Raw genomic sequence first — 44,224 nt, forward strand, 5'->3', positions numbered from 1 at the left:
CCAGCTGTGATGTCAAATATAAATAAAACAATGGACCTCTATATTGAAGAACAATTTGGCCCCGTTATTCCAATAATTAAGTTTACGGATGTTCAGCAAGTCTTGGATGACATGGCAGAATCAAATTACGGACAACAAGTGAGTGTGTTTGGAGAAAACTTAAAAACATTAGCACCTTTAATTGATGTATTAGTTAACCTAGTATGTCGAGTCAATTTAAATAGTTCTTGCCAGCGAGGGCCAGATGTGTTTCCTTTTACGGGAAGAAAAGATTCAGCTTTCAGTACCCTAAGTGTTCGGGATGCATTGCGTTCGTTTTCCATAAGAACTTTTGTGGCTACTAAAGAGAATAGTGTAAATAATTCTATACTAAAAGATCTTTTAGAATCTAAAAAATCAAACTTTATTAGCACAGAGTATTTGCTTTAATTTACTTTTTTACACACCAAAAGCTAATAATCTTCAATTTGCGCCAGCCAAAATTTAACTAAATGGCAGATATAAAAAATTAAAAAAGCCCTAAAAAGGGCTTAAAACTGAGCATATGTTTGTACGTCTTCATACCAAATATCAATATAAATTTCACAACTGGTTATTAAAAAACACTTAGAAAACAGGTTTTAAAAAGCAAACTCAGAAATTAGAGTTATCAAACCTTAAAATAATTAAGCATATAGTTTTTAGAAAAATAAGGGTAATTTAATTTCTTACTTAAAACTAAATATTCGCTCAATATTTTATTTTTAACTTCTGTTTTTTTGGCATCTGCATACAAATAAACTAAGTGTAATAGTTTTAAATAATCTCCATAACTAAACCATGTATCATCTATATTAAAAAGTTTAGCATATTTTTTTTGTTCTATTTTATTAGGTACTAATTTGTAGTAAAACGCACACATTAAATAAAACATATTTAAATGTTTTTTCTGATAATATAACTCAAACCGTTTATCCATTTTTACGGTTTCAATAATAAATTTCATGACTACAATATTCTTGGTCAATATTGCTATACTTACCAATTCAAAATAATAATCCGTTAAGCCTGCCTTTTTTTTATGGGTTTCAGCATAACGATTAAGAACTTCCAAAATCTTATGTTCTTTAGTAACTAATATTTTAACAGATAATAAACGACTGCATAAAATAGGGTTTAAAGAAGTATCGAAAGCCGCATTCTTAAAAGGATCTTTTACTTTTTCGTTATTTAATAGTTTTTTAAATTCCATTAAGGCTGTAGTAAATAATTGTGTTTCCTCAACTTCAACATGTTGTTTAATGTATTTAGCCCAATCGCCATAATAATTATTAAGACTAGAATAGTCTACAAAAGTTAAAAATATACATTGTAAAAAATTAATGCTTTTTAACAAATCAGTATCTAAAAAATAGTTTTTTCTAAAGAGTAATCCAATAGAGTTTCCAATAAATAAAACCTCCGAATACGAAAAACTAGAAAAGGCCAATTCTTTTAAATTAAAAATTTTATTTATAAGTTTAAAATTTCTATCGTGAAACAATTCTCTTATAAGTATTACAATAAAGGAAGGAAAATCATCGTTGCTACGTTTTAGCGTTTTAATAAAGGAAATCATTTCCACATCGTTAAAATTATTTACGGCTTTAAATACGCTTTGAGACAAAGTCTTTCTATCTTCTGTTTTATAATTTTGTACAAAATGCACATAACTTTTATACCCAATAAAAAGCGCTAAGGTGTTTAAGGTTTTAGAATTTGGTTTAGTACTTGGTAATAAACCATACAAACGCCTAATGGTATTGTAACTTAAATCTATTTCTAGAACATCTAAAATAGCATTAGATAGCAGTTCACAATCACCTCGACTTTCTATCTTAGTTCCTATTTTTTCTTCTACTTTAATTTTTAGTATATGTATCATTTATGTATCAAAAATACAAATGTTATTTAATAGATTTTACATTGATTCAAATTTTTTAAAAAACGCAACAGTTAATGACTAACAAAAACAACAAAAAAGAACAGTTAAGTTCTTGGAAATATCTGTATTATGTAGAACAAATAAGAAGAACTTTTCATGTTAAAAAACAACAAGAAAGACTTTAGAGTAAAAAAGCATGAAAACTTTATAATTACCTCGCTTATACACGATCAAAGGTTAACAGAACTAAAGCCACTCACCCAACATTACGTGCCGTTGTCTGACAACAATTATGCACTTATCGATTTATATTATCCGCAAATAGAATTTGCTTTAGAAGTCGATGAATCGCATCATCTAGATAATATTGACGAAGATAAAAAACGCCAAGAAAAAATTGAAAAATTAATTCAATGTGATTTTAAACGCTTTGCAATTTCAACTAACGAAAAAGAATTGGTTCTGTCGCATTAAACTAAAAACTAATAATTTTTGTCGTTTTTGATAAAAATTGAAAACTCCAAAGTTATGTTTATTAGTGATTTAACTTTTTGAAGGAAGTCCAATTCTATTGAAAAATGTTTGAAAAATAATTAATGCGACAGAACCGTTTAAACCATACTTAATAATTATTTTCCAAAATAAGATTAATCAATTTTAATGTAATTAAAAAGTCTCTTGGAGTAAAACTGATGTTCGATATTTCGAATGAGTTATCTACTATAACAATAAAACGGTTATACTATTTATAGTGTAGCCGTTTTTCTATTTAATAAGCTATATATTATTTTTAATTATATTTGATAAAATAAAATAGATGAAAATTTTTAGACCATTTCGTCAAAATTCCAAGGAAAATTTTGATTATATAAAATATGCATTAGGTGAAGTTATTCTTGTTGTTGTAGGTATTTTAATTGCTTTACAAGTAAATAATTTTAATGAAACAAGAACAGAAAAGAGGGCGATGAAGGATTATTTTCAAAAAATTAGCTTCAATATCAATGCAGATATAAAAGAATCAGAAAGATTATTAAAATTTAGACAAGATCATATTGTTAGTTGTAATAAAGTGTCTAAGGTCTTGATTGAAAATAATTTTTCAGATCAGTTGTTGATTCAAAAAGCAATATTTGATATGATTATTGAAGTCCAATTAAATTTCAACAAAGACGCATTCGAATCTTTAAAAAGTTCGGGGTATTTAAGGTATCTGAAAAACAAAGAGCTTGAAGAATTACTCAATGACTATTACAATCAAATTAATCAAATAGAAATGTTTGAAATTGATCAAAGAGATTGGGCTAATGCACTTGAATTAGAATTGGATAGGACTGGTTTCTTCTATAGTTATACACAGCTAGATCAAAAAGTACATACAGATTTATTTACTTTAATTGGAAATTATAGCTCAGAATTAAAAAACCACCCTGGTCACAAAATCATAATGAGACTTCTTTTTCGAGGTGGAACTAATAATTCATTTTTAACTGGATTTTACGAAAACCACATGAAAACTGGAAATCAGTTAATTGAAATTTTAAACCAGGAAATTAACCATTAAACTAATGTTACAACATTTAGTAATAGTTGAAAAAAAATCAAAATCATATTAGTTTAACATTTCAAAATTAGTTGTTATTTGAAATTTTTTAAAAGAAATTATATTTGTTTTTTATTAATTTAAATTTTAACCAAATGAAAAAAATAGTTTATTTATTATTTTTAATTACTTCTTTAGCGTATTCTCAAGATATTAAGTGGGATCCAGCAACAACATTTGACGCAGTCTTTGATATAGATGCAGTTCATACAAAAGATGGAGTTAATTACGAACTTTCTGCTTCAGGTGATGCAGGTCCTTATGGTAAAGCCTATTTATCTTATGTGTTTACAAATCACAATAACAGTACTACTAGTGGAGAATTTACTGGTTTTGCATGGACACAGATGGGTGAAGATATAGTGAAAGCTACTTTACAAGGTGTTTATAAAAAAGAAGGTAAAGTTTTTAAAATGTATTCTTATGACAACGTTACCGATGGTAATATTATGATAGTGAGTGGAGTTGTAGATTTTGTTGCGCAAACAATGAAATTTGAAGTTTCCCCTTTAAAGTAATTAACCTTTAGTATAAAGTTTATAACCCTCCATTTGGAGGGTTTTTTTTGTATTCATACCCTTGAGAGTTTTTGTGTGAAAGACTTTTTGTGGCTTCAAACTAAATTAATAAAGTTTATTGTTATCAATCAGCTTATAAATCATTAAATTTAGCTTATGAAATCATTTGTCTTTATCGTTCTCTTAATGAGCTCATTTTTTTGTTATTCCCAAAAAATATTTTCCGTTGATTATTCTAATCAGGCAGATGTTAAGGTTTTTGTAGTAAACTATTCTAATCAAGCAGATTTAAATGTATACAAAGTTAACTATGCTAACCAGGCATATGAAAATAAAGGATTATGGTATTTTGTAAACTATGCTAATCAAGCAGATAAAAAGATCTATTTTGTTGACTATCCAAATCAAAGTGATTTAAAAATATTTTTTGTTGATTACGCTAACCAAGCTGGTTGGAGAAATAAGGCAAAAAAACATCTTTTGTATTAAAGAAAGAAAATATTTTTATATTTATTTAAGAGCTTTTCGATTGGCTGGTAAAAGAATAACTAAACCACAGGCATATCCTCTTCTTTCAGTTCAGGGAGTTCTAAACCTCTTAAATAGGTTACTTATATTTATTATATTTGAGTTTATGAATTATAAAAAACTTTCAAAACCAATAGGCAGTATTACACTAATTGTAATGATTGGCGGGCTAATTTTTGGAATAGTTAGATTATTGTAATACACTACCCAGTCTTTTATTGCATTTTCTAACTCTGATGGACTGCAATAATGATGTAGTTTTGAATGGCACTTAAAGCATTAAAAATAAAGTGAGGATTCATTTGGCTAGATAATGCTTCCACTTTAGCATCGCGCACTCTTTTCTCTAAGTCATATTTTTTCCTTTGTAGCGTGTACGCCTTTTTAAAATTGTATTTTAATACTTTATAAATTAAAAAGATGATTAAAATACTTCCTAGTATGTAAAACCAAATACTCCTCCAAAACGATTGACTAATAGTAAAGCTTATTAACGAGGACGTTGCTCTTGTACCAGAATATAAATCTTTATACTCTGTCTAAACTGTAAGTACCTGAAGGTAGGTAAGGTATTTTAATTAACCTTTGGTCTTCCCACTGCACCTAATCGGACCATTTGGCACCCTTCAATCCTTCTATTACATAGCGATAGGATAACTTTTCAGGGTATTTAAGCCCCGAAATACCTAATGTAAATACTATGTCATTTTGTTTAGAGTTTAACTTAATATTTGTTTTATTTTTTGTGTTGAAGAGAGAGTCGTTTATCTCAAGTTTATCTAATAAAAACTGTATTTTATTATGGTTTTCATATATTATTTTATGTAAATCTGCGTTATCTAAACTAGTTTTTGATGTTATTAAAAGTGTATCTTTATCAATGAAAGTATTTGAAATACTTTTGGCATTTAATCCTTGCTTTTCATCGTAAAAACGTTTAGACTTCGTTTTTATGTTAATAATATTTAGCCCTAAGTTGGTTCCTATAATTACATGGTCTCCATACATTTCAAGACTTTTTATAGTGGTACCTATTAATTCTTCTGCCGATACTATTTTAGTAAAAGAAAAACTGCCTTTATTTGGTTTTAACGAAAAAATATCACCACTATAGTTAGATAGTAACAATTCGTTATCAGAAATTTGAGAAGCAACTGTAAATTCCTTTTCTAAAATAAGTTTGTTTTTGTAAAAAGATTTAAATTGATTTTTATCGAAAGTATAAATGCCAGCAAAACGACTAATACCATAAAGTTTATTATCGAGTTGAAAAAAATCAAAAACATCTCTTGGGTTATTTTTATTATCAAGAGGGTAATGTGTTATAGTATTAAAATTACTTGTAGTATCTAATTTGTAAGCAGAACTATACGGTATTTGTACATACATTTCGTTTTCAGAATTAACAAAAAAACTAAGTGCTCCTACAGGGTAATAGTCCACAATCTTAATTATACTGTTAATATTAATCTTAAAGACCCCAACACTACTTAAAACATAAGTATACCCATTATAAAACTTTATGTTTTTTAAATTAAAATTTTTATTTTAAAAATTTTCAATTTTTAGCTTTAAATTTGAGACTTAAATCATTTATATCTAATAGATAAATTAAAATATGAATAAAATAGAGTATATAGAAAATGAGGTTTCTGAATTAAGAAATGAATTGAAAAATCATAAACTTTATGAAAATTTACGTGACATTAATGACATAAAAATTTTTATGGAAAATCACGTATTTGCAGTATGGGATTTTATGTCTCTTTTAAAGAATCTTCAAATAAACCTAACTAAAGTTCAAACACCCTGGACACCACCAAAAAACCCAAAACTATCAAGATTTATAAATGAAATTGTTCACGGAGAGGAAAGTGACATTAATGAATTGGGAGAACCAAAGAGTCATTTTGAGATGTATTTAGATGCAATGTTCCAAGTAAATGGAAATACGAATGAAATCAATGATTTTATTAAGCTTATTGAATTAGGGAATTCCGTTGACTATTGTTTTAGTCAAGTTAATATCGATAATAGAGTAGCTGATTTTGTTAAATTCACATTTTCGATTATTGAAACAAATAAGTCACATCTTGTAGCTTCGGCATTTACCTTTGGAAGAGAAGATGTTATTCCAGATATGTTTATAGAAATTCTTAAAAATTCAGATTCTGAAAACAAATTATACAGCAAAATAAATTACTATCTCGAACGACATATTGAACTTGACGGAGATGAACACGGTCCTCTATCTCTTGAGATGATTTCTGAATTATGTAAAGATGATGAGCAAAAATGGAATGAAACACTAACTGTAGCAAAGCAATCATTAGAAAAACGAATTGAACTTTGGAATGCTATATCTGATTTAATACAGAATAAAAAGCCTGCATATAACACCGTGTATAATTAATTACTTGGGCAATTGTCTACTTACGAACATTCCTGCGGAATATTCTATCTGTGATTTATTTGCTAAATTAGTTGCTTAACCACGCAACTAACCATACACAATTCCGTTATCCAAATTTTTGCAACCAAGGGATCATCGAGCTACTCCCTTCATAATTAGAGGAAGTTTACACTAGTATTGAAGTGTTTGGAAATATTAAAAAACGGTTCTGTCGCATTAACTTGGGGTACTTAATAAATGTTTAGATTTGACCTCATTTAATACTGAAATCATGTTTGATCGTCATCGTTACCCAAGAGTAGTTATATTACAAGCGGTTAAAGCAATGCCATATTTTCATTACGATACTTTTAACGAGTTTTATAAGCATTTGCTTAAAGGTGCAAGGTTAGTTGGTGTAGAGTTAACAGATGAGGCAGTAGATTTGAAACGTTTAATCACCCAAGGCGTTGTGTTTATCTATTGGGAGCAGAAGATCATGGGTTATTAAAACAAGCAATAGAAAAAAGTCATTTTTTAATTAAATTTAAAAGTGATTTAAGTGTAAATGTATCTGTCGCAGGAAGTATTGTGCTTTACGATAGAGGAATAAATAAACCAAGGTCGTAACTTTGTAGTCAATAAAACAGAATAAAATGAGTCATAAAGCAGGTTTTGTAAATATTATTGGTAATCCTAATGTTGGTAAATCTACTTTAATGAATGCCTTTGTAGGTGAAAAATTATCAATAATTACATCCAAAGCACAAACAACAAGACACCGTATTTTGGGTATAGTAAATGGTGAAGATTTTCAAGTTGTTTTAAGTGACACACCTGGAATTATAAAGCCAGCTTACGAGTTACAGGCCTCCATGATGGATTTTGTAAAATCGGCATTCGATGATGCAGATTTGCTTATTTATATGGTTGAAATAGGAGAAAGAGAGTTAAAAGACGAAGCGTTTTTTAGTAAAATTACTAATGCGAAAATTCCGGTTTTACTATTATTAAATAAAATAGATAAGTCTGATCAAACACAACTAGAAGAACAAGTACAGTTGTGGGCAGAAAAAGTACTAAATGCAGAGATTATTGCTATTTCTGCTTTAGAAGGATTTAATGTAAAAGAAGTATTCGATAGAATAATCGAGTTGCTTCCAGAATCTCCACCGTATTATCCAAAAGACCAGTTAACAGATAAACCTGAACGCTTTTTTATAAATGAAACTATTCGTGAGAAAATATTAATACATTACAAAAAAGAAATACCTTATGCAGTAGAGATAGATACAGAAGAGTTTTTTGAAGAAGAAAAAATTATTAGAATTCGTTCTGTAATAATGGTAGAACGCGAAACACAAAAAGGAATTATTATTGGGCACAAAGGAAGTGCATTAAAACGTGTTGGTGTTGAAGCTAGAAAAGATTTAGAAAAATTCTTTGGCAAGCAAATTCATTTAGAGCTTTATGTAAAAGTAAATAAGAACTGGAGAAGTAATCAACGTCAGTTAAAGCGTTTTGGTTACAACCAATAATTAATTGTTTGCAGCGTGAATGTCTTTACTTCTAAGTGTATCTCGCATAAAGCCATGTAATTCATACATTTGGTCTGTACCAGTTTTTTTACCAATTCTACCACCAAAATAAAGAGCAAACCATATAATAATCATTAAAAAGGTAATAGTTAATTGAATAGAATAGCTAGTGTCTAATGACCAATTAGTATAAGCCCAAAATACCAAAACCTAAAAACAGGCTTATTACCACAAAGTGTAAAAACATAAACATAGTCCAAACTGTAGGGTTTGGCCCAAAAAGACCATGAAGAGTACTACTATTTTTGTCATCATAAGTGTTTATATCTAAATGTAACTATGGAGACCAAAAGTGTTGTTTAGCCTTTGGTATTTTAATAAAAACATGAACATCAACTCTAGATACAACAAAATTGGTTTGTGTTGTTTTAGTTGCTTCAAATAGCTCTAAAAGAATTTGATTACCTTCTTCAATCTCGAATTTAAAACGTGGTCTTAATATTATTTCGTTTTCTAATGACATAATTAATGTTTAAAAATTCGATTTACATTTTTTTCTTAAACTAAACACTACCTTCGCAAGCGCTTACAGGATATGTAATGCAGATAAAATATAAAATTATGAGTAATATAGTAGCAATTGTAGGAAGACCAAATGTAGGGAAATCAACTTTTTTTAATCGTTTAATTCAACGTCGTGAAGCGATTGTAGATGCCGTTAGTGGTGTTACAAGAGATCGTCATTACGGGAAAAGTGACTGGAACGGAAAAGAATTTTCTTTAATAGATACAGGAGGTTATGTAAAAGGAAGTGATGATGTTTTTGAGGCTGAGATTGATAAACAAGTAGAATTAGCAATAGATGAAGCAGATGCTATCATTTTTATGGTAGACGTAGAAGATGGAATTACTGGAATGGATGAGGATGTTGCGACATTACTTCGTAAAGTTACAAAACCTGTTTTTTTAGTTGTAAATAAAGTTGATAATGGAAAACGAGCAGAAGATGCCGTAGAATTTTACAGCTTAGGTTTAGGTAACTATTTTACGATTGCAAGTATAAATGGAAGCGGTACAGGAGATTTATTAGATGCTTTAGTTGAAGCACTTCCGGAAAAAGAACAAGAAGAAGAACAAGACGAGTTGCCTAGATTTGCAGTTGTTGGTAGACCAAATGCTGGAAAATCCTCTTTTATAAACGCATTAATAGGACAAGACAGGTATATTGTTACAGATATAGCAGGAACTACAAGAGACTCGATAGACACAAAATACAATCGCTTTGGTTTCGATTTTAATTTAGTAGATACTGCAGGAATTAGAAAAAAATCTAAAGTAAAAGAAGATTTAGAGTTCTATTCTGTAATGAGAAGTGTAAGAGCTATAGAACATGCAGATGTATGTTTAATAGTAGTAGACGCTAATAGAGGTTTTGATGGGCAAGTGCAAAACATTTTTTGGTTAGCCCAAAGAAATAGAAAAGGAATTGTGATTTTAGTTAATAAATGGGACTTGGTAGAAAAAGACCATAAAACAACAATTGCTTTCGAGAAACATATTCGCCAACAATGCGAACCATTCACAGATGTTCCAATTGTATTTATTTCAGCATTAACTAAACAACGTATTTATAAAGCTATTGAAACAGCTGTTGAGGTTTATAAAAACAGAACAAAGAAAATTAAAACAAGCGTTTTAAACGATACGTTCTTACCTATTATAGAAAACTATCCTCCACCAGCTTATAAAGGTAAGTTTGTAAAAATTAAATACATAATGCAATTGCCAACCGCACAACCACAATTTGCATTCTTTTGTAATTTGCCTCAATATGTGCGTGATCCATACAAACGTTTTTTAGAGAATAAACTACGTGATATATTTGATTTTAACGGAGTTCCAGTTAGTGTATACATGCGTAAAAAATAAGGTTTGAAGAAGCCTGTTTTACTTTTAATTATTCTTTCTTTAGGGCTAGTTGTAGCTATGTTGTTCATTAATGTATCAAAACACTTAAGTAATGAGGTGTTAGATTCTTTTGGTATAATGAATACTAAATTTGAAACAGCAAACACTAATTCTAGCAATGAATTATCGTTGGTTAGACAACGTGTTTTACTTAAGGAATCTCCAGAAATCCAAAAGCAAGCAAAAACAGTAGAGCAATCCTCAGTTAACCTATACAACTACATAGAGAATATTAAAGAGCAAATGTTGGTCGAAGTTAATATGGATAAGGATAACATGGATTTTGCAGTTATGGATAAATCAAGTCTTCTTTTGTTTAACAATGATAGAAAAATTGGTAACGAATTTGTATCTTGTCTAAATACGTACAGAACTCAAATGGTAAAGTTTGGTGAAAATTCTTTAAATGAAAATTTTAATAATTTTATTAAAGAATCATTTAAAACAGATCACACTAATACAACAGATTGGTTGTCTTACGAGTTTAGCGATTTCCCAGTAATTGCTAGCTATACAAAGCTAACGGCAATACAGAATGACATTAATAAAGCACAGCTTTTAGCATTTAAAATTTTACTTAAAGAGTAGAATTAATAATGAACTTAGCTTTTTAAAAGGTGAAAAAATAACCTTTCACTATGAAAAGAGATTAGAAACGTATTATATATTATTTCAATTCATCCCATTTAGCTATAATAGAATCTAAACCAGTATTTACACCCTTAAAATAATCACCATTTTTAAATTCAGGAATAATTGTGTTTTCTATAATAGAAAATGCTAAAGAATCTGTAATAGACTTCTCTGTTTCATAGCCTGTTGTAATTGCCAGTTCTCTATCTGCCTTAGAAATTAATATTAATAATCCATTATTTTTTTCTTTTGTGCCAACACCAAGATTATTTGCCAGCGCTACCGCATGTTCAAGTGTCTCTAAATTATTTGGAATAGAGTCTATGGTGTAAATGCAAATTTGATTTGTGGTTAACTTTTCATATTTAAGTATTTTTTTAGAAAGTTTTTGCTCTTCTACTTCAGAGAAAACATCGCTATAGTCTTGAACAACGGTGTTAAAAATAATTGTTTCTGAAACTTCTTTTTTGCAAGAAATGACTACCAATAAACAAATAATAAAAGTGATTTTTTTCATTGAAGTAAAATTGAAATTTATGAAGAGGTATAAATAATTAACTAATGCAATATAAATTCTACTATCCACCAGAAGCATCACCAGCTCCAAAACTACCACCAGAGCTTCCGCTAAAGCCTAATCCTGCGATAACTCCTTTTTTTCATAATGTTAGATTTTTTAGTTGTGTCTTCTGGTAGTTGTTTAAAGTTCATTTTTTAATTTAATAAGTTGTGCTTTAACGTTTTCTAATTTACTAATAATTTCAAAATTTGTTAAGCTTTTTTGTTTTTCTTCTTTAATATGTGTTTTTGCGCCTTCTAAGGTGAAACCACGTTCTTTTACCAAATGGTAAATAAACTGTAAGTTTTTTACATCTTCTGGAGTAAATTTACGGTTTCCTTTTGCATTTTTTTTAGGCTTAATAACATCAAACTCTTTTTCCCAGAACCTAATTAAGGATGTATTTACATTAAAAGCTTTAGCAACTTCTCCTATAGCATAGTAGCGTTTTTCTGGTAGGTCTAAATGCATCAGTCTAAAGATTGATTTTCTATTGAAGAACGATCTAGTAGCTTACTGTATTCTTCGGCAGTTAAACTACCATAGTAGAAATTAATTGGGTTTATACGTTCTCCATCTTTAAAAATTTCATAATGAAGATGTGGTGCTTCAGAACGACCAGTGCTACCTACAAATCCTATTAAGTCTCCTCGTTTTACTTTCTGGTTTTTACCTACGTTATATTTGTATAAGTGCGCATAAAGCGAAACATAGCCATAACCATGATCTATTCTTATGTGTTTTCCATAACCAGAACTATTACTATCTGTACGTTCAACAACACCATCTCCAGCAGCATAAATAGGTGTGCCTCTTGGTGCAGTAAAATCCATACCAAAATGCATTTTTCTTGTTTTGTTAAATGGATCTGTGCGCATACCATAACCAGAAGCCATGCGTGTTAAATCTTCATTATTTACTGGTTGTATTGCAGGAATTGAAGCCAGAAGGTTTTCTTTTTCTTCCGCTAAAACTACAATTTCATCTAAAGATTTAGACTGTACAACTATACGTTTTTGAAGTATGTCTATTCGTTTATTACTTTCTTTAATAAGGCTCGAATTGTCGAAACCTTCAAAAGTTTTGTACCTATTAATTCCACCAAATCCAGCTTTTCTTTGTTGTTCAGGAATAGGATTAGATTCAAAATATAAACGGTATATATTATTGTCTCTTTCTTCTACATTAGCAAGTACAGCCTCTGCTTCGTCCATTTTTTTATTTAAGAGATCAAATTGTAACTGCATGTTGCTTAACTCGCGTTTTAATGCTTTTTCGTTTGGCGATTCAAAAAAATGGCTTCCAACAAAAACAAAGAACAGACCTAAAAGACCTGCCGAAAAAATAAACGCAATGAGGTACTTGAAAGTACGACGTTTTTTACGTGTTATTTTGCGATACGACAAAGTATCAGAATCATAATAATATTTTACCTTACTCATTATGTAAATTATACTATTTTTGCATTAAAATACTGCTTATTATAAAGCGGCATTAATTAAAAACGTTAAACAAATATATAAATTGTTTTCTAACCTTATAGATTAGTAAAAACAAGATTATTAACAATAACATTTTAAATTAGCTAATACATAAGTTTGCAAAACAAATTTAGTGTAGTTTAATTGATGAAAAATAATATAAACAACAAATGAAGTCTCAAGATATTCGCTCTACATTTTTAAGTTTTTTCAAAAAAAAGAAACATAGTATTGTTCAATCTGCACCAATGGTTACTAAGGATGATCCTACGTTAATGTTTGTAAATTCTGGAATGGCTCCTTTTAAAGAATACTTTTTAGGGAATGCAGAACCTAAAAACACAAGACTAACAGATACTCAAAAGTGTTTGCGTGTTTCTGGAAAGCATAACGATTTAGAAGAAGTTGGTTACGATACTTACCACCATACTTTATTTGAGATGTTAGGTAATTGGTCTTTTGGAGATTATTTTAAAAAAGAAACCATTGCTTGGGCTTGGGAGCTTTTGGTGGATGTTTATAAAGTTGATAAAGATATTTTATATGTTACTGTTTTTGAGGGTAGTGATGATCAAGACAACCTTGAAATGGATACTGAGGCTTACGATATATGGAAACAATTTATTTCTGAAGACCGAATTTTAAAAGGAAATAAGAAAGATAATTTTTGGGAAATGGGAGATCAAGGACCTTGTGGACCTTGTAGTGAAATTCATGTAGATATTCGCTCACCTGAAGAAAAAGCTAAAGTAGATGGAAAAGATCTGGTAAATATGGATCATCCTCAAGTTGTAGAAATATGGAATTTAGTATTTATGCAATATAACCGTAAAGCTAATGGAACTCTAGAAGGCTTGCCAAACAAGCATATTGATACAGGAATGGGTTTCGAACGCCTTTGTATGGTGCTTCAGGATGTAAAATCTAATTACGATACAGACGTTTTTACACCTATTATTCGTGAGATAGAGACCATTACTAATAAAGATTATGGTAAAAATCAAAAAACAGATATTGCTATTCGTGTAATTAGTGATCATGTTCGTGCAGTAGCATTTTCTATAGCAGACGGGCAATTGCCAAGTAATACAGGAGCAGGCTATGTTATAAGAAGAATACTTCGTCGAGCTGTACGTTACGGATTTACTTTTTTAGATAAAAAAGAACCTTTTATTTACCGTTTAGTAAATGTTTTAACAGAAAAAATGGGAATAGCCTTCCCAGAATTAAAAGCGCAAAAACAATTAATTGAAAATGTAATTAAGGAAGAAGAGGCTTCTTTTTTACGCACATTAGATCAAGGTTTGGCTATCTTAGATCGTATAATTGATAACTCACAAAGCAAAGAAATTTCTGGGTCAAAAGTTTTTGAACTAAAAGACACCTATGGTTTTCCAGAAGATTTAACAGATTTAATTTTACGCGAAAAAGGTTTTACTTTTAATAAAGAAGAATTTAATAAACGCCTAGAAGATAGAAGAGGAGATGGCCGAAGCGCAGGAGCAATTAAGTTTGATGATTGGACTGTTTTAATAAATAATGAAGAACAAGAATTTATAGGTTACGATCAATTAGAAGCTAAAGTCAAAATTACTCAATATCGTAAAGTTGTATCCAAAAAGGATGGCGAATTATTTCAATTAGTATTTAATTTAACACCTTTTTATGCAGAAGGAGGAGGTCAAGTAGGAGATAAGGGTTACATACAATCCGGTAATGGAGATGTAACTTATATAATAGATACTAAAAAAGAGAATAATGTTATTATTCACTTAACAAAAGAGTTACCTCGTCACGTTAATCAAACTTTTGAGGCGAAAGTAGACGAAAAACAACGTCATAGAACCGAATGTAATCATACAGCTACACACTTATTGCATCAAGCATTAAGAGAGGTTTTAGGAGAGCATGTAGAGCAAAAAGGAAGCGCTGTCCATTCTAAATATTTACGTTTTGACTTTTCTCATTTTTCTAAACTAACAGTAGAAGAATTACGTGATGTTGAAAACTTTGTTAATGCAAGGATAGAAAGTAAATTACAATTACAAGAAGTTCGTAATGTGCCAATGGAAAAAGCAATAGAAGAAGGTGCTATGGCTTTATTTGGAGAAAAATATGGAGATGCTGTACGTACTGTGCGTTTCGGTCAATCAATAGAATTATGCGGAGGAACACATGTTCCTAATACAGGAGATATTTGGTATTTTAAAATAGTGTCAGAAGGTACAGTTGCATCAGGAATACGACGTATAGAAGCGATTACTAATGATGCTGTAAAATCATATTATAGAGACAATAATAGATCGTTTTTTGAGATGAAAGATTTGCTTAATAACGCACAAGAACCCGTTAAAGCGCTCCAAAGCCTTCAAGATGAAAGCATTAGTTTAAAGAAGCAAATAGAACAGCTTTTAAAAGACAAAGCAAAGAATATTAAAGGAGAACTTAAAAATGAAATTATAGAAATAAACGGTATTAATTTTTTAGCAAAACAATTAGATTTGGATGCTTCAGGAATAAAAGATTTATGTTTTGAGTTAGGAAGCCAATTTGATAATTTATTTTTAATATTTGGAGCAGAGAATGATGGTAAAGCTATTTTATCATGTTATATTTCTAAAAACCTTGTAAAAAACAAAGACTTGAATGCCGGAAAAATAGTAAGAGAACTAGGGAAGTATATCCAAGGAGGTGGAGGTGGTCAACCATTTTTCGCAACTGCAGGAGGAAAGAATCCAGCTGGTATAGAAGAAGCTTTATCTCAATCTAAAAAATATATTGTATAGACTATTAATTTTGTGTAGTGTAAAACCTACTTATGAAACTACAAACCCAAATAAAACTCAAAAACCAAGATAATAATCAAATAGATTATGAGTCTAAACTGTTGCTTTTAGGGTCTTGTTTTTCAGAAAACATTGGTAGTAAATTCCAGTATTATAAATTTCAAAGTATATCTAATCCGTTTGGTATTTTGTTCCACCCTAAAGCTATAGAAAGAATTTTAGAAAGAGCTATTCATAATAAAAAATTTGATGAAAGTGATGTTTTTTTTAACAACGAACAATGGCATAGTTTCGATGTGCATTCACAGTTAAGTAATCCTTCAAAAAAACAATTATTAATAAATTTAAATAAAAATTTAGAGTTAATAAATAAACAAATAACTAATGCCACTCATGTTGTCATAACATTAGGAACTGCTTGGGTTTATAATTTAATTAGTACAGGTAATACAGTTGCAAATTGTCACAAAATACCTCAAAAAGAATATAATAAGATATTGTTATCTACTAAAGATGTTGTGAAGGGTTTACAAGCAACATTAAACAGTATAAAAACCATTAATAGTAATGCTTCAATAATATTTACAGTTTCTCCTGTACGGCATATTAAAGACGGTTTTGTTGATAATACACTTAGCAAGGCTCATTTAATTTCAGCAATTCATCAGTTAACTAATAAAGACACGTTTTATTTTCCTTCCTTTGAGATTATGCTCGATGAACTTAGAGATTATCGTTTTTATAACAGCGATATGTTACATCCAAATAATACAGCTATAGAATATATATGGGAGAAGTTTATAGACGTTTGGATGTCTTCAGAAACTAAAAATATAATGAAAGAGGTTGAGGTTATTCAAATGGGAATGCAACATCGTCCTTTTAACTTTGAATCTAACGCACACCAAAAATTTTTAGAAAATTTAGAAATTAATAAGCTTAAACTCCAAAAAAAACAGCCTAATATTATTTTTTAATTTTAAAGAATGAAAAACACTCTACTTGGCGTACTAATTACTCTAGTCTTTCTGTTTACATTTAAATATTGTGGCGATCAAACTAACGAGAAAGAAGTGCTTCAAGAAAACTCAGCTTTAATTCAAGAGTCTTTAAAAAATGTAGGTAAACTTATTGTAACTGAGGGTCATTTTAGTCAAGTGTTTAACTATAGCAATTCAAAAGCACTATTTACAAATCTAGTTTCTGCAGACAAAAAGCATTAGTCGTTGTAAATGCAGATTTGACTATTGCTTACGATTTAAGTAAAATTGAATATAAAATTGATAAAGAAAATAAAACACTTACCATTCTAAGTATCCCAAAAGAAGAAATAAAAATTAGTCCAGATTTCAAGTATTACGATATTCAAGCTGATTTTTTAAATCCATTTGAAGCCAAAGATTATAATGCGATAAAAGAAACTGTAAACAAACAATTACTAAATAAAATTGAAGCTTCAGAATTAAAAACCAATGCAAAAAAATAGGTTGATAAGTGAGTTGTCAAAATTCTACATACTTACAAATTCTTTAGAATGGACTCTAGAATATAAAAGTAATCCATTAGTAACTTTAGAAGAACTCAAAGCACTCAAATTATAACAAAAATTTAGTCTTAAATGCTAAATGGTATTAAATCAAGAATTAATTTTTTTGCTCAAATTTGTCCACCCACCACCATTAATAGCTTCTATGCCTTTTGCTTTTAAAATAGAAGCAGCACTTCCAGAACGCATACCACTTGCACAGCATGTTATTACAGGTTTATTGTACTTTTTAATTTCATTTATTTTGCCATTTATTATTTGTAAAGGAATATTTTTAGAACCAGGTATTGCACCTTGTTCATATTCATTTTTAGTCCTAACATCAATAATAATAGCACCTCTAGTTAAGAAATCTTTAATTTTATCATTTTTATTGCCAAATAAAATATCTAATAAGTCCATAATTTGATTTTTTTACAGAATACAGAATTTCTTTTCAAAGTATAAGTAACAATAGTTACAACTTATTTTTTTATATTCATTAAATATATGAAGCTCGAAACACGTAAAGACGAATTAATTAAAACCGCAGCAATACTTTTTAAAGAAAAAGGATATAGCGCTGTTACTATGCGAGATATTGCTACTGCAATGGGAATAAAAGCAGCGAGTTTATATAATCACATAAGTTCAAAGCAAGAAATTTTAAACGAAATTATTATATCTCTGGCAGAAGAATTTACTAAAGGTTTGGAACTGATAGTAAATTCTGATAAAAGTAACCTCGATAAATTGAGTCAGATAATAACTTTACATGTAACAATTACAACAAATAATACATCAGGAATGGCATCTTTAAATAACGATTGGATGCATCTTGAAGACCAGTTGGAATATTATCTTGAATTAAGAAATAATTATGAAAAAACTTTTTTAAACATTATTAATCAAGGTGTAAAATCTTCAGAAATTAAGAAAGTCAATCCAGAAATTATAATGTTTTCTATGCTTTCTACTTTACGTTCATTATATCTGTGGATTCCAAATAAAGAAGATTCTAGCGAAAACGATATAGCAAATCAATTAAGTACAATCCTAATTCAAGGAATTAACAAATAGTTAGCATTTTATTTTGTATTTTTGTAAAGCAAACTAACATATGTTAGTTTGTTATTTAAGTACTAAATATGGCTCAATTTTATAAACTTAATATTAAAGATATATACAAGGAAACAGAGGATACGTCTGTTGTGTCCTTCGAAGTCCCAGAAAACCTTCAAAGTATTTTTAAATATACACAAGGACAACACTTAACCTTAAAAGCAGATATTGCAGGAGAAGATGTAAGACGCTCTTACTCTTTATGTTCAAGTCCATTAGAAAACCAATGGAAAGTAGCTGTAAAGCAAATACCCGGAGGTAAATTTTCAACTTTTATAAATAACCAAGTTAAAACTGGAGACCTAATGGAAGTTATGGAGCCTAGTGGTAATTTTAGTGTTTCTGTAAAACCTGAAGGCGCTAAAAATTATCTTTTTTTTGCAGCAGGAAGTGGTATTACACCGGTTTTGTCAATGTTAAAAACACATCTCAAAGCTGAACCAAATGCAACTTGTAAGTTGTTTTATGTAAATAAAACAGCTAAATCTATAATTTTCAAGGAGGAATTAGAGCAATTAAGAAATACTTATTTTGGAAGATTAGAGATTTATTATTTTCTAACAAAAGAACGTCGTGATATCGAACTCTTTAATGGTAGATTCGACGATGATAAAATGAAAGTACTAACAAATACATTTATAGATATTCCAGATACCAGTGAAGTCTTTTTATGTGGTCCAGAAAAAATGGTGAATTATGTTAGTGAGTATCTTATAAACGCAGGTCTGCCAAAAGATTTAGTCCATTTCGAGTTGTTTGTTACTGGGCTAACTGAAGAAGATATAAAAAGAGCAGAACGTCTAGCAAAACAAAATGTTGAAGGCACAGAAATAACAATTGTAGATGGTGGTAAGGAGTTCTCTTTTACTATGACAGAAGAATATGATAATATTTTAGATGCTGCTTTAGGTGCAGGAGCCGATTTACCTTTTGCTTGTAAAGGTGGCGTTTGTAGTACCTGTAAATGTAAAGTTGTAGAAGGTTCTGTAGAAATGAAAATTAATTATGCTTTAGATGAAAAAGAAGTTTCACAACAACTCGTATTAAGTTGTCAAGCAGTTCCAACAGCAGATAAAGTAGTTGTAGATTTCGATGTTTAAAAAGTATGTTTTTTAAGTATCAGATAAAAAAAATAAAGAATAAGAAAAATTAACTCGCTTGTGGTCAAAAGCCAACAGCTAAAAAAAGCTAAAACAATGAGTGAAGCACAAATTAGAAGTTTAGAAAAACAATTCGACGAACGTATCGCTAGAGACGAAAAAATCGAACCTAAAGACTGGATGCCAGAAAAGTATCGTAAAACGCATATTCGTCAAATGTCGCAACATGCACATTCTGAAATTGTAGGTATGTTGCCAGAAGGTAACTGGATAACTAGAGCGCCATCTTTAAGACGTAAGGTTGCTTTATTGGCAAAGGTTCAAGACGAGGCAGGACATGGTTTATACTTATACTCTGCAACCGAAACTTTAGGAATCTCTAGAGAAGAAATGTACGAGCAATTGCACACAGGTAAAGCAAAATACTCATCAATATTTAACTACCCAACAATTACTTGGGCAGATATGGGAGCAATTGGTTGGTTAGTAGATGGTGCAGCTATCATTAACCAGGTACCATTATGCAATACTTCTTATGGACCATATGCAAGAGCGATGATTCGTGTATGTAAAGAAGAAAGTTTCCACCAACGTCAAGGATTTGAAATCATGATGAAACTAGCAAACGGAACACCTGAGCAAAAAGAACTAGCTCAAGGTGCTTTAAACCGTTGGTGGTGGCCAAGTTTAATGATGTTAGGCCCAACAGACGATGTTTCTGTGCATACAGAACAATCTATGAAGTGGAAATTAAAACGTAAATCTAACGACGACCTTCGTCAACAATTTATAGATCAAACAGTACCTCAAGCAGAATTAATAGGATTGACAATTCCAGATGCAGACTTAAAATGGAACGAAGAACGCCAAAGTTATGATTTTGGAGAAATTAATTGGGATGAGTTCTGGCAAGTCGTAAAAGGTCATGGTCCAATGAACAAAGAACGAATGAAAGCTAGAGTTGGAGCATGGGAAGAAGGAACATGGGTTAGAGATGCAGCAATGGCTCACGCAGAAAAGAAACAACAAAGAAAAAGTAAACAAGCAGTTTAAACTTCGTCATTAGTTTTAATGAAATTGTTTTTAGCAATTTCTGATCGTAAAGAAGATGAACAAATAAATAAATATTATGTCTAATAAAAAAAACTGGCCACTTTGGGAGGTCTTCGTAAGAAGTAAAAATGGATTAGAACATCGTCATTGTGGGAGTCTTCACGCTGCAGATGAAGATATGGCTTTAGAAAATGCACGCGATGTGTATACAAGAAGAAGTGAAGGTGTAAGTATTTGGGTTGTAGAATCTAAGCATATTACAGCATCAAATCCAGAAAATAATGGTGAATTATTTGAACCAGCTCATGATAAAGTATACCGTCATCCAACATTTTACGATTTACCAGACGAAGTAAAACATATGTAAAGCTCCTTCATAAAAAGGAATCATATCATTCAAAGATTAAACATGAAAAACGAAAATTTATATAATTATATACTTGGTATCGCAGACAACAGTCTTATCCTTGGACAACGTATGGGAGAGCTTTGTGGTCATGGACCAAGTCTAGAAACAGATATCGCTTGCACCAATATTTCTTTAGATTTATTTGGGCAAGTACGTAGTTATTTTCAGTACGCAGGAAAAATATCAGGAGATGGAAGAACAGAAGACGATATTGCAATGCTTCGTAAAGAATGCGAGTATAGAAACGTGCTATTAGTTGAGCAACCAAATACAAATTTTGCATATTCAATAGGGCGTCAATTTTTATTTGATGTATATCACTTAGCATTTTTAGAACAATTACAAAAAAGTACAGATTTAACATTGTCTGCAATAGCCAATAAATGTATTAAAGAAGTAAGTTATCACGAACGTTTCTCTTCAGATTGGGTAAAGCGTTTAGGAGATGGTACAGAAGAAAGCAAAGCTAAAATGCAAGAAGCTATTAATAGTTTGTGGACGTATACAGATGAATTGTTTCATCAAACTGAAGCAGATAAAGCTATGGTAGCAGAAGGTGTTGATGTTACCAAGTTAAAAGATGCATATTATAAAAACGTGGGTGAGCTATTAGAGGAATCAACCTTAGAAACTCCAGAGTCTAAATGGTTTCAAAAAGGAGGTAAAGAAGGTGTTCATACTGAACATTTAGGATATTTATTAAGCGATTTGCAATATATGCAGCGCGCTTATCCAAATATGGAATGGTAGAAAAAGATTAACGATTGAAGAATAGCGATTTTAGGTTTTAGAAGTATGAGTAAATGAGTAAGAGTTTAAAAATCGTTAATCCACAATTTCCAATTTTTTATGACAACAACAGAACAAAATATAGACAATAAATTAATAGAAATTTTGGAAGCGGTTTCAGATCCTGAAATTCCAGTATTATCTATTATGGATATGGGAGTTGTACGTTCAGCTGTAATTATTAATGATATAGTTAAAGTCGAAATTACACCAACTTATAGTGGTTGTCCAGCAATGGATGTTATTGGTGACGATATTAAAAAAGCACTAAAAGAAGCAGAATACACATCAGAAATCGATTTAATCTTACATCCAGCATGGACAACAGATTGGATTACACCAAGAGGCAGAAAGGCATTAGAAGATTATGGTATAGCAGCACCTTTGGATGCTGAAGCAGATAAAGAGGTACTGCTAAACGGAAAACGAATAGTAAAATGTACTAATTGTAGTTCTCAGAATACACGATTAGTCAGTCAGTTTGGTTCTACAGCATGCAAAGCACAATTTCAGTGTGATGATTGTCAAGAGCCTTTTGATTATTTTAAATGCTTAAAATAAAGTAACCTTAGTTACAATGAAATTCTTTTTTTTAGAATTTCGTATCAAGAATATATAAAGAAACAAAATAGGTATGAGTAATACTTCAATTCTTTTAAAAATTGAAAACAAAGTAGCGTACATAACGCTAAACAGACCAGAAGTCTTTAATAGTTTCAATCGTGAAATGGCATTTAGTCTTCACGAAACTTTAGATGCATGCGAAAAAGATGCTGCTGTTAGAGCAATTGTTTTAACAGGTAACGGAAAAGCATTTTGCGCAGGACAAGACCTTAAAGAAGTAACAGATCCAGATTTAAATCCAGGATTTAAAAAAATATTAGAAGAGCATTACAATCCAATAATTACAAGATTAAGAGCTATAAAAAAGCCAATCATTGCAGCTGTTAATGGTGTATCAGCAGGAGCAGGCGCAAATATTGCTTTAGCTTGTGACATAGTCGTTGCTCACGAAAAAGTGAGTTTTATTCAAGCGTTTAGTTTAATAGGTTTGGTTCCTGATAGTGCAGGAACATTTTTTTTACCAAGACTTATTGGATTTCAAAAAGCTTTAGCATTAGTAATGTTGGGTGATAAAATTTCAGCAGAAGAAGCAGAAAAAATGGGTATGATCTATAAAATGATACCTCTAGAAAACTTTGAAAGTGATGTCGATAGATTAGCTATTAAATTAGCAAATATGCCCACTAAAGCATTAGGATTAATAAAAGAACTATTTAATAATTCAATGACAAACGATTTAGAATCTCAATTAGCTTTAGAATCTAAATTACAAATAGAAGCTGCACAAAGTAATGATTATGCAGAAGGCGTAGCTGCATTTATTGAAAAACGTAAACCAAATTTTAAAGGAAACTAAATGAACGTAGGAATTATAGGTGGAGGCACTATGGGAAGTGGTATTGTGCAAGTTGCAGCAACTTCTGGTTGTAAGGTGAAATTATACGATACTAATCAAGCGGCTTTAGAGAAAGCTAAAGCAGCTTTAGAGAAAATATTATTGCGTTTAATAGAAAAAGGACATATTGAAAACGCTGAAAAATTAAGAATTCAATCAAATATCTCCTATGTTGATAATTTAAAGGATTTAGCAGATTCAAATTTGACTATTGAAGCGATTATTGAAAACCTTGAAATCAAGAAGAAAGTATTTCAAGAATTAGAAAGCTACGTTGCAGACGATTGTATAATTGCATCAAACACGTCGAGTTTATCAATAGCATCAATTGCTGCATCGCTTAAAAACCCTAAACGTTGTGTTGGAATTCATTTTTTCAATCCAGCACCTTTAATGAAGTTGGTTGAGGTTATTCCTGCCATTCAAACATCATACGAAACATTAGAAAAATCAATAGATACCATTACAAGTTGGAAAAAAACAGTTGCTGTAGCTAAAGATACACCAGGATTTATAGTCAATAGAGTTGCGAGACCATTTTATGGAGAAGCGCTTAGAATTTATGAAGAAGGATTAGCAGATTTCGCAACAATAGATCATAGTTTAAAAACTTTAGGAGGTTTTAGAATGGGACCATTTGAATTAATGGATTTTATAGGAAACGATGTTAATTACACTGTAACCGAAACTGTTTTTACAGCCTTCTATTTCGACCCAAGATATAAACCATCATTTACCCAAAAACGCTTTGCAGAAGCAGGCTATTTAGGACGTAAATCTGGAATAGGCTATTATGAGTACGATGAAAATGGAAAGAAAGTCGAGAGTAACGATGTCTTGTTGAGCGCAGTCGAAACGTCTCTTAAAGAACAAATTTTCAATCGCGTTCTAGTCATGCTAATTAACGAAGCAGCAGATGCACTATTTTTAAATATAGCATCAGCAGAAGACATAGATAATGCAATGACAAAAGGCGTAAATTACCCAAAAGGATTATTGGCATGGGCAGACGAGAAAGGCATCGGTTGGTGTGTTACTAAATTAGACGAATTGTATAACGAGTATCATGAAGGTAGATACCGTTGCAGTCCATTATTACGTAAATTAAATAGGGAAAACAAAACCTTTTTTTAAATGAAAGGCGAAGCCATTCCATATAAAATGTTATCCCAAGATGCTTACAGCACTTGGCTAGGCATAGAAATCCTAGAATGTGAAATAGGACGTTGCAAAGTAGCAATGACTATTAGAAAAGACATGCTAAACAGTATGAATAAAGCACATGGTGGAATTAGCTATTCGTTAGCAGATACTGCTTTCGGTTTTGCTGCAAATACACGTGGGAAATATGCGGTTTCAATAGAAACAAGTATAAATCACATTGAAGCTTTAAACGAAGGCGATTATTTAATTGCAGAATCTGTAATAGAAAAAGTAAATAAAAAATTAGGTTTCAATATTATAGAAGTAAAACGAGGAGAAGAACTAGTAGCACTCTTTAAAGGTGTGGTTTATATAACTCAAAAAGATTGGGAAGAAAAGGATTGACGATTAAAAATTGTTAATCCACAATCTAAAAAAATAAAATACTAATTTAAAAAAGAGGCTCAATTTTTGACTTCAATTTCAAACATGGAAGCATATATAATAGACGGCATAAGAACGCCAATAGGTAGCTACAAAGGAACCTTATCAGCTGTTCGTTCAGATGATTTAGGTGCACTAGTCATTTCAGAGATAGTAAAACGAAATCCAAGCATCCCAAAAGAAGCTTACGACGATGTTATAATGGGTTGTGCTAATCAAGCAGGAGAAGACAATCGTAATGTTGCGAGAATGTCGTCTCTATTAGCAGGTTTACCATTTACAGTGCCTGGAGAAACGATTAATCGTTTGTGTAGTTCAGGATTATCTGCAATTATTCACGCCAATCGCGCAATAAAATCAGGAGATGGTGATGTGTTTATTTCTGGAGGAGTAGAGAATATGACACGCGGACCATACGTTATGACAAAACCATCTTCAGCATTTGGAGGTGATTCAAAAATGTACGATTCTACATTCGGATGGCGTTTTATCAACCCTAAAATGCAAAAATTATATGGGACTGATGGCATGGGAAACACAGCCGAAAACCTAGTTGAAAAATATAATATTTCTAGAGAAGATCAAGATAAGTTTGCACATTGGAGTCAAATGAAGGCAACCAGAGCTCAAGAAAATGGTCGGTTAGCAAAAGAAATTATTACAGTAGAAATTCCACAACGTAAAAAAGACCCAATACTTTTTTCAAAAGACGAGTTTGTAAAACCAACAACATCTTTAGAAATATTAGGAAAATTACATCCAGCCTTCAAAAAAGAAGGTGGAAGCGTGACAGCTGGTAACTCATCTGGATTAAACGATGGAGCTGCAGCAACAATTATAGCATCAGAAGAAGCAGTAAAAAAATACAATCTAAAACCATTGGCAAGAATAGTAAGTTCTGCAGTTGTTGGTGTCGAGCCAAGAATTATGGGAATTGGTCCTGTTCAAGCATCAAACAAAGCTTTAGAAAAAGCCGGTTTAACTATGGATGATATAGATGTAATTGAACTCAACGAAGCATTCGCAGCACAAGCTTTAGCGTGTACTCGTGCTTGGGGATTAGTAGATGATGACACAAGACTGAATCCAAATGGTGGTTCAATAGCTATTGGTCATCCATTAGGAGTTACAGGAGCAAGAGTTGCATATTCTGCAGCTTTAGAATTGCAAGAGCAAAATAAAAAATATGCATTAATTACTATGTGTATAGGTGTAGGTCAAGGTTATGCAGCGATAATTGAAAATGTAAATATGTAAAATAATTTAGTCGTTACCACAAGGGTCGCGCTTTCACTACTCGCTCTTTTTGAGAAAAACAAAAAGGAGCTCAAACAAACCGTTCAATCGCTAACGCGTGCGTAATGGATTAAAATAAATATAAGATTATAAAAATTAACGATTAACAAATAACGATTTAAGAAGTATGAGTAAGCCATTCATAAATCAAAAATCGTTAATCAAAAATCTTAAATAAGATATGATTAACAAGATTCAACACTACGTCCAAGGGCAATGGACAAACGGAAAAGAAGAAGGAACACCAATATTAGATGCTGTTACTGGTGAGGCATTCACAAGTGTTGCAATTGAAGGTTTAGATGTTCCAGAAATTCTTAACTACGGTAGAACAAAAGGAGGAGAGCAACTGCGAAAAATGACCTTTCAAGAGCGTGGTAATATGCTTAAAAGTCTAGCACTATATCTTACAAAAAGAAAGGATGCTTTCTATGATTTGAGTTATAGAACAGGAGCAACTAAAGTAGACAGTTGGATTGATATAGAAGGTGGTTTTGGAAACTTATTCGCTAATGCGTCTTTAAGAAAACTATTCCCTAATCAACCCTATCACGTAGAAGGCGATCCTATCGATTTATCTCGTGGAGGGCGCTTTATGGCACATCATATTATGGTGCCTAAAAAAGGTGTTGCAGTGCATATTAATGCATTTAATTTCCCAGTTTGGGGAATGTTAGAAAAGTGTGCAGTAAACTGGATGGCAGGAGTGCCTGCTGTTGTTTTACCAGCACCATCAACATCTTATTTAGCAGAATCCGTAGCAAGAGAAATAATAGCTTCAGGCATTTTGCCAGAAGGTTCTTTACAAATTATAAATGGAACAGTTAAAACTATTTTAGATACTGTAGAGTCTCAAGATGTAGTGACTTTTACAGGTTCAGCAAGAATTGGACGTTTACTTAAAGCACATCCAAGATTAATTGAAGAATCTGTGCCATTTACAATGGAAGCAGATTCTTTAAACGCTTCTATTTTAGGAGAAGATGCCGTTCCTGGAACTCCAGAATTCGACTTGTTCGTTAAAGAAGTAAGAAAAGAAATGACAGTAAAAGCTGGACAGAAATGTACAGCGATTAGAAGAATTATAGTTCCAGAAAATTTAGTTGATGATGTTCAAGTTGCTCTAGGAAAAGCTTTAGATAAAGTTACCATTGGAGATCCAAGACTTAAAGAAGTGAGAATGGGATCGCTAGTAAGTCATCAGCAAGTACAAGCAGTTAGAGATTCAGTAAATGATTTGTCTAAAGAAGCACAAATTGTTTACGGCAGTTTAGACAACATTAATACTATTGGAGCAGATTCAAAAAAAGGAGCTTTTATTAGCCCAATTTTATTAAGAGCAGACAACCCATTCCAAAATACAGTCATTCACGAACGCGAAGCATTTGGTCCAGTAAGCACAATAATGCCTTATAAAAACTTAGACGAAGCTATTTTATTAGCGCAAATGGGTAAAGGCTCATTGGTATCTTCAATTGCTACTAATGATGATAAGATTGCTAAAGATTATGTAGTAAACACAGCTAGTCATCATGGACGTATTATGGTTGTTAATCGTGATATGGCTAAAGAAAGTACAGGTCATGGTTCTCCACTACCATATTTAGTTCATGGAGGTCCAGGACGTGCAGGTGGAGGAGAAGAAATGGGAGGAATGCGTGGTATTAAACATTATTTGCAACGTACAGCAATTCAAGGTTCACCTTCAACTATTACTGCGATTACAGGTATTTATCAGCAAAACGCAAAATATACAGAAACAGAAGAGCATCCATTTAAATACCATTGGGAAGATATTGAAGCTGGTCTGTCAATGAAAACGCATAAGCGTACATTTACGGATACAGATATTCAGAATTTTGCTAATTTAACTTGGGATCATTTTTATGCACATACAGATATTACTTCTTTAGATGGAAGTATTTTTGAGAAAAGAACAGCCCATGGCTATTTCATTATATCAGCAGCAGCAGGACTATTTGTTTATCCAAATAAAGGACCAGTAGCAGCTAACTACGGTCTAGATAGTATTCGATTTTTAAGACCACTATACCATAACGATACCATTTACGTCCGTTTAACGTGTAAAGAAAAGGTCGATCGTGATGTCGCTTCAGCAGAGCATCCTAATGGTATTGTAAAATGGCATGTTGAGGTGTTTGATGCTAATTTCGAAAACCGACCAGAAAGTCAAAAAAACGAAAAAGACAGTCCATTAGTAGCTGTTGCGACCATTTTAACAATGGTTCAAAAGAAGCAAGAAACATTTGTTGAAATGACAGAGGATAAGATTGGACAATTATTATCACAATTAAAACCAGAATTGAAGCCTAAATGGGGAATCATGACACCACAACATATGATTGAACATTTAGAATATACTTACAAAATTGCTTCAGGTGAGATTCAAGATTTTGAAATTGCAACACCAGAGACCATTTTAGATAAAGTACATAACAGTTTATGGAATTACGATAAGTTTCCAAAAAACTCTCAGTTTCCGCAATTGGAGAAAGATAAACTAGATTATTTAAAACATGAAGATTTAGCAACAGCCGTTGTTAAATTTAAAGAACAACGTGGAAAATATTTAGAGTTTTTTAAAGAAAATCCAGATACCAAATTGAAGAATTTAGTTTTTGGTGAGCTTAATAAGTATGAATTATATCTGTTAGAAAGGAAACACCTTAATCATCATTTTGAACAATTTGGATTAATATAATTATGTCAGAAAAAACACCATACGTAACAATAGAAATAGAAAACGAAGTAGGCTACATAGAATTTTTTCATCCTGCTCATAACTCTTTACCAGGAGGCGTTTTAGCAAAATTAGCAAACACCATTTCAGAAGCAGGAGAGAATGATGCCATAAAAGTTATTGTTTTAAAAAGCGGAGGAGATAGAACCTTTTGCGCAGGAGCAAGCTTCGAAGAATTAATTAATATAGACGATGCAGCGACTGGAAAAGTGTTCTTTTCAGGTTTTGCAAATGTAATAAATACTATGCGTAAATGTAAAAAGTTTATTATCGGACGTATTCAAGGAAAAACAGTAGGAGGTGGCGTTGGTTTAGCCGCTTCTACAGATTATTGTATGGCTTCAAAATTTGCAGCAATTAAATTAAGTGAACTAAATATTGGTATTGGACCATTTGTAGTTGGACCAGCAATTGAGCGTAAAATAGGATTAAGCGCTATGTCGCAAATTGCAATAGATGCCAATTCGTTTTATCCAGCAGAATGGGCAAAACAAAAAGGATTATTTACTCAAGTTTACGAAAATACAGAAGCACTAGACGACGCTGTAAAAACTACAGCAGAACATTTATGTACTTACAACACGGAAGCCATGCTAGAAATGAAAAAAGTATTCTGGACTGGAACAGATCATTGGGATGATTTGTTAGCTGAACGTGCTCAAACAAGTGGAAGATTGGTGCTTTCAGATTTTACAAAAGAAAAATTGAAAACATACAAATAGAAACGTCATTGCGAGGACAAAGGCCGTGGCAATCTCTTCATGAGATTCCTGCACTTCATTCGGAAATATAATAATAATTTTACATGATCTATTCATTCAAAGGTTTTACTCCAGTTGTTCACGAATCTAGTTTCGTACATCCTTTGGCTGCTGTAACCGGAAATGTAATTATAGGCAAAAACTGCTATATAGGTCCAGGCGCTGCAATTCGTGGTGATTGGGGACAAATTATTTTAGAAGATGGTGTTAATGTCCAAGAGAACTGTACAGTGCATATATTTCCAGGAAAGTCTATTATACTAAAAGAAAGTGCACATGTTGGTCATGGAACCATTATTCATGGTGCGAATTTAGGTAGAAATTGCCTAATCGGTATGAATACAGTCATTATGGATGATGCAGAAATTGGAGATGAAAGTATAGTAGGAGCCATGGCTTTTGTAAAAGCAGAAACCATTATTCCAAAACGAAGCTTAGTTGTTGGAAACCCAGCAAAAGTAATCAAACAGGTTAGCGATGATATGATAGCATGGAAAACCAAAGGTACTCAATTATACCAACAGTTGCCAGCAGATTGCCATGAGAGTTTAAAAGAAGTAGAACCACTAAGAGCGGTTCCTGAAAATATGAAAATTCAAGAAGACGTTTACAAAACGCTTCGTGATTTTATGAAAAGAAATGATTAACGATTGGAGAATCATGATTGGAGATTTAAGAAGTGAAAAACTTCAAAAATCAAAAACCGTAAATCAACAATCTTAAATTAATACAATGTCAAAATTCGAATTTAAAATGCCCAAACTGGGTGAGAGTATTACAGAAGCAGCCATTATTACATGGTTTAAAAATGTAGGCGATACTATAGAAGAAGACGAAATGCTTTTAGAGGTTGCAACAGATAAAGTAGATTCTGAAGTGCCTTCAACAGTATCAGGAGTTATAGAGGAAATTTTATACGATGCTAATGCTGTTATTAAAATAGGTGAGACTTTGGCTATCATTAAAACAGATGGAACATCAAAAGTTTCTAAAAAAGATGCAAATAAAAAAGTTGAAAAGACTTCAGCAGAAAAACCTAAAGTAGTAAAAAAACCTAAATCTAGTCCAGTTGAAACCTCAGATCAATTTAGTGTTTCAAATTCAAACACTTTCTTTTCACCATTAATACTAAAAATAGCAAAACAACATCATATTAGTTTTGAAGAATTAGCAAGAATTCCAGCAACAGGTCAAGAAGGTAGATTACGTAAAAGTGATGTTTTTCAATATATAGACGAAGGACGACCTTATAAGTTTGCACAACCAGTTGCTAAACAAGACCCAACAGCTTATCGTATTCCACAATTAAAATTTGATAAAGGAAAAGGTAAGGTAATTGAGATGGATCGTATGCGACAAATGATTGCAGATCATATGGTGTATTCAAAACACACCTCTCCTCATGTTACAGCCTATGTTGAAGCAGATCTAACCAATATGGTGAATTGGCGAAATGCGAATAAAGTCGCTTTTCAAGAAAAATATGGCGAACGTTTAACATTTACACCTTTGTTTGTAGAATCTGTTGCAAAAGCGGTAAAAGATTTTCCAAATATTAATGCATCTGTAGACGGTAAAAATATTATTGTAAAAGAAGACATTAATATTGGTATGGCAACGGCACTTCCTGGTGGAAATTTAATTGTGCCAGTAGTAAGAAATGCTGACACAAAAGATTTAAAAACAATAGCAGCTAATGTTAATGAACTAGCAAATAAAGCAAGAAAGAATAATTTAAAAGCAGACGATATTCAAGGCAGTACATTCACAATTTCTAATGTTGGAACTTTTGGTAGCGTAATGGGTATACCAATAATTAACCAACCAGAAGTTGCAATTATAGCTTTAGGGATTATTAAAAAAAGACCAGAAGTTATTACAACCGAAAAAGGAGATGAAATAGCTATAAGAAGCATGATGTACTTGTCTCTGTCTTTCGACCATCGCGCAGTAGATGGCTTCTTAGGTGGAAGTTTTGTAAGACGCGTAGCAGATTATTTCGAGCAATTTGATACTAACAGGAAAATTTAAACCATTTTGTGGATTTCTGCGAAGACAATAATCCACAAAAACCGATTATTAAAAATAGATTCCTGCTTTCGTAGGAATGACCAGACATTATGAAACAAAATATAGTAATAACTAAAGTCGTACAATCTAAAGTTGAAGGCATCGATTTTAACAATATTCCATTAGGCACAACATTCACAGACCATATGTTTATTTGTGATTATAATAATGGTACTTGGGAAAATCCAAGAATAGAACCTTTAGGACTAATACCAACACATCCAGCAGCAATGGCTTTGCATTATGGTCAAGCTATTTTCGAAGGCATGAAAGCAACTGTAGATGGTGAAGGTAATCCAATGTTATTTAGAGCAGATAAAAATGCAGCACGATTAAATGCAAGTGCAGACCGTATGGGAATGCCAGATTTTCCTGAAGAGTTATTTGTCGAAGGTTTAAAACAATTAGTAGATTTAGAGCGTAATTGGATCCCACCAACAGATGGTAGCTCACTTTATTTAAGGCCATTCATGTATGCAGATGAGCCATTTATTGGTATGCGTGCGGCAACACATTTTAAGTTTATAATTATGGCATCTCCAGCAGGACTGTTTTTTAGTAAGCGCATAAAATTGTGGGCAGAAAAGCAGTACATACGTGCTGCAAATGGAGGAACAGGAGAAGCTAAAGCAGCAGGGAACTATGCAGCAGCCATTCGTCCAACAGAATTAGCAAAAGCAAAAGGTTACGACCAAGTGTTATGGTTAGATGCAGTAGAGCATAAGTACATTCAGGAAGTTGGAACTATGAATATTTTCTTTAAAATTAATGGTGAATTTATTACACCAAAACGCGACGGTTCAATTCTAGATGGTATTACTAGACTTAGTGTTATTTCAGTTTTAAAAGACAAAGGTTTCAATGTAATAGAACGCGCCATCACAATAGATGAAATAGAAGAAGCCTCTCAAAAAGGAATCTTAGAAGAAGCCTTCGGTACTGGAACAGCAGTTGGTATTGCTTATATTCAAGAGATTGGAGTAGATGGCAAAACAATTTATGTATCCAATGAAAGTCCAGTAGGTTTAGAAGTAAATAACACTTTAAATGCCATTAAAACAGGAAAAGTAGAAGACAAGTTTGGTTGGATGATTAAAGTTGAAAACCAGTTAGTTTAAAATAATTAGGGCGTTACCTAAAGGTCGGGCTTTCACTACTCGCTCTCTGCTAGGAGCTTAAACAGACCGTTCAATCCCTAACGCACAAGTAACCGTTTTGTCATTCTTGCGAACGCAGGAATCAACAATGAAAGTAAAATGTATAATTAATGAGATTCCCACTCTCGTGGGAAATGAATATGGAAAAAAACATACTAGAAAAAGGGTTTTCAAAACTCTGCACAGCAAAAGCGATGTCAGAATTATACGAAGCTAATTTTAAACAAGTTTCAAAATACGTACATGCTACATCAAGAGGTCACGAAGCAATTCAAATTGCTTTAGGACTACAGTTATTACCTCAAGATTATGCGTTTCCTTATTACAGAGACGATGCGATGTTACTATCATTTGGTTTAGAACCTTATGATTTGATGTTGCAATTATTAGCAAAAAAAGACGATCCGTTTTCTGGAGGAAGAACTTATTATTGTCATCCAAGTTTAAAAGACGACGATAAACCAAAAATTCCACACCAATCTTCAGCAACAGGAATGCAAGCTATTCCAGCAACAGGAGTTGCTATGGGAATGCAGTATAAAGAATTACAAGGTTTAGATGATAAAACACTAAAAGATTTACCTTTTGTGGTTTGTTCTTTAGGTGATGCATCTGTAACCGAAGGTGAAATTGCAGAAGCCTTTCAAATGGCAGCCTTAAAACAAATGCCAATTCTGTATTTAGTACAAGATAATGGTTGGGATATTAGTGCCAATGCAGCAGAAACAAGAGCACAAAATGCTTTTGAGTATGCACAAGGTTTTCATGGATTAGATGCTATTTCAATTGATGGTGCAAACTTTACAGAAAGTTACGAAGCCATAGAAAAAGTAATACATACTATTAGAACAGAACGCAGACCATTTTTAGTACACGCAAAAGTACCTTTGTTAAATCACCACACTTCTGGTGTAAGAATGGAATGGTATCGAGACGATTTAGAAGAGGCACGCTCTCGTGATCCCTATCCAGTAATAAAACAACAACTATTAGATGATGGTTTTTCTGAAAAAGAAATTTTAGATATAGAATACTCTGCAAAAGCAAAAGTACAATCTGATTTTGAAAAAGCGTTAAAACAAGAAGATCCAAGACCTGAAGATTTATTTACACACGATTTTGTTCCCACTCCAATTACAGAAGAAAAAGGAACACGTGCTCCAGAAGGTTCAGATAAAGTGGTTATGGTAGATTGTGCCTTATTTGCGGTTGAGGAATTAATGAAAAAATATAAAGAATGTTTACTTTATGGTCAAGATGTTGGTGGTAGGCTAGGTGGTGTTTTTAGAGAAGCAGCAACTTTGGCTCAAAAATTTGGAGACGACCGTGTATTTAATACACCAATTCAAGAAGCCTTTATCGTCGGTTCAACCGTTGGTATGAGTGCCGTTGGGTTAAAACCTATTGTTGAGGTTCAGTTTGCAGATTATATTTGGCCAGGCTTAAATCAATTATTTACAGAAGTCAGTAGAAGTTGCTATTTAAGTAATGGTAAATGGCCTGTAAGCATGATTCTTCGTGTACCAATTGGTGCATATGGAAGTGGTGGTCCTTACCATTCGTCTTCTGTAGAAAGTGTGATTACAAATATTAGAGGTATTAAAATTGCCTATCCTAGTAATGGAGCAGATTTAAAAGGTTTAATGAAAGCCGCATATTACGATCCAAATCCAGTAGTTATCTTGGAGCACAAAGGTTTATATTGGTCTAAAGTGCCTGGGACACTAACAGCAACTTCAGTTGAACCTTCAGCAGATTATGTGTTGCCATTTGGTAAGGCTTGCGTTCTCCAGGAAATTTGGAAGCAAGAAAATGTTGAAACAATCACTATTGTTACCTATGGAATGGGAGTACATTGGGCTTATAATGCTTCAGGAGAATTAGGAATGCGTGATCAAATAGAAATTATCGATTTACGTACGTTATTTCCTTTAGATGAAGATACAATTATGAAATCTGTAAAGAAAACAGGTAAATGTTTAGTAGTTACCGAGGAGCCTTCAAATAATAGTTTCGCTAGAGCTTTAGCAGGAAAAATTCAAGAAGAATGTTTTAAATTTCTAGACGCTCCTGTTATGACTATTGGTAGTGAGAACATGCCTGCAATTCCATTAAATTCTACTTTAGAACAAACCATGATTCCATCTACAGAAAAAGTAAAAGCTAAAATTGAAAGCTTGTTTAATTATTAGTTATTCTATTAAACAGAGATAAAAAAAAAGCGATTCTTTTAAGAATCGCTTTTTTTATGTTTTTAACTTTCCATTCCTGGAGGATATTCGGTCATAATCTCAGTAACAAATTTATTTATTCTTTCAATTTTCCTATCAACGTTAGATGAACTTGTTAAATAGCCAGAGCCTTTGCCTTGCCAAACTAACTCTTTCTTTTTAGCATCTATTAAATCAATATATAAAGAACCTTGCATAGTTGTACTTACATTATTATTAAAGTTGTTTCCCCAAAAAGGGCTCCATCCCCAACCATATCCAAAACCATTGTTCCAAACGTTAACTTTTTGTCTTTCTTTAGTAAAAATATTCACTAATAAATCTGGATTTTCAGATTTTGTAAAGCCTTTTGCAAGCATTTCTGTTTCAATAGCACGAAGAATTCTACGTTTATCTAGATCACTTATTTCAGCTTTATCAATACCAGTTTTAAAAAAAGCGAAGGTCTTGTATGAATCAAAATTTGCATTTTTATCATAATCTGATGCTACACGAACAGAAGAACATGAACTCATTATTATTAGCAAAGCTAATAGTGGTAATGTTTTTTGAATTAATTTTTTCATAGTTAATTTTTTTAATAGTTATAACGAGTCTATTATAGAATCATCTACTGTATTTGGTAATGTTACTTTTAAATTAGGCTCTATTTCCATGGCGCGTTTTATTGCGAAAACTGCACCTTCGTTTCTAGCCCAACTTCTTCTTGAGATACCATTATTAACATCCCAAAATAACATTGATTTTAAGCGCTTAGATGCTTCTTTACTACCATCAAGAACCATACCAAATCCACCATTTATAACTTCTCCCCAACCAACACCACCACCATTGTGGATGCTTACCCAAGTGGCACCGCGAAAACTATCTCCAATAACGTTATGGATGGCCATATCTGCTGTAAAACGTGACCCGTCGTATATATTACTGGTTTCTCTATATGGGGAATCTGTACCAGAAACATCATGGTGATCTCTACCTAGTATTACTGTTTCTATATCTCCATTTGCAATGGCTTGGTTAAAAGCTTCAGCAATTTTTGCTCTACCTTCTGCATCTGCATATAGTATTCTAGCTTGAGAGCCTACAACCAATTTGTTTTCTTGCGCACCTTTTATCCATTGAATATTATCAGCCATTTGTTGCTGAATTTCTATTGGAGACTTCTTTTTTATTTCTTCTAAAACAGCACAAGCTATAGCATCAGTTTTTGCTAAATCTTCTGGTTTTCCTGAAGCGCATACCCAACGAAATGGTCCAAATCCATAATCGAAGCACATTGGTCCCATAATATCTTGAACGTAACTTGGGTATTTAAACTCTTTTCCTATTGTAGGTGTTTCAGACATGATATCTGCTCCAGCTCTTGAGGCTTCTAGTAAAAAAGCATTTCCGTAGTCGAAGAAATAGGTGCCTTTTGCAGTGTGTTTATTTATAGCGTCTGCATGACGACATAAGGTTTTTTGAACTTCTATTTTAAATTGTTCAGGATTAATAGCCATCATTTTATTCGCTACTTCAAACGAAAGTCCTGTTGGATAATAACCACCAGCCCAAGGATTATGAAGAGAGGTTTGGTCGCTTCCTAAATCTATATGAATATTTGCCTCGTCAAATTTTTCCCATACGTCGACAATATTCCCTAAATAAGCTATAGATATAACTTCTTTTTCTGCTTTAGCCTTGTTTACACGTGTTACTAATGCATCTAAATCGGTTATTTTTTCATCTATCCAACCTTGATCAAGTCTTACTTGTGTAATCTTAGGGTTTACTTCTGCACAAACTGTAATACAACCTGCAATATTTCCAGCTTTTGGCTGTGCGCCAGACATACCTCCTAAACCAGAGGTTAAAAAAAGGTTCCCTTTTGGTTCTTTCCCTATTTTCCTAAAACCATTTAATACTGTAATTGTTGTGCCATGTACAATACCTTGAGGACCAATATACATATAGCTTCCAGCCGTCATTTGTCCATATTGTGTAACACCTAATGCATTAAACTTTTCCCAATCGTTTGGTTTAGAATAGTTAGGAATCATCATGCCATTTGTTACCACAACTCTTGGTGCTTCTTTGTGTGAAGGAAATAATCCCATAGGATGACCAGAATACATTACAAGTGTTTGCTCGTCGTTCATTTCTGCTAGGTATTTCATTGTAAGACGATATTGTGCCCAATTAGAAAATACACCACCATTTCCACCATACGTAATTAGCTCATGTGGATGTTGCGCTACTGCATAATCCAAATTATTTTGAATCATTAACATTATTGCTGCGGCTTGTTTTGATTTCGCAGGATATTCGTTAATTGGTCTAGCGTACATTCTGTAATCTGGACGCAAACGATACATGTAGATTCTACCGTAAGTATCTAATTCGTTCTTAAATTCAGTAATTAATGTTGCATGCTGTTTTTTATCGAAATAACGCAAGGCATTTCGTAGTGCTAATTTTTCTTCCTCTTTAGTAAGTATTGCTTTACGTTTTGGTGCGTGATTTATATCTTTTTCGTATGCTTTTAAAGCTGGTAATTGCTCTGGAATACCTTCTAAAATTTGTGATTTAAAACTTGAAATCATTATAATTAATCCTTTTTTTTTATTGAACTTGTTTTTTTATTGAAGCCATAAGGGCAATGTCTACAAACACTTTCGCAACAGTAGCCTCTTTTTAGATGGTATTGTTCTGTGAAACATCTATAGCCTTCGGGTGTTAAGTAGAAGTCTCCTTCTTCTAATGGAATATATTTCTTCATTTATTACAAAGATAATGTAAATTGGAGTGATTTTTGAAACCAATAATTTATGATTTTAATTTCGAAATATTTAGTACCAAGAGGTTATACAGGTATAACTATTTATCCATTTTTTTTTATAAAGTTTAAAGCCTTGAAAACTGATGTCGTGTTAATTAATCATGAGAAAATTCATTTAAAACAACAATTGGAATTATTGATTCTCTCTTTTTATATTTTTTATGTTACTGAATTTTTGGTTAAAATTTTTAAGTATAAAAATTGGGAACAAGCTTATAGGAATATCTCTTTTGAGCGTGAGGCTTATAAAAACCAAAACGACCTTAACTATTTAAAATCAAGGCCAATTTGGGGCTTTTTGAATTATATAATCGATTAATACTTAATACAAAGCTTTCTTGTATAATTGCGTATTATCTGTAAATACAATTTTTATAAGTAAAGCATTATTAGATTTTATGATGCCTTTTAATACTACTGTTTAGAATCAATAGTATTGTACGTCATTAAACGCTTTCCAAGGATATTATATACTTCAATACTTTTAATTTCTTTAGACTGAGAAATCACTTTTAAATGATTACTAGAAAGTACTTTTATTTCGTTAGAATCTACAGTGTAATCATTAGTATATAAAGTATCGTTAGTGTTTACTATTTCAGACCTATTATCAAAAGTACCAGCATTTGTGTTAAAAACGTAAGGTGAGGATTTAAGGTCATGCACAACATTTAACTCGTTGTTCTTTAAAAAGATGTCCTGGCTAATAAATAATGGATCTAGATGGTCAATACCTATTCTATAAACCGTTTGACTAGCAGCATGGTATCCTAAAAGGAATAACGTATGATGTTTGTAATGGTAAAGGTTTACCTTACGTTTTTAATTTTAAATTTGGAGCTGTCGAGTAAAACGTAACATCGTTTCCACCAAACATCATCTCTTATAATATCTGCTCAACAACCTCCAGCGCCTGAAGACCAGTAATTACCATTTGTACTACAGTCCCAGTCTATTAAAGTACAGCTTGAGCCTACACTTAATTCTGCACCAGCAGTGGTACCACAATCATCGGTACGTACTGCTTGCCCATAACTAGTAAGCGTAGTTAATAAGAATACTAATAATATAAATATTTTAGATAGATCACTCTGTGATGTATTCAATTTTCTATGTAATTTTGTTTGTATAATTTTAAGTCGTATTGTTATTACTTAATGCTTGCTTCTACATTTTTATGAGAGAGTTAGTGTTTGCTTACACTCAAATATATTAAAGATGATAAAAAAACACAAGATTAACAAATTTGAAAGCAAAGATAATTTGTAAAATACATAAGAACAGGATGAAATACAATTTTATTTTAATTTTAGGTGTATTCATACCATAAAAAATATGTTTCAGGAGATAAAACCATTGAATACAGTAGTGGCTTTGGAAGGTTCTAAGGCTATTTTGGTATGTTTAAAAAGAGAGGATGAAATACACCCAATAGTCTCTGGAAACAAATTTAGAAAACTAAAATACAATATTGAAGCTGCTAAAAAAGAGAATAAAAAAACATTACTCACTTTTGGAGGTGCTTTTTCCAACCACATTGCAGCAGTTGCAGAAGTTGGAAGGTTATTTAATTTTAAGACTATTGGTGTTATTAGAGGAGAAGAGTTAGCTTCAAAAATAAACGAAAATGCTACGCTAAAATACGCTAAAGATTGTGGTATGGTTTTTAAATTTGTAACCAGATCTCATTATAGAGCTAAAGATAGTTTGGTGTTTACAGCATTGTTAAAGCAAGAGTTTGGAGATTTTTATTGCATACCAGAAGGTGGTACTAATGCGCTTGCTGTAAAAGGCTGTGAAGAAATTTTAAAAGAAGAAGATTTTAATTTTAATTACATATGTGCATCAGTAGGCACTGGAGGTACATTAGCAGGTTTAATTAATGGCTCAAAGCCTAGTCAAAAAATTTTAGGTTTTTCAGCATTAAAAGGAGACTTTTTAAAAAAAGATATTAGTAAATTTGCAACACAAGATAATTGGGAGTTATTGTCTAATTATCATTTTGGAGGTTATGCTAAAATAAATAAAGAGTTAATAGCGTTTATTAATAACTTTAAGGCTACTAATAACATACAATTAGATCCTATTTACACAGGAAAAATGCTGTTTGGAATTCAAGACCTTATTGCTAAAAATTATTTTCCAAAAGGCTCTAAAATATTAGTAATCCATACAGGTGGATTGCAAGGTATTGCTGGCATTAATGCAAGATTAAAACATAAAAATTTACCATTAATACATTAATTAATGAATAGACTATTTACAATTATTTGCTTACTAGTTATTTTATCTAGTTGTGGTTCTCAAAAAAAAGTTTCGACTAGGAAATCTAAAAATAAAACCAATCGTGTTGTTAAGGTAACCCAAAAGAACAAAGATAATGCTCCAAAGGTGGTTATAATGCAACCAGAAGAAACTAAGGAGCCTGTTAAAGATACTCCAGAAAATTATGCGACACCAACAGATGAGTATATTGCCATTTATAGTAACATTGCTCAAGACGAAATGCGAAATTATGGAATACCAGCAAGTATAACTTTAGCTCAAGGTATTCTAGAGTCTGGTTCAGGAAAAGGAAGACTTTCTGTAGAAGCTAATAACCATTTTGGTATTAAATGCCATAAAGGATGGACTGGTGGAAAAATTTATCATGACGATGATGAAGATCAAGAATGTTTTAGAAAGTATAAAAACTCTAAATATTCTTTTAGAGATCATTCTTTGTTTTTAAGAGATCGTAAACGTTATGCAGGTTTGTTTGAACTAGCAATAGGTGATTATATATCTTGGGCAAAAGCTTTAAAAGCTGCAGGTTATGCTACAGACAGAAAATATCCTCAAAAAGTAATAAGTTTAATAGAGCGCTATCAATTGTATCGTTTTGATAACGAAGTTTTAGGAGTAGAGTCTAGTTTAAACAATAAGCATACTGTTGTATCTGGAGATACTTTGTACTCTTTATCTCGAAAGTATAATATTTCTGTTCCAGAATTAAAAGCCTTAAACAGTTTAGAAACAAACAATTTATTTGTAGGACAAGTAATATATATTAAGCCTATTATTAAAGATTAATTAAAATGATTTATAAACGTAGTAGTACGCTTTTTACAGAAGCGGAGAAAGTAATTCCTGGAGGTGTAAATTCTCCTGTTCGTGCCTTTAAAGCAGTTGGAGGAACACCAATATATGTAAAAGAAGCAAAAGGCGCTTATTTGTTCGATGAAGATGGAAATGTATTAATAGATTATATTAACTCTTGGGGACCAATGATTTTAGGTCATGCCTACCAACCAGTTGTAGATGCTGTAGTAGAAAAAGCACAAAAAGGAACTTCTTTTGGTATGCCTACAGAAATTGAAACTAAAATTGCAGAGTTGGTAGTTTCTATGGTGCCAAATATAGATAAAATACGTTTTGTTAATTCTGGAACAGAAGCCTGTATGAGTGCTGTGCGTTTAGCAAGAGGATTTACAGGAAAAGATAAAATTATAAAGTTTGCTGGTTGTTATCATGGACATAGCGATTCGTTTTTAATACAAGCAGGAAGTGGAGCTGTAACTTTTGGTAGTCCAAATAGTCCAGGAGTAACAGCAGGTACAGCAAAAGATACCTTGTTAGCAAACTATAATGATTTGGCAAGTGTTGAAGCTTTAGTTGCGGCTAATAAAAATGAAATAGCTTCTATTATTATTGAACCTGTTGCAGGAAATATGGGTTGTATTCCACCTATAAATGGATTTCTTGAAGGCTTAAGAAAATTATGTGATGAACCTTCTATTTTATTAATATTTGATGAGGTCATGACAGGTTTTCGTCTTGCAAAAGGAGGTGTGCAAGAATTATTTGGTGTTAATGCAGATATTGTTTGTTTTGGTAAAGTTATAGGAGGTGGTTTGCCAGTAGGCGCATTTGCAGCAAGAAATGAAATTATGAATCACTTAGCACCTTTAGGTCCTGTGTACCAGGCAGGAACTTTAAGTGGAAATCCGTTGGCTATGGCAGCAGGTTTTGCTATGCTTACAGCTTTAAATACTGATGAAAACGTTTTTAAGCGTTTAGCAGAAAAGACCGAATATCTTCATAAAGGTTTGACTAAAGTGTTAACAGATAATAATATTATACATACTATAAATAGAGTAGGTTCTATGATTTCTGTTCATTTTGATGACACTAAAGTTGTTGATTTTGAAACTGCTGCAAAAGGAAATAATGAGACTTTTAAAACCATTTTTCATGGCATGTTAAATCAAGGTATTTACATTGCACCTAGTGCTTTTGAAACTTGGTTTATTACTGATGCTTTAACGTATAAAGATTTAGATGCAACAATTGCTGCTTGTATTACTGTTTTTAAGTAAATAGTTAATTACTTGAGCACAAAAAAAAGCGATTACTTGAGTAATCGCTTTTTTTGTAGTTTATTTTTTTAATAAAACTTAATCTTCTACATCTTCTAAAAGTTCTTCTTGTTTAGTAGCTATTAAGTATCTTTTGTATAAATCGTTACCTAAAGCATCTTTAATGCTAGACTGAAGTTTTTTATTTGTTTTTAAAAGCACCTCATTATATTCTGTAGATCCAGAAGTTAAATACTTGTCTAAAGAATAAATTTTGTTTTCGTAAGCTTGGTATGCATTGTAAACTTGCTCTAATTTGCTGTCGTTAAATTTAAGAACAGAACGTAACTCTTTAGCCTTAACTATAGCTTTTTCGTTAATTTCAGCTTGATCTTGAGCCATTGCAGATTGAGTACCAATTAATAGTGCAAAAGCAAAAAAGCAAAATGTAAATATTTTTTTCATTATTATAGTTGTTATACGTTAATAACTCAAAGAAAAGCTATTTTGTTAAATTTTGCAAATAAAAAAGTACCGAATAAAAATCGGTACTTTTTTAACTTTATTAAGGTTTAATTTTAAAGCTATTATTCTTTAGCTTTTTTTTCTCTCCTTTGTTTCATTTCTCCAGATCTCTTCTAAATTTTTTGTTTAGCACCTTTTGCTCTTCTAAGTTGAGATTGTTTGTTAAACATTTTATATTGCTCTTCTGTTAAAATCTCCTTCATTGCTCTTTTAGTAGCAATTTGTTGGTCTAATTTATCATTAGCCATTTGTAGTTTTTCTTCTTTAGTAGGCTTTTTTCCTGCTTCTAAATAAGCCATTCTTTTTTCCATTCCTGCTTTGCGTAACTCAGCATTTTTAAGATTTAGCTTTTCAACTTTTGCTTGTTGTTCATCTGTAAGATCTAAAGTAAGTGTTAATTTTTTAGTTTGAAGTTCAGCCATTTCTTTTGGTTCCATATCTTTCATATGTTCCATTTTTTGCTTTCTTAACTGGTGCTGTTCTTTCTTTTCTTGAGCTGTTACTTGCAGTGCAAATAACGCTAATGCTAAGATTAATAATTTTTTCATTTTTATTTTGTTTTAAATTGTTTTTACCTTCTTAGGACACTAAAATAATAAAATGGTTTAAAAGCGGTTGTTTTTTATATGTTTTAATTAACAGATTGCGCTTTTGTAACTAATTCTAAAGTGGCTTGATAAAGTGGTTTTTTTCCATTTTACTTTTAAGCCATGCGAGTACGTCTTCATACCAAAGTGGAATATTTTTAAATAAATTTAGGAAATACTTTTTCATTCTTGGCAATATTCCAGAATAAAACCGAGTCGATTTTAGCAAGGTTAGCCTTTGTTTTTAGTACATTGAATTGGCTTAAGTAGAATTGAAAGCTTAATAATATTAAAACTAAAGTAGAAGGTATAAATACTCGTTTTTGTTTGTAATAAAAAATAGTAATAAATAGCCCTAAAACAATAATAAGAATTAAAGGTGTTGCATAAAACAAAATGCTTAATGGAAATAAATAATCTTTAATTACAAAATGAAGTAAAATAAAAAAAGTATACACTCCATGAATGTATGCTTTATATTTATATAAGAATATAATCATTTGTTATACCACCTCTACAAACAAACCATCATCAGTTTTGCTAACCTTAGCAACACCTATTTTTGTTAATCCTTTTATGGTTTTATCCCATTTTTTATTACTTAATCCAGACTGATTTTTCAACTCGTTTAAATCAGTTGATGTGTTTTTCTTTAAGATTTCAAACACTGCTTTTTCATCCTCACTCATTGTAACGCCTTTTTTCTCTGGTCGCATTTGTGGGAA

General features: G+C 31.7%; 50 protein-coding genes and 2 pseudogenes. 35 read left to right on the forward strand and 17 right to left on the reverse strand.

The window, feature by feature from the left end; translation table 11 throughout:
* A partial coding sequence (locus QNK89_RS05085; protein ID WP_340169913.1) for an aldehyde dehydrogenase family protein occupies positions 1-429 on the forward strand: 429 nt, incomplete at its 5' end.
* A 220-nt stretch (positions 430-649) separates the two neighbouring features.
* Here the strand turns inward: QNK89_RS05085 and QNK89_RS05090 are convergent.
* A complete protein-coding gene (locus QNK89_RS05090; protein ID WP_340169915.1) occupies positions 650-1,903 on the reverse strand; it encodes a hypothetical protein in 1,254 nt (417 codons plus the stop codon).
* 156 nt (positions 1,904-2,059) lie between these two features.
* Between QNK89_RS05090 and QNK89_RS05095 the strand changes: the two genes are divergently transcribed.
* The 4 genes from QNK89_RS05095 (at position 2,060) to QNK89_RS05110 (ending at position 4,513) form a co-directional block, all read left to right on the forward strand.
* Positions 2,060-2,377, forward strand: a complete 318-nt coding sequence (locus tag QNK89_RS05095; protein WP_340169917.1) for an AbaSI family restriction endonuclease — start codon at positions 2,060-2,062, stop codon at positions 2,375-2,377.
* 343 nt (positions 2,378-2,720) lie between these two features.
* Entirely contained in the window at positions 2,721-3,467 is a 747-nt protein-coding gene (locus QNK89_RS05100) for a DUF6090 family protein (RefSeq protein WP_340169919.1), read from the forward strand.
* A 134-nt stretch (positions 3,468-3,601) separates the two neighbouring features.
* Positions 3,602-4,024, forward strand: coding sequence for a hypothetical protein (locus tag QNK89_RS05105; protein WP_340169921.1), 423 nt, complete (start codon positions 3,602-3,604; stop codon positions 4,022-4,024).
* 156 nt (positions 4,025-4,180) lie between these two features.
* Positions 4,181-4,513, forward strand: a complete 333-nt coding sequence (locus tag QNK89_RS05110) for a DUF6150 family protein (RefSeq protein ID WP_340169923.1) — start codon at positions 4,181-4,183, stop codon at positions 4,511-4,513.
* A 642-nt stretch (positions 4,514-5,155) separates the two neighbouring features.
* Here QNK89_RS05110 and QNK89_RS05115 read toward each other — a convergent pair.
* Positions 5,156-5,995 (reverse strand): hypothetical protein, encoded by an 840-nt coding sequence (locus tag QNK89_RS05115; protein WP_340169925.1) that lies wholly within the window; start codon positions 5,993-5,995, stop codon positions 5,156-5,158.
* 175 nt (positions 5,996-6,170) lie between these two features.
* Between QNK89_RS05115 and QNK89_RS05120 the strand changes: the two genes are divergently transcribed.
* The 3 genes and pseudogenes from QNK89_RS05120 to era all read left to right on the forward strand — a co-directional run bounded on the left by QNK89_RS05120 (position 6,171) and on the right by era (position 8,482).
* Complete coding sequence (locus QNK89_RS05120; protein ID WP_340169926.1) at positions 6,171-6,965, forward strand: DUF3050 domain-containing protein; 795 nt, start codon at positions 6,171-6,173, stop codon at positions 6,963-6,965.
* A 313-nt stretch (positions 6,966-7,278) separates the two neighbouring features.
* Positions 7,279-7,574 (forward strand): annotated as a pseudogene (locus QNK89_RS05125) (TrmH family RNA methyltransferase); the annotation flags it as partial.
* A 26-nt stretch (positions 7,575-7,600) separates the two neighbouring features.
* A complete protein-coding gene (gene era, locus QNK89_RS05130) occupies positions 7,601-8,482 on the forward strand; it encodes a GTPase Era (protein ID WP_340169928.1) in 882 nt (293 codons plus the stop codon).
* Here era and QNK89_RS05135 read toward each other — a convergent pair whose 3' ends face one another.
* Complete coding sequence (locus tag QNK89_RS05135) at positions 8,483-8,689, reverse strand: hypothetical protein (RefSeq protein WP_340169930.1); 207 nt, start codon at positions 8,687-8,689, stop codon at positions 8,483-8,485.
* A 130-nt stretch (positions 8,690-8,819) separates the two neighbouring features.
* On the reverse strand, positions 8,820-9,005 hold the full coding sequence (locus QNK89_RS05140) for a hypothetical protein (protein ID WP_340169932.1): 186 nt from the start codon (positions 9,003-9,005) through the stop codon (positions 8,820-8,822).
* A 98-nt stretch (positions 9,006-9,103) separates the two neighbouring features.
* Here QNK89_RS05140 and der point away from each other — a divergent pair, with 98 nt between their 5' ends.
* Together der and QNK89_RS05150 are read left to right on the forward strand one after the other, a co-directional pair.
* On the forward strand, positions 9,104-10,411 hold the full coding sequence (der, locus tag QNK89_RS05145; RefSeq protein WP_340169934.1) for a ribosome biogenesis GTPase Der: 1,308 nt from the start codon (positions 9,104-9,106) through the stop codon (positions 10,409-10,411).
* Positions 10,412-10,414: 3 nt separating this feature from the next.
* Positions 10,415-11,038, forward strand: coding sequence for a hypothetical protein (locus QNK89_RS05150; RefSeq protein ID WP_340169935.1), 624 nt, complete (start codon positions 10,415-10,417; stop codon positions 11,036-11,038).
* Between the two features lie 79 nt (positions 11,039-11,117).
* Here the strand turns inward: QNK89_RS05150 and QNK89_RS05155 are convergent, their stop codons facing one another.
* Positions 11,118-11,600: a TPM domain-containing protein gene (locus tag QNK89_RS05155; RefSeq protein WP_340169937.1), complete on the reverse strand. Its 483-nt coding sequence runs from the start codon at positions 11,598-11,600 to the stop codon at positions 11,118-11,120.
* A gap of 44 nt (positions 11,601-11,644) precedes the next feature.
* On the opposite strand from QNK89_RS05155, the gene QNK89_RS05160 reads away from it, so the two are divergent.
* Positions 11,645-11,779, forward strand: a complete 135-nt coding sequence (locus QNK89_RS05160) for a hypothetical protein (RefSeq protein ID WP_340169939.1) — start codon at positions 11,645-11,647, stop codon at positions 11,777-11,779.
* 4 nt (positions 11,780-11,783) lie between these two features.
* On the opposite strand, the gene QNK89_RS05165 is transcribed toward QNK89_RS05160, so the two are convergent.
* Entirely contained in the window at positions 11,784-12,113 is a 330-nt protein-coding gene (locus tag QNK89_RS05165; RefSeq protein ID WP_340169941.1) for a MerR family transcriptional regulator, read from the reverse strand.
* A complete protein-coding gene (locus QNK89_RS05170) occupies positions 12,113-13,084 on the reverse strand; it encodes a M23 family metallopeptidase (protein WP_340169943.1) in 972 nt (323 codons plus the stop codon). Before QNK89_RS05170 ends, QNK89_RS05165 begins: the two co-directional genes overlap by 1 nt.
* 209 nt (positions 13,085-13,293) lie before the next feature.
* Between QNK89_RS05170 and alaS the strand changes: the two genes are divergently transcribed.
* The 4 genes from alaS to QNK89_RS05190 are packed head-to-tail and all read left to right on the forward strand — an operon-like array spanning position 13,294 to position 17,395.
* Complete coding sequence (alaS, locus tag QNK89_RS05175; RefSeq protein ID WP_340169945.1) at positions 13,294-15,909, forward strand: alanine--tRNA ligase; 2,616 nt, start codon at positions 13,294-13,296, stop codon at positions 15,907-15,909.
* A gap of 32 nt (positions 15,910-15,941) precedes the next feature.
* Complete coding sequence (locus tag QNK89_RS05180) at positions 15,942-16,886, forward strand: GSCFA domain-containing protein (RefSeq protein WP_340169947.1); 945 nt, start codon at positions 15,942-15,944, stop codon at positions 16,884-16,886.
* Between the two features lie 9 nt (positions 16,887-16,895).
* The gene (locus QNK89_RS05185; RefSeq protein WP_340169949.1) at positions 16,896-17,132 is read left to right on the forward strand and encodes a hypothetical protein; all 237 of its coding nucleotides are present in this window, start codon (positions 16,896-16,898) and stop codon (positions 17,130-17,132) included.
* A 17-nt stretch (positions 17,133-17,149) separates the two neighbouring features.
* Complete coding sequence (locus tag QNK89_RS05190; protein WP_340169950.1) at positions 17,150-17,395, forward strand: DUF4230 domain-containing protein; 246 nt, start codon at positions 17,150-17,152, stop codon at positions 17,393-17,395.
* Between the two features lie 150 nt (positions 17,396-17,545).
* Here QNK89_RS05190 and QNK89_RS05195 read toward each other — a convergent pair whose 3' ends face one another.
* The gene (locus QNK89_RS05195; protein WP_340169952.1) at positions 17,546-17,857 is read right to left on the reverse strand and encodes a rhodanese-like domain-containing protein; all 312 of its coding nucleotides are present in this window, start codon (positions 17,855-17,857) and stop codon (positions 17,546-17,548) included.
* Between the two features lie 87 nt (positions 17,858-17,944).
* Here QNK89_RS05195 and QNK89_RS05200 point away from each other — a divergent pair, with 87 nt between their 5' ends.
* From QNK89_RS05200 to QNK89_RS05275, 16 genes are all read left to right on the forward strand, one after another.
* Positions 17,945-18,514 carry a TetR/AcrR family transcriptional regulator gene (locus QNK89_RS05200; protein WP_340169954.1) on the forward strand — a complete coding sequence of 190 codons (570 nt, stop codon included), beginning with the start codon at positions 17,945-17,947 and terminating at the stop codon, positions 18,512-18,514.
* Between the two features lie 68 nt (positions 18,515-18,582).
* Complete coding sequence (locus QNK89_RS05205; protein ID WP_340169956.1) at positions 18,583-19,656, forward strand: 2Fe-2S iron-sulfur cluster-binding protein; 1,074 nt, start codon at positions 18,583-18,585, stop codon at positions 19,654-19,656.
* Between the two features lie 96 nt (positions 19,657-19,752).
* Positions 19,753-20,709 (forward strand): 1,2-phenylacetyl-CoA epoxidase subunit PaaA, encoded by a 957-nt coding sequence (paaA, locus tag QNK89_RS05210; protein ID WP_340169957.1) that lies wholly within the window; start codon positions 19,753-19,755, stop codon positions 20,707-20,709.
* A 76-nt stretch (positions 20,710-20,785) separates the two neighbouring features.
* A complete protein-coding gene (paaB, locus tag QNK89_RS05215) occupies positions 20,786-21,076 on the forward strand; it encodes a 1,2-phenylacetyl-CoA epoxidase subunit PaaB (RefSeq protein ID WP_340169959.1) in 291 nt (96 codons plus the stop codon).
* Between the two features lie 42 nt (positions 21,077-21,118).
* Entirely contained in the window at positions 21,119-21,868 is a 750-nt protein-coding gene (gene paaC / locus QNK89_RS05220) for a 1,2-phenylacetyl-CoA epoxidase subunit PaaC (RefSeq protein ID WP_340169961.1), read from the forward strand.
* Positions 21,869-21,967: 99 nt separating this feature from the next.
* Positions 21,968-22,468 (forward strand): 1,2-phenylacetyl-CoA epoxidase subunit PaaD, encoded by a 501-nt coding sequence (gene paaD, locus QNK89_RS05225; protein ID WP_340169963.1) that lies wholly within the window; start codon positions 21,968-21,970, stop codon positions 22,466-22,468.
* A 73-nt stretch (positions 22,469-22,541) separates the two neighbouring features.
* Entirely contained in the window at positions 22,542-23,327 is a 786-nt protein-coding gene (locus QNK89_RS05230; RefSeq protein ID WP_340169965.1) for an enoyl-CoA hydratase-related protein, read from the forward strand.
* Complete coding sequence (locus QNK89_RS05235; RefSeq protein WP_340169967.1) at positions 23,328-24,500, forward strand: 3-hydroxyacyl-CoA dehydrogenase NAD-binding domain-containing protein; 1,173 nt, start codon at positions 23,328-23,330, stop codon at positions 24,498-24,500.
* On the forward strand, positions 24,501-24,914 hold the full coding sequence (locus QNK89_RS05240) for a hotdog fold thioesterase (protein WP_340169969.1): 414 nt from the start codon (positions 24,501-24,503) through the stop codon (positions 24,912-24,914).
* Between the two features lie 84 nt (positions 24,915-24,998).
* On the forward strand, positions 24,999-26,210 hold the full coding sequence (gene pcaF, locus QNK89_RS05245) for a 3-oxoadipyl-CoA thiolase (protein WP_340169999.1): 1,212 nt from the start codon (positions 24,999-25,001) through the stop codon (positions 26,208-26,210).
* Positions 26,211-26,433: 223 nt separating this feature from the next.
* Complete coding sequence (paaZ, locus tag QNK89_RS05250) at positions 26,434-28,971, forward strand: phenylacetic acid degradation bifunctional protein PaaZ (RefSeq protein ID WP_340170000.1); 2,538 nt, start codon at positions 26,434-26,436, stop codon at positions 28,969-28,971.
* 2 nt (positions 28,972-28,973) lie between these two features.
* On the forward strand, positions 28,974-29,732 hold the full coding sequence (locus QNK89_RS05255) for an enoyl-CoA hydratase/isomerase family protein (protein WP_340169971.1): 759 nt from the start codon (positions 28,974-28,976) through the stop codon (positions 29,730-29,732).
* A gap of 83 nt (positions 29,733-29,815) precedes the next feature.
* A complete protein-coding gene (locus QNK89_RS05260) occupies positions 29,816-30,418 on the forward strand; it encodes a transferase hexapeptide repeat family protein (protein ID WP_340169973.1) in 603 nt (200 codons plus the stop codon).
* A gap of 85 nt (positions 30,419-30,503) precedes the next feature.
* Positions 30,504-31,802, forward strand: a complete 1,299-nt coding sequence (locus QNK89_RS05265; protein ID WP_340169975.1) for a dihydrolipoamide acetyltransferase family protein — start codon at positions 30,504-30,506, stop codon at positions 31,800-31,802.
* A gap of 89 nt (positions 31,803-31,891) precedes the next feature.
* On the forward strand, positions 31,892-32,959 hold the full coding sequence (locus QNK89_RS05270; protein WP_340169977.1) for a branched-chain amino acid aminotransferase: 1,068 nt from the start codon (positions 31,892-31,894) through the stop codon (positions 32,957-32,959).
* Between the two features lie 173 nt (positions 32,960-33,132).
* Complete coding sequence (locus QNK89_RS05275; RefSeq protein ID WP_340170001.1) at positions 33,133-35,190, forward strand: thiamine pyrophosphate-dependent enzyme; 2,058 nt, start codon at positions 33,133-33,135, stop codon at positions 35,188-35,190.
* A 62-nt stretch (positions 35,191-35,252) separates the two neighbouring features.
* Here QNK89_RS05275 and QNK89_RS05280 read toward each other — a convergent pair whose 3' ends face one another.
* The 3 genes from QNK89_RS05280 to QNK89_RS05290 are packed head-to-tail and all read right to left on the reverse strand — an operon-like array spanning position 35,253 to position 37,990.
* Positions 35,253-35,795 (reverse strand): DUF4136 domain-containing protein, encoded by a 543-nt coding sequence (locus QNK89_RS05280; RefSeq protein WP_340169979.1) that lies wholly within the window; start codon positions 35,793-35,795, stop codon positions 35,253-35,255.
* 18 nt (positions 35,796-35,813) lie between these two features.
* A complete protein-coding gene (locus QNK89_RS05285; RefSeq protein WP_340169981.1) occupies positions 35,814-37,814 on the reverse strand; it encodes a urocanate hydratase in 2,001 nt (666 codons plus the stop codon).
* Positions 37,815-37,819: 5 nt separating this feature from the next.
* Positions 37,820-37,990 carry a DUF5522 domain-containing protein gene (locus QNK89_RS05290; protein ID WP_340169983.1) on the reverse strand — a complete coding sequence of 57 codons (171 nt, stop codon included), beginning with the start codon at positions 37,988-37,990 and terminating at the stop codon, positions 37,820-37,822.
* A 49-nt stretch (positions 37,991-38,039) separates the two neighbouring features.
* Here QNK89_RS05290 and QNK89_RS05295 point away from each other — a divergent pair, with 49 nt between their 5' ends.
* Complete coding sequence (locus QNK89_RS05295) at positions 38,040-38,369, forward strand: hypothetical protein (protein ID WP_340169985.1); 330 nt, start codon at positions 38,040-38,042, stop codon at positions 38,367-38,369.
* A gap of 95 nt (positions 38,370-38,464) precedes the next feature.
* Here QNK89_RS05295 and QNK89_RS05300 read toward each other — a convergent pair whose 3' ends face one another.
* Positions 38,465-38,716, reverse strand: a complete 252-nt coding sequence (locus QNK89_RS05300) for a hypothetical protein (protein WP_340169987.1) — start codon at positions 38,714-38,716, stop codon at positions 38,465-38,467.
* 230 nt (positions 38,717-38,946) lie between these two features.
* Complete coding sequence (locus QNK89_RS05305) at positions 38,947-39,156, reverse strand: hypothetical protein (RefSeq protein WP_340169989.1); 210 nt, start codon at positions 39,154-39,156, stop codon at positions 38,947-38,949.
* Between the two features lie 229 nt (positions 39,157-39,385).
* Here QNK89_RS05305 and QNK89_RS05310 point away from each other — a divergent pair, with 229 nt between their 5' ends.
* From QNK89_RS05310 to hemL, 3 genes are read left to right on the forward strand one after another with little or no spacing between them, the layout of a single operon-like run.
* On the forward strand, positions 39,386-40,294 hold the full coding sequence (locus tag QNK89_RS05310; protein ID WP_340169991.1) for a pyridoxal-phosphate dependent enzyme: 909 nt from the start codon (positions 39,386-39,388) through the stop codon (positions 40,292-40,294).
* Between the two features lie 3 nt (positions 40,295-40,297).
* Positions 40,298-41,122, forward strand: a complete 825-nt coding sequence (locus QNK89_RS05315; protein ID WP_340169993.1) for a glucosaminidase domain-containing protein — start codon at positions 40,298-40,300, stop codon at positions 41,120-41,122.
* Between the two features lie 5 nt (positions 41,123-41,127).
* Positions 41,128-42,408 carry a glutamate-1-semialdehyde 2,1-aminomutase gene (gene hemL / locus QNK89_RS05320; protein ID WP_340169995.1) on the forward strand — a complete coding sequence of 427 codons (1,281 nt, stop codon included), beginning with the start codon at positions 41,128-41,130 and terminating at the stop codon, positions 42,406-42,408.
* 78 nt (positions 42,409-42,486) lie between these two features.
* On the opposite strand, the gene QNK89_RS05325 is transcribed toward hemL, so the two are convergent.
* From QNK89_RS05325 to QNK89_RS05340, 4 genes and pseudogenes are all read right to left on the reverse strand, one after another.
* Positions 42,487-42,852, reverse strand: a complete 366-nt coding sequence (locus QNK89_RS05325; protein ID WP_340169996.1) for a hypothetical protein — start codon at positions 42,850-42,852, stop codon at positions 42,487-42,489.
* Between the two features lie 173 nt (positions 42,853-43,025).
* On the reverse strand, positions 43,026-43,460 hold the full coding sequence (locus QNK89_RS05330; RefSeq protein WP_340169997.1) for a hypothetical protein: 435 nt from the start codon (positions 43,458-43,460) through the stop codon (positions 43,026-43,028).
* A 197-nt stretch (positions 43,461-43,657) separates the two neighbouring features.
* On the reverse strand, positions 43,658-43,999 hold the full coding sequence (locus QNK89_RS05335; protein WP_340169998.1) for a hypothetical protein: 342 nt from the start codon (positions 43,997-43,999) through the stop codon (positions 43,658-43,660).
* 3 nt (positions 44,000-44,002) lie between these two features.
* Positions 44,003-44,224 (reverse strand): annotated as a pseudogene (locus QNK89_RS05340) (lysine--tRNA ligase); the annotation flags it as partial.

Source organism: Lacinutrix sp. (assembly GCF_037625555.1).
GTDB lineage: Bacteria > Bacteroidota > Bacteroidia > Flavobacteriales > Flavobacteriaceae > Lacinutrix.

What these genes read in the sequence shown, in the direction of transcription:
- pcaF (WP_340169999.1), top strand. Translation starts at nt 24,999, where the DNA reads ATGGAAGCATATATAATAGACGGCATAAGAACGCCAATAGGTAGCTAC.
- QNK89_RS05195 (WP_340169952.1), bottom strand. Translation starts at nt 17,857, where the DNA reads ATGGACTTATTAGATATTTTATTTGGCAATAAAAATGATAAAATTAAA.
- QNK89_RS05230 (WP_340169965.1), top strand. Translation starts at nt 22,542, where the DNA reads ATGAGTAATACTTCAATTCTTTTAAAAATTGAAAACAAAGTAGCGTAC.
- QNK89_RS05270 (WP_340169977.1), top strand. Translation starts at nt 31,892, where the DNA reads ATGAAACAAAATATAGTAATAACTAAAGTCGTACAATCTAAAGTTGAA.
- QNK89_RS05165 (WP_340169941.1), bottom strand. Translation starts at nt 12,113, where the DNA reads ATGCATTTAGACCTACCAGAAAAACGCTACTATGCTATAGGAGAAGTT.
- QNK89_RS05205 (WP_340169956.1), top strand. Translation starts at nt 18,583, where the DNA reads ATGGCTCAATTTTATAAACTTAATATTAAAGATATATACAAGGAAACA.
- QNK89_RS05290 (WP_340169983.1), bottom strand. Translation starts at nt 37,990, where the DNA reads ATGAAGAAATATATTCCATTAGAAGAAGGAGACTTCTACTTAACACCC.
- QNK89_RS05095 (WP_340169917.1), top strand. Translation starts at nt 2,060, where the DNA reads ATGTTAAAAAACAACAAGAAAGACTTTAGAGTAAAAAAGCATGAAAAC.
- QNK89_RS05315 (WP_340169993.1), top strand. Translation starts at nt 40,298, where the DNA reads ATGAATAGACTATTTACAATTATTTGCTTACTAGTTATTTTATCTAGT.
- QNK89_RS05170 (WP_340169943.1), bottom strand. Translation starts at nt 13,084, where the DNA reads ATGAGTAAGGTAAAATATTATTATGATTCTGATACTTTGTCGTATCGC.
- QNK89_RS05240 (WP_340169969.1), top strand. Translation starts at nt 24,501, where the DNA reads ATGAAAGGCGAAGCCATTCCATATAAAATGTTATCCCAAGATGCTTAC.
- QNK89_RS05295 (WP_340169985.1), top strand. Translation starts at nt 38,040, where the DNA reads ATGATTTTAATTTCGAAATATTTAGTACCAAGAGGTTATACAGGTATA.
- QNK89_RS05280 (WP_340169979.1), bottom strand. Translation starts at nt 35,795, where the DNA reads ATGAAAAAATTAATTCAAAAAACATTACCACTATTAGCTTTGCTAATA.
- QNK89_RS05255 (WP_340169971.1), top strand. Translation starts at nt 28,974, where the DNA reads ATGTCAGAAAAAACACCATACGTAACAATAGAAATAGAAAACGAAGTA.
- QNK89_RS05330 (WP_340169997.1), bottom strand. Translation starts at nt 43,460, where the DNA reads ATGAAAAAATTATTAATCTTAGCATTAGCGTTATTTGCACTGCAAGTA.
- QNK89_RS05155 (WP_340169937.1), bottom strand. Translation starts at nt 11,600, where the DNA reads ATGAAAAAAATCACTTTTATTATTTGTTTATTGGTAGTCATTTCTTGC.
- QNK89_RS05160 (WP_340169939.1), top strand. Translation starts at nt 11,645, where the DNA reads ATGCAATATAAATTCTACTATCCACCAGAAGCATCACCAGCTCCAAAA.
- QNK89_RS05325 (WP_340169996.1), bottom strand. Translation starts at nt 42,852, where the DNA reads ATGAAAAAAATATTTACATTTTGCTTTTTTGCTTTTGCACTATTAATT.
- paaC (WP_340169961.1), top strand. Translation starts at nt 21,119, where the DNA reads ATGAAAAACGAAAATTTATATAATTATATACTTGGTATCGCAGACAAC.
- QNK89_RS05265 (WP_340169975.1), top strand. Translation starts at nt 30,504, where the DNA reads ATGTCAAAATTCGAATTTAAAATGCCCAAACTGGGTGAGAGTATTACA.
- QNK89_RS05285 (WP_340169981.1), bottom strand. Translation starts at nt 37,814, where the DNA reads ATGATTTCAAGTTTTAAATCACAAATTTTAGAAGGTATTCCAGAGCAA.
- QNK89_RS05180 (WP_340169947.1), top strand. Translation starts at nt 15,942, where the DNA reads ATGAAACTACAAACCCAAATAAAACTCAAAAACCAAGATAATAATCAA.
- QNK89_RS05200 (WP_340169954.1), top strand. Translation starts at nt 17,945, where the DNA reads ATGAAGCTCGAAACACGTAAAGACGAATTAATTAAAACCGCAGCAATA.
- paaD (WP_340169963.1), top strand. Translation starts at nt 21,968, where the DNA reads ATGACAACAACAGAACAAAATATAGACAATAAATTAATAGAAATTTTG.
- paaA (WP_340169957.1), top strand. Translation starts at nt 19,753, where the DNA reads ATGAGTGAAGCACAAATTAGAAGTTTAGAAAAACAATTCGACGAACGT.
- QNK89_RS05110 (WP_340169923.1), top strand. Translation starts at nt 4,181, where the DNA reads ATGAAATCATTTGTCTTTATCGTTCTCTTAATGAGCTCATTTTTTTGT.
- QNK89_RS05140 (WP_340169932.1), bottom strand. Translation starts at nt 9,005, where the DNA reads ATGTCATTAGAAAACGAAATAATATTAAGACCACGTTTTAAATTCGAG.
- hemL (WP_340169995.1), top strand. Translation starts at nt 41,128, where the DNA reads ATGATTTATAAACGTAGTAGTACGCTTTTTACAGAAGCGGAGAAAGTA.
- QNK89_RS05090 (WP_340169915.1), bottom strand. Translation starts at nt 1,903, where the DNA reads ATGATACATATACTAAAAATTAAAGTAGAAGAAAAAATAGGAACTAAG.
- QNK89_RS05310 (WP_340169991.1), top strand. Translation starts at nt 39,386, where the DNA reads ATGTTTCAGGAGATAAAACCATTGAATACAGTAGTGGCTTTGGAAGGT.
- era (WP_340169928.1), top strand. Translation starts at nt 7,601, where the DNA reads ATGAGTCATAAAGCAGGTTTTGTAAATATTATTGGTAATCCTAATGTT.
- QNK89_RS05275 (WP_340170001.1), top strand. Translation starts at nt 33,133, where the DNA reads ATGAATATGGAAAAAAACATACTAGAAAAAGGGTTTTCAAAACTCTGC.
- alaS (WP_340169945.1), top strand. Translation starts at nt 13,294, where the DNA reads ATGAAGTCTCAAGATATTCGCTCTACATTTTTAAGTTTTTTCAAAAAA.
- QNK89_RS05235 (WP_340169967.1), top strand. Translation starts at nt 23,328, where the DNA reads ATGAACGTAGGAATTATAGGTGGAGGCACTATGGGAAGTGGTATTGTG.
- QNK89_RS05100 (WP_340169919.1), top strand. Translation starts at nt 2,721, where the DNA reads ATGAAAATTTTTAGACCATTTCGTCAAAATTCCAAGGAAAATTTTGAT.
- paaB (WP_340169959.1), top strand. Translation starts at nt 20,786, where the DNA reads ATGTCTAATAAAAAAAACTGGCCACTTTGGGAGGTCTTCGTAAGAAGT.
- QNK89_RS05260 (WP_340169973.1), top strand. Translation starts at nt 29,816, where the DNA reads ATGATCTATTCATTCAAAGGTTTTACTCCAGTTGTTCACGAATCTAGT.
- QNK89_RS05185 (WP_340169949.1), top strand. Translation starts at nt 16,896, where the DNA reads ATGAAAAACACTCTACTTGGCGTACTAATTACTCTAGTCTTTCTGTTT.
- der (WP_340169934.1), top strand. Translation starts at nt 9,104, where the DNA reads ATGAGTAATATAGTAGCAATTGTAGGAAGACCAAATGTAGGGAAATCA.
- QNK89_RS05120 (WP_340169926.1), top strand. Translation starts at nt 6,171, where the DNA reads ATGAATAAAATAGAGTATATAGAAAATGAGGTTTCTGAATTAAGAAAT.
- QNK89_RS05105 (WP_340169921.1), top strand. Translation starts at nt 3,602, where the DNA reads ATGAAAAAAATAGTTTATTTATTATTTTTAATTACTTCTTTAGCGTAT.
- QNK89_RS05335 (WP_340169998.1), bottom strand. Translation starts at nt 43,999, where the DNA reads ATGATTATATTCTTATATAAATATAAAGCATACATTCATGGAGTGTAT.